Genomic DNA, 55,525 nt, shown 5'->3' with positions numbered 1-55,525 from the left:
CGGCAGCAGCCGGGCCGCGCCCGCCGCGACCCCCGGCTCCGGAGCGACCGCCCTTGCCGGCGGCCTGGCCCTGGCCGGGAACCGTGGTGCCGCGGCCACCCGCCGCACCCCGTCCGCCGGTGGTGCCGCCGGTCCGGGAGGCGGTGCCGCCCTGGCCGGGCACCATCGACCCGGAGCGCCCGATCGCCCCGCGCGACGCGGCACTGCCGGAGGACCGGCCGATCGCGCCGGAGGCACCCGGCGCGCCGGTGACCGGCCGCATGCTCGCCGGCATGCCGCCGCGGCTGGCCGCGATCGCGCCCGCGCCGCTGACCACGCCGGCGCCCAGCGCCGAGCCCGCCGCCGCGCCGGAGCCGGAGACCGGGGTGGCGGTGCTGCCGGGGGCGTACGACGAGCCGCCGGACGCGCCGGGCTGGTAGGTGCCGCTGCCGCCCGCCAGGTTGCCGCCGACCGGGACGGTGCGCGGTCCGGTCGGGGTCGGCTCGCCCGGGTTGCCGTCGTCGCGCGGACCCTTCGGGTCCTTCGGGCCCACCTCGTAGCGCGGGCCGTCGTCGCGTCCCCCGTCCGGCCGGCCGCCCGGGCCGGCGTCGACCGTGCCCCCGCCGCCGCTGCGGACCAGCGGAGACGTGCCGCCGGTGCCGCCGCCACCACCGCCGCCGGAGCTGCGGCTGGGCGGGTCGCCGGCAACCGTGCGCAGGTCCGAGGCGGACTTCTCGAAGTGCGTGTCGAGCTTCGTGAGGGCAGCGCCGGCCGCCTTCTCGCGGGCGGCCACCTCGCTGTCGTGCTGCGCCTGGCGGAGGCTCCCACCGGGGTCCATGAGCCGCTCGAGGTCGGTCTGCGGGGCGTTCGGGTTCGTGGTGACCTTCGGCAGCCGGTCGTAGTCGGCCTGGGCCGCACGGAGGCCGGTGGAGGTGGTCGTGAGGGCGTTGGCCGCGGTGGTCATCTCGGACGCCCGCTGGTCGACCTTCTTCTGCACCTCGCGGTAGCGCTCGGCGGCCGCGGCGCCGGTCGGGTTGTTGGGCCCGAAGCTGGTCTCGAGCTGGGCCGCCTGCGACGTGAGCTTCCGGGCCACACCTCTCAGGAGGTCCGCGCCCAGCGACCACGAGGCGGCCGCCGCGTCCACGGCGTCGAGGTTCGCCGAGAAGGCCTGGAGGAGCTTCTGCTCCTGAGGACCGGCCGCGCCACCGCCGCCGCCACCGCCGCCGCCACCGTCTGCTGCCACCATCGGGACTGCTCCTTCACGACATCGGGTCCCCGTCCGGGATGCCACGGGCTTCCCTACCCCCCGCTGCACCCCTCAAACCTCGCCCCGTACGGCGCGACCCGGCCTGCTAGCGTCGACGCCGTCCACGTCGGCACGACATCGAGACTCGGGGGTCGATCCATGCGAGCACTGGCGAGTGCCGTCGCGGTCACGATCTGCCTGGCTCTGGCCGGCTGCCAGGACGGCCGGGACGACGCCGACCCGGCTCCGAGCGGGTCCTCGAGCGCCACGGAGTCCACCCCGACCGAGGTGCCCGCCGCCACCGGCCCCCTGATCGACGGCGAGGTCTTCGACGTGCACGCCCCCGACGGGTGGCAGCTCGACGGGTCGTTCAGCACCGACTTCATGCACCAGCTCGACAACACGTCGAACGCGCGTGAGCTGATGGGCGTCGCGGAGATCACCGACGAGGTACGGCCTCTCGCCGAGGTGGCGCGGGACAACTTCCGCAGCTTCCAGACCATCGGGAAGAAGCGACGGATGCCCGACACCGAGCTGGCCGGCGAGCCGGCGTACCGCATCCGGGCGGTCGAGGTCGGCGGCGCGGTCAAGGAGGAGCTCGGCGCGGTCTACGAGGGCACCCAGGTATCGATCAGCATGACCCTGCTGGGCACGCCGAAGGAGCGGCAGCAGGTCTTCGACTCGGTGCTGGCCAGCTGGGAGTGGCAGTAGCCCGGACCCGCGAGGGGTGGGTCAGGTGTCGTCGCGGGGGACGTACTGCTCCTGGGCGCTGAGGCGCGCCTGGTCGGCGGCGTCGCCGTAGCGGATCTGCGCGAGCTGGTCGAGCGCCGTGGCGCTGAGGTCGTCGGCGTCCCCGAGGCCCTCGACCGCCTTGTCGAGGTAGCCCGCGAACGCCATCAGGTCCTCGTTGACGCCCCGGAGCGTGCCGAGCACGACCTGGTGGGCGGTGCCGTGGGCGCTGGTCACGGCCGCGGCGCCGGAGAACCCGCCGAGCATCGACGGCTCGAGCTGCAGCGAGCGGAACTTCTTGTCCGAGAGAAGGTCGTCCGCCGTGGTCCGCGTCCTGCCGGCCAGGTCCTTCACGTCCTCCGGGTTGAGCTCGAGGATGCGCGAGACCGACTCGACGATCTTGCCGAAGTCGGGGAGCAGCATGGCGGTGTCCTTGATCGTGCGGTGGTGCGTCGTCGGACGCCGTACGGGGGCCACCGGAGCGGTGGCCCCCCGGCCGGCGTCGTGTCAGTCGGCCGCGTCGGTCCGTCGGGTCAGTGGCCCTGGAAGCGCCGGGCGTTGGCCGCCTCGGCCCGCTGGTACTCCGCGTTGGAGAGACCCACGGTCTGCGCGATGTCGTTGAGGATGTCCTTCATGTCGTTCATCGCGCCGTCCCACTTGATGCGGGCCTCGTCGAACGCGGCGGACGCGCTGCCGGTCCACTCGTCACGACGACCCTGCATCCGCTTCTCCATCGCGGTGAGCTTGTCCTCGATGTCGAGCGCGGCCTGCTTGATGTCGGAGGCCGCACCGTCGAGGGCCTCGTAGCCGACCTTCAGGTTTCCCATCGTCCTGTCTCCTCTGGTCCGTCCGCCGGCGTCAGCCGGCCAGCCCGTTCTGGTAGCGGTTCAGGCCGCCGGCGACGATGTCCTCGGACTCGTCGTACGTCGCCTCGGAGCCCTCGAGGTTCGCCCTGAAGTCGTCCATCGCGCCGATGACCCGGTCGGCGGTGTTCTGCCACGACTCGATCGCGCCCTGGAACGCCACATGACCGCGGCCCTCCCACTGCCCGTTGAGCGCCTCGAGCCGGCCGCGCAGCGTCTTGATGCGGCCGAGCAGGTCCTCCTTGGTGGTCGCGACGTCCTGGGCCGCGGCGTGGAGGACTTGATCTGTCTTCTTCATTCCGGACGTGTCGCCCATGGTGGACTTCCTTCCCCCGAGTCGGACGGACCGCTCGAGCCTTCTCGTAGACGTGCTGGCTGGTGCGCCGCCCAAGGGACTACCCCCGGCCCTCCCTGCTAAACATCGACCCCGGGATTTCCACAGGTCCGGCGGGTCGCGGTGCGGGGCGGGTCAGGACACGAGTCGGGAGGTGAGCTCCCACAGGTGGCGGAAGAGGCCGGCGGCCACCACGAAGGACGCCACGGCGAAGGCGCCGCACAGTGCCTCGCCGATCTCGGCCCGGCGTGCCCACCACACCGAGCGCCAGCCGCGGCCGGTCGCGATCGCGGCGACGAGGACCCCGCCGGCGAGCGCCAGCGCCGCCAGCACGACGTACCAGAGCGTGGTCTCGGGTGCCGCCAGCAGCCGGTCCACCACGAGCACCAGCCAGGCGAACAGGCCGGCCGCGCGCAGCTCGGCGCGGGCGACCGGGTGCCGGTAGCTGCGGGCCGCGAGCAGCAGCCCGCCACCGGCGAAGAGCACCAGCAGCGCGGCGCCGGTGCGGTCGAGGTCGAGGGTCGCGGTGACCAGCAGTGCGGGCGCCGAGACCAGGACCACCACGAGCACGGCGCCGGCTGCGGCGTCGACGGTCGTGGCGCCCCGGGACAGGAGCTCGCGGACGCCGGCCTCGGGGATCACCATCCGGCCGCGGCGGCCGGTGGTGCGGCCGCGGGCGGACCACGCGGTGACCGCCAGCTTCTCGAGGTCGATGAGCATCTGGTCGGGGACGTCGACGGCCAGCGCCGGCACCGAGCGGGCGGCGGTCAGGGCGAGGAGCAGCAGCAGGCACCATGCCACCTGCGGCGCGAAACCGGCGAGCAGGCTGCCGCCCACGACCACGAACACGCCGAGGCCGGTCGCGATCCAGACGTTCTGCACCTCGCGGTTGCTCACCCCCGCCGCGCGGGTGATGCCGGCCGCCGCGGCCGCGCCGAGGCCGGCGATCCCGACCAGGAGCGGGAGGCGTTCGGCGCCGGGCAGGTACGCCGCGGCGAACGCGGCCGCCCCGCCGAACGCCGGGGCGGCGGCGGCCCGCTGGGCGGCGTGCCGCCCGACGGGGACTGCCCCGCTCAGCGCGGCCAGCACCAGCAAGGCGATCGTGGCCTCGCGGGCCGTCCCGTCGGCACCGGCCGCGGCCACCGCGGCGAGCACGCCGAGCAGTGCGGCGACCGCGCACCAGACGGCCGCGGCGGGACCGGGCCGGTCGCCCTCGCGGCGGACGGCGGCGTCCGGGGCAGCGGGGAGGTCGGGCGCCGGCACCGGCCCGAACGAAGCGACCAGAAGGTCGCCGGAGCGCACCCCGACGGTCTCGAGGCCGACCTGGTCGGGCAGCCTCCGGCCGCCGGAGGTGAGCAGCGCCGGAGGTTGCGCGAGGCCGCACTGGGCGGCGTACTCGCGGGCAACGTCGGCGACCGAGGCGCCCGCGGGGACCAGCAGGTCGAGCGCCCCCGCGGAGCCGTGCACGGTCACGGCGAGCGTGTCCACGGCAGGTCCGGCCACGACGTCCCCCTTCTCGGTCTGCGTCGAGAGGGTAGTACGCCGCGGAGGTTTCGGACGACGCGCTTCGGCCTAGGATCGAGCGCGACCCACCAGCACGACCACCCGCCTGCACGGTGCCGACAAGGGGGACGCGTGACCACGCTCCGCAGCGGACAGCGGCTCGACCCGCCCGAGATGCCCAGCGGGCAGATCAAGCTCCAGGCACCGCCGGAGCTGCAGCCCCACGAGGGGGCAGGCAACGCGCTGATGACCGCGATCCCGATGCTCGGCAGCGTCGGGTCGATCGTGCTGGTGGCGGGCATGAGCCAGACCGCCGGCGGGGGCACCAACACCCGCGCGATGATCGCGGCCGGCATGTTCCTGTTCGCGACCGTCGGCTTCATCGTCGTGCAGATCGACCGGACCCGGAAGCAGCGCAACCAGCAGCTGACCGGGTCGCGCACGGAGTACCTCCAGTACCTCGCGAACATCCGCACGATCGCGCGGAACGCCGCTGACCAGCAGCGGGCGTCCCTGACCTGGCACCACCCCGACCCGTCCGCGCTGCCCGCGCTCGCGGAGGACCGGGTCCGGCTGTGGGAGCACACGCCGGGCGACGACACCTTCCTGCACGTCCGCTACGGTCTGTCGTCGCAACCGCTCTCGCTGGAGCTGGTCCCACCGGACAGCGCCCCGATCGAGCAGGTGGACCCGGCCGCCGCGTCGGCCCTGCACCGGCTGCTGGTCGTGCACCGGGTCCAGCCGCACCTGCCCGCCTCGATCGACCTGCGCGCCTTCGACCGGATCGAGCTGACCGGCGAGGAGGAGGCGGCACGCTCGCTGGCCCGGTCCATGGTGTGCTCGGCGGCGGCGTCACACAGCCCCGAGCACCTCGTGGTGGCGGTGCTCTGCTCCGTCGAGCACCTCGCCCAGTGGGACTGGCTGAAGTGGCTGCCGCACTCCCTCAGCACCCAGCAGGGAGACGCCGTCGGCCCGCGGCGGATGGTCACCACCTCGCTGGACGACCTCGGCTCGATGCTGCCGCCCGACCTGTCCGACCGGCCCCGGTTCGGCGCCGACGAGGTGCCGGCGACACCCCACATCCTGCTGGTCATCGACGGCGGCAGCCTGCCGCCCGGCAACCACATCATCCCGCCCGACGGCCTGCACGGCGTGACCCTGGTCGACCTGCCCGAGCGGTGGGACGAGCTCGACGACCCGACCCGGCTGCGCCTGGAGTTCGCGGACGCCCCGGCGGAGGACGGCAAGCTCCCGGTCAGCGCCCTGCGGGTGCGTTCCGAGCCGATCCGGGCGCTGGCCGACCAGTGCGACCTCGCCACCGCGGAGGCGTTCGCGCGGCGGCTCGCGCCGCTGCACACGGTGTCCACCGGCGGCGACGGCGAGACCAGCGGCCCCACCGACTTCATGGACCTGCTCGGCCTCGGCGACGTCCACGTCTTCGACCCCGCGCTCGCGTGGCGTCCGCGTCCCGCGCGCGACCGGCTGCGCGTGCCGATCGGGGTGGCCGACAGCGGCGGATCGGTGCACCTCGACATCAAGGAGTCCGCCCAGCAGGGCATGGGTCCGCACGGCCTGGTGATCGGCGCGACCGGCTCCGGCAAGTCGGAGTTCCTGCGCACGCTGGTGCTCGGCCTCGCGATGACCCACTCCCCCGAGCAGCTCAACATGGTGCTGGTCGACTTCAAGGGCGGCGCGACGTTCGCCGGCATGTCCGCGATGCCGCACGTGTCCGCGGTGATCACGAACCTCTCCCAGGAGCTCACGCTCGTCGACCGCATGCAGGACGCGCTGTCCGGCGAGATGGTGCGCCGGCAGGAGCTGCTGCGCGAGGCCGGCAACTTCGCCTCGATCCGCGACTACGAGAAGGCGCGGGCGGCCGGCGAGGACCTCGCGCCGATGCCGTCGCTGTTCATCGTCGTCGACGAGTTCTCCGAGATGCTGACCGCGAAGCCGGAGTTCATCGACCTGTTCGTGGCGATCGGCCGGCTCGGCCGCTCGCTCGGGCTGCACCTGCTGCTCGCGTCGCAGCGGCTCGAGGAGGGGCGGCTCCGCGGCCTGGAGTCCCACCTGTCCTACCGGGTGGGACTGCGGACCTTCTCGGCTGCCGAGTCGCGCACCGTGCTCGGCGTACCCGATGCCTACGAGCTGCCGGCGGTCCCCGGCCTCGGCTACCTCAAGCCCGACCAGTCGACGCTGCTGCGGTTCAAGGCGGCGTACGTCTCCGGCCCGCCGTCCGGCCGCGCGCGGGTACGTCGCGACGAGGGCGGCAACCTGCGCGGCATCCTCCCGTTCACGATCGCCGAGGTGCTGTCGCTGGAGCCGGTCGAGGAGGAGGTCGCCGCGGCGCCGGTGCCGCAGCAGGGCGACCAGGAGTCGCTGCTCGACGTCGCGGTCGCGCGGATGGTCGGCCAGGGTCCGGCGGCGCACCAGGTGTGGCTACCGCCGCTCGACGTGCCGGACACCCTCGACCAGCTCATGCCCGACCTCGCCGAGCAGCCGGACCTCGGACTGGTCTCGCCGATGTGGCGCCGGCTGGGCGGCCTGACCGTCCCGCTCGGCACCGTCGACCGGCCGCGCGAGCAGCGCCGCGACACCATGACGATCTCGCTGACCGGCGCCGCCGGCCACGCGGCCGTCGTCGGCGGCCCGCGCAGCGGCAAGAGCACGTTGCTGCGCACGATGACCTCCAGCCTGGCGATGACCACCACGGCGTTCGAGAGCCAGTTCTACGTGCTCGACTTCGGCGGCGGCACGTTCGCCCCGCTGGCCGGCCTGCCGCACGTCGCCGGCATCGGCACCCGGTCCGAGCCTGACGTCGTACGCCGGATCGTGGCGGAGATCAAGAGCGTCGTGGACCGCCGCGAGGCGTACTTCCGTGCCCACGGCATCGACTCCATCGAGACCTACCGGTCGCGCCGGGCCGAGGGTCGCGCGGACGACGGGTACGGCGACGTCTTCCTCGTCGTGGACGGGTGGAGCACGCTGCGCGCGGACTTCGACGACCTCGAGTACGAGCTGCAGTCGCTGGCCCAGCGCGGTCTCACCTTCGGCATGCACCTGCTGGTCGCGGCCGGCCGGTGGGCCGACTTCCGCTCGGCGATGCGCGACATCTTCGGCACCCGGCTCGAGCTGCGTCTCGGCGACCCGCTCGATTCCGAGATCGACCGCAAGGTCGCGCAGCTGGTCCCGACCGGCCGCCCGGGCCGCGGCATCATGGCCGGCAAGGTCCACTTCCTCGGCGCACTGCCGCGCGTCGACGGCACCCCCGACGCCGCGTCGCTGGGCGACGGCGTCGAGGAGCTCGTACGCCGGTCGGCGGCGGCCTGGCGCGGCCCCAGCGGCCCGAAGCTGCGGCTGCTGCCGGCCCGGGTCTCGCTGGACGAGGTGCGTACCCGGGTCGGCGACGAGGACCGGCGGCTGCTGCTCGGCATCAACGAGAAGGAGCTGGCGCCGGTCGGGCTCGACCAGGCCGCCGAGCCGCACCTGCTGGTGCTCGGCGACGGGCAGTCCGGCAAGAGCACCCTGCTGCGGTCGGTCGTGCGCGAGATCGTGCGGACCAGCACGTCGAAGCAGGCGCAGATCATCGCCGTCGACTACCGCCGTTCGCTGCTCGGCGAGATCCCGCAGGACTACCAGCTCGACTACCTCACCAGCGCCACCATGGCGGGGCCGGCGATGAAGGACCTCGCGGAGTACCTCGCCAACCGCCTCCCCGGGCCGGACGTGACCCCCGAGGAGCTGCGCACCCGGTCGTGGTGGACCGGCGCCGAGGCGTGGGTGCTGGTCGACGACTACGACCTGGTCGCCACCCAGCAGGGCTCCCCGGTCCACGCGCTGGCGCCGCTGCTCGCCCAGGCCGGCGACATCGGCCTGCACCTGGTCGTGACCCGGCGGTCCGGTGGCGCGTCACGGGCGATGTACGACCAAGTCATCCAGACGATGCGCGACCTGGCCATGCCCGGGATCATGCTCTCCGGCAGCCCCGAGGAGGGAGCCCTGCTCGGCAACCTGCGGCCCACCCCGCAACCCCCCGGTCGCGGCCGCCTGATCACCCGCGGGCGCGGCGTCGAGACGGTGCAGCTCGCCTGGTCCGACCCGACCACCTGACCCGACCGACGTACCCCGATCTCTATCGGACACTTCCGCTGTAACGCGGTGTTCTTGTCGCTTCGCACGTGTTCGAACGCGTGCGAAGTGACAAGAACACCGCGTTACATGGGACCGTCAGCGGCGGCGGCCGGACTTGAACATCCCCCGGGCGATCTCGCGGGCGGCGGTGCGCATGAAGTCCTTGAAGGCGCCGGAGTTCACGACCTGGTCGACCAGGCCGTCGTCCTCCTGACGGCGGGGCGCGCGGCCGGTGGGCTTCGGCCTCGCCCTGGCCTCCGCCTTCGCCTCCTGGGCGCGGGCCTTCTCCTCCGCCTCCTGCCGAGCGGCCTCGGCCCCGGCCTCGAGACGGGCAGCCAGCTTCTCGCGGGCGGACTCGCGGTCCACCACCTCGGCGTACGTCGCGAACAGCGGCGAGGCCTTCACGGTCGCGTCCATGGCGGCCGGGTCGGCGGGACCCATGAGCGACTCGGGGGCGCGCAGCCGGGTCCAGGCGACCGGGGTCGGGGCGCCGCGCTCGTTCATCACGGTCACCACCGCCTCGCCGATGCCGAGCCCGGTGATCACCTCGCCCAGGTCGTCGTACGCGCTGGTGGGGTAGGTGTTGACGGTCGCCTTGAGCGCCTTGGCGTCGTTCGGGGTGTGCGCGCGCAGCTGGTGCTGGACGCGTGAGCCGAGCTGGGCCAGCACCTCGTCGGGCACGTCGGTCGGGCGCTGGGTCACGAAGAAGACGCCGACGCCCTTGGAGCGGATCAGCCGCACGGTCTGGGCGATCTGGTCGAGGAACGCGCTGGAGGCGTCCTTGAACAGCAGGTGCGCCTCGTCGAAGAAGAACACCAGCTTCGGCTTGTCCACGTCGCCGACCTCGGGCAGGTCGTGGAACAGGTCGGCGAGCAGCCACATGAGGAACGTCGAGAAGACCGCCGGCCGGTCCTGCAGGTTCGGCAGCTCGACCAGCGAGACCAGGCCCTTGCCGTCGGGGGTCGTGCGCAGCAGCTCGCGGGAGTCGAACTCCGGCTCGCCGAAGAACGCGTCCGCGCCCTGGTCCTGGAACGCGACCAGCTCGCGCAGGATGACGCCGGCGGTCGCGGTCGACAGCCCGCCGAGGTCCTTGAGGTCGGGCTTGCCCTCGTCGCTGGTGAGGTACTGCACGACCGCGCGCAGGTCGGCGAGGTCGAGCAGCGGCAGGCCGGCCCGGTCGGCGTGGTGGAAGACCAGGCCGAGCGAGGACTCCTGGGTCTCGTTGAGGCCGAGCACCTTCGAGAGCAGCAGCGGGCCGAACGCGCTCATCGTGACCCGCAGCGGGATGCCGGTGCCCTGGCCGCCGAGCGCGAAGTACTCCACCGGGAAGCCGGTGGCGGTCCACGTCTGCCCGACCGACGCGGCGCGGGCCGTGATCTTGTCGCTGGTCTCGCCGGGCGTGCTCAACCCGGACAGGTCGCCCTTGATGTCGGCGGCGAACACGGGTACGCCGTTCGCGCTGAGCTGCTCGGCCAGCAGCTGCAGGGTCTTGGTCTTGCCGGTGCCGGTGGCGCCGGCGACCAGGCCGTGCCGGTTGACCATTCCGAGCGGGATCCGGATGTGGACGTCGGTGAGGTCCTCCGGCCCCGTCATCAGCCCTCCGAGCTCGAGGGCCGGGCCCTCGAACGCGTAGCCCGCGGCGACCGCCGCGGCGATGGGGTTCGGGTCCTGGGGAGCCGGCTCGGCCGCGGGCGTCTCGCTCATGCGGCCACCCTAGCCAGCGCCGGACCGACGATCAGTGGCTCGCGCTGCCCGTCGTCGCGAGGCTGGCGCCGAGGCCGACCATCATCACGCCACCCGTCGCGCCGAGGCGGTCGAGGCGCTCGGGCTTGCGGGCGAACCAGTCGCGGGCACGGGAGGCGGCCAGCGCCCAGCAGGTGTCGGAGCTGACCGCCAGCGCGCCGAAGACCAGCCCGAGCAGCAGCAGCTGGGGCGCGGCCGGGGCCACCGGATCGGTGAACTGCGGGAGGAACGCCGCGAAGAACACGATGCTCTTCGGGTTCGTCGCCCCCACGAGGAAGCCCGTCCACACCGAGCGCCAGGCCGGCGCGACGGGCCGCAGGCCCTCGGCCTCGGCGGCGCCCATCGCCGCGCGGGCGTCGGCGCGGTGCCGGATCGCCTGCACGCCCAGCCACACGACGTACGCCGCGCCTACGAGCTTGAGCGTCGTGTACGCCTCGGCCGAGGCCGCGACCAGGGCGCCCAGCCCGAGTGCGACGCAGGTCACCTGTCCGACCAGGCCGAAGGTGTTGCCGACCACCGAGAGCAGGGCGTCGCGACGTCCGACGGTGAGCGCACGGCCGATCGTGAACAGCAGGCTCGGTCCCGGCACCTGGATGAACAGGATCGAGGCAACCACGAAGGCGAGGAACTGGCTGTGGCTGGGCATGTCCCGATTGTCCGGTCCCGAGCGGCCGCCCGCCAGCGGATATCGCGGTCCGGGACACCGAGCCGCGCGGGAGACCCCGACCGTCCGCGAGCCGTCGGGGCCCTCGCTATAGTCCGGAGCGTGATCTTCAAGCGCGTGAGCGAGGGCCGTCCGTACCCGGACCACGGCCTCGGCGCGCGCGACTGGGCCCAGGTCGCACCGCGGCAGGTGCGGCTAGACGAGCTCGTCACCACCAAGGACACCCTCCAGCTCGCGGCCCTGCTCGACGAGGACTCGACGTTCTACGGCGACCTCTTCGCGCACGTGGTCGAGTGGCGCGGCGACCTCTACCTCGAGGACGGCCTCCACCGCGCGCTGCGGGCCGCGCTCCAGCAACGCAACGTGCTGCACGCCCGCGTCCTGGTCCTGGAGGGCTGATGGAGGGGCGCGCCCGCTCGGCGGCGACGCTCGGCGTCCTCGTCGTCCTGTGCCTGCTCGGGATCTGGTTCGGCATCCGCGGCCTCACCGCCGACCTGCCGACCGACCCGCTGGTGGAGAAGGGGAACACGATCTGTGAGGACCGCACGATCGCCCACGGCACGAAGATCCGGGCCGGGGAGATCACGGTGAGCGTCTACAACGCGGGGCGCCAGGCGGGGCTGGCCAGCCGGGTGCTGCGGTCGCTGCAGGCCCGCGGCTTCGGGCCGGGCGAGACCGGCAACGCTCCCGAGGGCACGAAGGTGGTGCGGGCCCAGGTGTGGGCGGACAGCAAGAGGAACGCCGCCGCGAAGCTGGTCGCCAGGCAGCTCGGGCCCACCACCAAGGTGTTCGTCAACCGCCCCGACATCGGTGTCGGCGTCGTGGTGGTCCTCGGGGACTCGTTCGGCAAGCTGGCCAAGGCGCCGACGGTGACCCGGGCGCAGGGTCGGACCACCATCTGCACCCCGACCGAGGCCGCCATCAGCTGACCCGGCCACGCCCGGCTCAGGGGTGCTCCGGCCGCTCCGCGCGGTCGGAGCCCAGCCACTGGGCGAGCCGGCCGCCGAGGGACACCTGCCGCAGCCGCTCCTCGGTCAGCAGCCGGAGCTTGCGCGGCGTGACCACGAGCATCTCGTCGCCGCGGCGGAGGACGGTACGCCGCTCCGGCACCAGCGACTCCCCCTCCCGGATGACCAGTGCCACCGATGCCCCGGGCGGGAGCCGCAGCTCGCCCACCTCGACGCCGTGCAGGCGGGAGACCGGGCTGACCTTGATCTGCAGCAGGTCGGCCGCGATCCGCTCCAGGGGCGCCGCCTCGACGTCGAGGTCGCGCGGCTCGGAGCGCCGGGCCACCTTGAGCGAGCGCGCCACCACCGGCAGCGTCGGGCCGGTCAGCAGGGTGTAGATCACGACCATCACGAAGACGATGTCGAAGAGGCGCTCGCTGCCGTCGACGCCCTCTGCCAGCGGGATCGTGGTCAGCACGATCGGCACCGCCCCGCGCAGCCCCGCCCACGAGATGAACGCGAGGTCCCGCCAGGGCATCGGCATCACCACCGCGCTGGCCAGCACCGACAGCGGCCGCGCGACCACGGTCAGGATCAGGCCGGCGAGGATCGCGGTGCCGACGTTCGCCAGCGTGATCCGCTCGGGGGACAGCAGCAGGCCCAGCATCACGAACAGCCCGATCTGGGCCAGCCAGGCAACCCCCTCGGAGAACGACTTCGTGGCCGCACGGTGGGGCAGGTCGGTGTTCCCGAGCACCAGCGCGGCCACGTACACCGCGGCGAAGCCGGAGGCGTGAACGGCCGCACCCGCGGCGTACGCGATGACCGTGAGGCACAGGATCGCCAAGGGGTAGAGGCCGGACGACGGGAGTGCCGCGCGGCGCATGACCCAAGCGCCGCCGAACCCGACCGCGAGGCCGATCAGCGTGCCGGCGACGAGCTCGAAGGCGATGATCCCCAGCATCGCGACGATCCCGTGGTCGTCGATCGCGCCAGTCGACACCAGCGTCACCAGGACCACCGTGGGCGCGTCGTTGAGCCCGGATTCCGCCTCGAGCGCGCCGGTGATCCGGCGGGGCAGCGGCACCACGCGCAGCACCGAGAACACCGCGGCCGCGTCGGTCGGCGAGCAGACCGCTCCGAGCAGCACCGCGAGCTCCCACGGCAGGCCCAGCACGAAGTGCGCGCCCAGCGCCATCAGCGCGACGCTGACCGCGATGCCGAGGGTCGCCAGCGAGCACCCCATGCGCATGTGCGGCCGGATCTCGCGCCAGTTCGTGGTGAGACCACCTTCGGCGAGGATCAGCACCAGCGCGGCGAAGCCGAGCGCGTGCGCGACCTCCGCGTTGTCGAAGTCGATCCCGAAGAAGCTCTCGCCGAGCAGCACGCCCATCAGCAGGTAGATCAGCAGGCTGGGCAGGCCGGCGCGGGACGAGACCCGCACCGCGAGGATGGCCAGCAGCGTGACGACGGACCCCAGCAGCAGGACGGAGTCCAGCTGATGGGCGTCGAAGCTCATGTCACCTCAGTCGCGTCGGCGGCGGGACTGGAGTCTATCGGTGGCCGGCCCCTCGACCGGCGGCGCCAGACACGGACCGGGACGCCGTACGACGCCTTCCGCTCGACCGGTGACTCAGCGCAGGTGACGTAGCCAGCCGACCCGCAGGAAGCCGTTGCGGATCCGCTGCGGGTGGTCGCCGACCCGCACGCTCCTGGTGACCCGGCCGGTGGCGTAGGAGATCCGGGAGACCTTGTCGCTCCCGCTCCACGAGATGTAGCAGCTCTTCCCGTCCGCGCTCGGCGTCACCCAGTAGGGCTTGAGCCCGCGCTTCAGCAGCGGGCCCCGGCGGAAGGTCGCGCGGTCGACGACGGTCGCGTAGTCGGACATGGTGCCGGCGACGCAGATCTTCGTGCCGCCCGGGTTCATCGCGATGCCGTGGTGCGCGGAGTCGAGGACGTACTGCTCGCGCGGCATGTCCGGCACGAGGTTGGGCAGCCGCTTCACCCGGGTGATCCGGCCCGAGCTGCGCTCCATCTCGAGGAACCCGTGGAAGAACGACACCTGGAGGTAGATCTTCCTCTCGTCCGGCGACAGTGTCAGCGGGCGCACGGCGTGGCTCACCCGGGTCAGCCCGGCGTCGTCGAGCGCGCGCCGCACGTTGATCCGGCGCTTGACCTCGAAGCTGCGCGCATCGACGAATTGCAGGACCCGCTCGTCCTTCGTGGAGTCCATCTCCGGCTGGTCCAGCGGGCTGTAGACCATCCCGATGCTGGCGTGCAGGATGGTGCGCCCGCCGTCGAGGTAGACGTTCTCGTGCGGCGACCCGCCGCTGGGGAACCGGCCCAGCTCCTTGCCGTCGCTGGTGCGCAGCACGTGCACGACCTTCGCGGTGCTCGCGCTCACCGCGACCCGGGTGCCGTCCGGCGAGATCGCCATGTGGTCGGAGCGGTAGCCCTCGACCGGGAACCGCCACACGATCCTCTTCGTGCGCAGGCTGATCGCGACCACGTCGGCGAAGCTGGGCCGGGAGACGATCAGCATCCGGCCGTCGTCGGTGGTGTACAGGTCGTCGACCAGCTGGTCGTGTCCCTCGCCGATCGCCTCCCGGATCGCCAGGAAGTAGGCCAGCTTGTCGGGGCTGGCGGTGATCTCGGCCATCCGCTCGTCCCGGTCCGGGACGACGTCGACCCGCGCCAGCCGCTCGAACGATCCCGGCGCCAGCAGGTCGGCGGTCCCGGCCCAGTTGTTGCCGACGTAGACCACGCGGCGTACGTCGCCGGCCGGGGTCTGCCCCTCGGCTGCGGCCGCCGACGGGACGGGCGGAGCCGGGCTGACGACGGTCGCGCCGGTCACGGTCACGGCGGCGATCGTGGCGGCCGCGACGGCCGGTGCCACGACCCGGGCGATGCGCGTCATGGGCCTCTCCTCGGGGTGGGGCGTCACGCGTTCCAACGAACCGGCGTCCGGGGGGTTACCTGACGGACCCGAGGTTTGGGCCACCGACATCGGGGAAGGGGCACGGGGACCGTGGCGTGAGCGAAGGAGTTGACCCATGTACGGCGACACCGCCGCCATGCGGAAGCGGGCCGCGCAGCTCCGGGAGCAGGGCACCGACGTCCGAGCCCTCGCCGACCGGCTCGTCGCCCAGCTCGACCGTCTCCAGTGGCAGGGACGCGCAGCGGCCGACATGCGCACCCGCATCCACGAGCGGGCCGTTCACCTCCGCGACTGCGCCGGCCAGCACGAGAACGCCGCCGAGTCGCTCGAGCGCCACCTCACCGAGGTCGACCGGCTCAAGGACGCCATCGCCGCCAGCGAGCGCAAGGCGTCGTCCCTGGTGGCCGACGCGAAGACCCGGATCGCCACGCTCCGCGGCCACGACGACCCGGCCGGCGTCACCCGGGAGCCCACCGACACCGACCGACAGCTCGACCAGTTCGTGCCGCCCCCGCGCGGCCACAAGGACTGGCTGAGCGTCACCCTCCCCGGGCTCTGACCCGCGCCCCCGACCCCCGGACTGGAGACATGCCGACCGTAGACCTGGCCACCCCCGCCAACCCGCCCCCGACTCCCCCGGGCACGCTCGAGGGCCTGCCCCGGCGGCTCGCGCTCACCCTCCTCGAGCTCCGGCTGCTCTCTGAGCGCGCCGGCGGCGCGCCGCTCCCGTTCGACGTGGTCGAGCGCACCGACGCCGGCCCGCTGCAGGACCGGCTCGGGCAGAGCCGGCAGTCCGCCGACGACGAGGCGTACGCCGCGGCACTCGACACCCTGCACGACCCGGCGGAGGCGCTGGCCCGCCGCGGCCTGCTGACCGGGGACGCCGGAGCGATCCCGGACGCCGGAGTGGTCGGGGCGCTCGGCCTGCTGGCCACTCCGGAGCTCGCGCTCGACCTCGACGTCGTCGTCGACACGGTCCGCGGCCGGGCTTGGCACCGCCAGCGCGCGGGCGCCGTGGCCTCGCTGTCGACGGTCGACGGGATCGTCTTCGAGCTGGCCTGGTTCGGCACCGACCAGTGGGCCGCCGAGCTGGCCCGGATGGCGGTGGTCCCGGAGGACGTCGAGCTCGGCGACTCCACGGTCCCCGACGTGGTCGACCTGCCCTACGAGCTGCTCGACGCGGGCGCGGAGGCGCTGCGCAGCGGCCGTGCCGACCTGCTCTCGACCGTGGTCGCGCACCACACCGGTTCCACCGTGGACGGCGCCGGCTCACCGCTCGACGACGCCATGGTGTCCGCGGTGGTCGGTGCCCTGGTCGGCGAGACCCAGGGCCGGCTGCGCGCGCTGGTCGCCGACGTCGGGGCCGGGGGCAGCACGGTCGGCGTCCTGTCCTGGGTGCTGCTCGCCGACGGCTGGCGGGTGCTGCGCCCGCACCAGGAGCAGGACGCCCACCGGGTCGAGGTGCGCCGGGTGGAGCCGGCCGACCTCGCGTCGGTGCTGGGGCCGGTCCTGGCGGAGGTGACGGCATGAGCACGACCAGCGAGCGTCCTGAGGTGGCGCACGACAAGTACGAGGAGATGATGCGTCTGGCGGATCTCTACGACTCCGCCGGCGACGAGATGCGCGAGCGGGCGCAGCTCGGCGCCGCGGTGCTGGCCGACGAGGCGGTGGCGGACTCCGCCGACCTGGCCCGCGCGACGTACCTGCGGGCGGAGGACGACATCCTCGCCGCGACCACCGGCAGGAACGGGCTCATGGTCCGCTCGGTCGAGCTCGACGCGGACGCGCTGGTCGTGCGCGCCACCGTGCTCACCTACCGCTGGATCGACGACCTCCAGGTAGCTGCGTACCGGACGCTCGGGTCGATCGCGGCCCGGGCGGTCGGCTACCTCGCGCCCGAGGTGGCGCTGGGGGGCGCGATCGTCTCGGCCGGGCTGATCGAGACCGGGGCGCTCGACCGCGACGGGCTCGCGGCGTACCTCAACGAGCTGGCCGAGGCGAACCCCGACCTGATGGATCACTTCGTCAGCGGCGGCGGCGGGCTCCTCGACGCGCTGCAGATGCGGGCCCTGCTGACCGCCGCGGTCCTGGGCGGCTCGTCCGCGGCGGCCGCGACCCGGGGCGGGCTGCGCGCCGTCGGCGCCCCCGAGCTCGCCCCCGAGCTCGCCGTGGACTTCTCCGCAGCGCTGCGCGACGTCGCGGCCGGGTTCGTGGTCGACGAGCCGAGCGGGCCGGTGGCAGCCACCGCGGAGGGGACGGCACCGCGCACGCTGGAGGACCTGATGACCTCGCTCAGCCAGGTCGAGGGCGAGCTGCTCGTGCAGCGGCTCGGCGAGGGCCGGTTCATCGGCTACCTGCCGAGCCCCGCGACCCGCTCCGAGGGCCTGCGGCTCGTGGGTGGCGACAACCGGGCCCGCGCGGCGTCGGTGGTGGCCGCGCTGGAGACCGCCATCGGCGACGAGCCCGGCGCACGGGTGCTGCTGGTGGGCCACGCACGAGGCGGCATGACCGCAGCGGAGATCGCGGCCTCGGCAGCGTCCGACCGGTTCACCATCGACCAGGTGATCACCGCCGGCTCACCGTCGGCGCAGGTGCCGCGGGTCCCCGGTCCCACCACCGTGCTGGCGCTCGAGGACCGCACCGACCCGGTGGCGCTGCTCGGGTCGCTGATCAACGCAGGCGTCCCGAACCGGCTGACCGTGGTCTTCGACGGGGGCGACGGGCGCGGCGCGGCGGCGTACGTCGCAGGCGGCCGCGCCGTCGACGCCGCCGACCACCCGGAGCTGCGGGCGGCGATCCGGCGGATCCAGGAGCTGGGCTACCTCTCGGCCTGAACGTCACACGATGTCGTGGACGAACTCGCCCAGCTGGGTGAGGTTGCGGCACTCGACCATGTCCACGACCTCCGCGTAGGCGCGGGCCGCCGAGTCGCCGATGTTCCAGCTGCGCGCGTGCTCGGGGTTGAGCCACCAGGCGTGCCGCGACCGGTCGACCATGCCACGGAACGTGTCGAGGGCGAGGTCGCTGTAGTTGGAGCGCGCGTCGCCGAGCACCAGCAGGCTCGACCTCGGGCCCAGCGCGTCGGCATACTGCTCGTCGAACCGGGTGAACGCGCGGCCGTAGTCCGTGCGCCCCCACAGCGCCGCCTTGCTCGCGCTGGCCGCCAGCGCCGTCATCACGTCGGCGACGTCGGCCCCCGGCCGGAAGTGGTGGGTGACCTCGTGGACCTCGTCGACGAACGTGAACGCGCGGACCTTGGTGAACTGGTCGCGCAGCGCGTAGACCAGCAGCAGCGTGAACTGCGCGAAGCTCGCCACCGAGCCGCTGACGTCGCAGAGGACCACGAGCTCGGTGCGGTGCGGCCGCTTCGGCCGGTGGTGGGTGGTGATCGGGACGCCGCCGGTCGAGATCGAGGCGCGAACGGTACGCCGGAAGTCGAGCGGACCGCGCCGGCGCGCGTGGTGCTCCTGGCTGAGCCGGGTCGCCAGCCGCCGCGCGAGCGGGTAGATCTCGCGCCGCATCTGCTCGAGGTCGGCGCGGCGGGCGCTGGTGAAGTCGATCTTGTCGATGGTGGGTCGGAGTGTGGTGTCGGCGACGTGCTCGGGCCCCTTCGCCTCCGCGATCCGGCGGCGGGCGTCGGCCTCGACGAGCCCGGTGAAGCGGGCGGCGCGGCCGGTGGCGGTACGCCGGGCACCGTCCTCGTCGAGACCGTCGGCGTGCAGGGCGTCCGCGATCTGCGCCACCAGTCGGTCCGGCTCGACCCGTTTGAGGGTCTGGTAGGCGCTCCATGACGACAGGCCCGGCGCCCGACCGGGCATCGCGCCGAACCGGGTGACCGCCTGGATCGCGAGGTCCTGCACCCGGGCCTCGTCGCCCGCGGCGAGCGCCTCCCCGAGGTCCTCGCGGAACGCGGTGAGCGCCGGTCCGGTGTCCTGCGGGCCCTCGGGTTCCTCCCCCTCCGTGCGCGCGGTGCGGCCGTCGCCGACCAGGGCCGGGAAGAAGAGGTCGAAGAGCGCGTCGAAGCTGGGCCGGTGGGCGGCCCGCTTGACCAGCGTGGCGGCGTACGTCGCGCGGAGGGCGTCACGGTCGTGCAGCCCGACGGCGGTCACCGCGGTCGCAGCATCGACGTCCTCCGCGAGCGAGACCGGGACGCCGGCACGCCGGAGCGCCTCGACCAGCGCGACGTGCCGGTCGACCAGGCCTCCGGTGACGCTCATCGTGCTCAGCCCCGGGCCAGCCGCAGCTCGCGCACCGCGCGGTCGTGGTCGGAGGCGTGCTTGAGCACCACGCCGAGGGTGTCGGCGATCGCCTTCGCGTCCAGCTCGCGGGTCTCCAGCGCGATCAGGGTCCGCGCCCAGTCGACGGACTCCGCGATCGACGGGGCCTTCTTGAGCTCCAGGTCGCGCAGCCGGGCGACGGTGTCGACCACCTGGCGGGCCAGCGCGTCGTCGAGCCCGGGCACCTGGGAGAGCAGGATCTCGCGCTCGCGATCGGGCTCGGGGTAGTCGAGATGGAGGTAGAGGCAGCGCCGCTTCAGCGCCTCGGAGAGCTCCCGGGTGGCGTTGGAGGTGAGCACCACGAAGGGTCGGCGTACGGCGGCGACGGTGCCCAGCTCGGGGATCGTCACCTGGAAGTCGGAGAGCACCTCGAGCAGGAGGCCCTCCACCTCGACGTCGGTCTTGTCGACCTCGTCGATCAGCAGCACCGTCGGCTCGTCCTGCCGGATCGCGGCGAGCAGGGGCCGGGTGAGCAGGAACTCCTCGGTGAAGATGTCGTCGTGCGTCTCCCGCCAGGAGTCGTCACCGCCGGCGGCCTGGATGCGCAGCAGCTGCTTCTTGTAGTTCCACTCGTAGAGCGCACGCGCCTCGTCGAGGCCCTCGTAGCACTGCAGCCGGACCAGCGCGGCACCGGTCGCCTGCGCGACCGCCTTGGCCAGCTGGGTCTTGCCGACCCCCGCGGGACCCTCGACCAGCAGCGGCTTGCCGAGCGCCCCGGCGAGGTAGGAGGTGATCGATGTCGGCCGGTCGGCGAGGTAGCCGGTGCCGCCGAGGCTGGTCGTCGCGTCGTCCGGGGACTGGAACCAGGTCACCGGGCCAGCCTACGGGCGGGCCGGTCCCCTCATCCGGTGGCCTTCGCGTTGAGGTAGCGCTGCTCGGGGATGCTGGTCGCGAGACGTGCGGCTTCGGCGTACTCATGGCGGGCCTCGACCGGGCGGCCGGCGCGGTCGAGCAGGTGGGCGCGTACGGCGTGCAGCCGGTGGTGGTGCCGGAGCCGGCGGTCGCCTCGGAGTGGCTCCAGCATCGCGAGCGCGGCGTCCGGTCCGTCGACCTCGGCGACCGCCACCGCGTGGTTGAGGGTGACCATGGGGCCGGGCGTGAGATCGGCGAGCATGCGGTAGAGCTCCACGACCTGCGGCCAGTCGGTGTCGGCGGCGGCGGCCTCGGCATGGACAGCGGCGATGGCGGCCTGGAGCTGGTAGGGACCGACCCGCCCGACCGGCAGCGCCTCCTCGACCAGGCGGATCCCCTCGACGATCAGGTCGCGGTCCCAGCGGCTGCGGTCCTGCTCGGCCAGGGGCACCAGGGTTCCGTCGGCGTCGAGCCGCGCCGCGCGCCGGGAGTCGGTGAGCAGCATCAGCGCCAGCAGCCCGCTGACCTCGCTCATCGCGGGCAGATGCCGGTGCAGCTCGCGGGTCAGCCGGATCGCCTCCTCGGCCAGCCGGGTGTCGGTGAGGCCGGTGCCGGTGGTCGCGGTGTGCCCCTCGGTGAACACGAGGTAGAGCACCTGTGCGACCGCGGCGGTGCGCTCGGGGAGCTCGTCGGCCGCGGGCAGCGCGAACGGCGCGTCGACCTCGCGCAGGGTCGCCTTCGCGCGGCTGATCCGCTGCGCCATCGTCGACTCCGGCACCAGGAAGCCGTGCGCGACCTGGGCCGTGGTCAGGCCGCCGACCGCGCGCAGGGTGAGCGCGACCTGGGACGCGCGGCTCAGCGCCGGGTGGCAGCACAGCAGCAGGGTGAGGGAGTCGTCGTGGCAGCCGACGTCGGCCTCGGTGGTACGCCGGGCGTCGGCCTCCTCGCGCGCCGTACGTGCTCCGTCGGCGCGCCACCGGTCCACCAGCCGCCGGCCCGCGACGGTGACCAGCCAGCCGCGCGGGTTGGCGGGCGTGCCCTCGACCGGCCACTGCCGGGCCGCGTCGACCAGCGCCTCCTGGACGGCGTCCTCGGCGGCGTCGAAGTCGCCGTACCTGCGGACCAGCGCCGCGAGGACGTGCGGCGCCTCTGAGCGCCACACGTCCTCGAGACGCGCGGTGGTCACGGGCGGGTCACTGGTCGTCGCCGCCGGGCCACATCACGGGTCGCAGCTCGACGGTGCCACCGGGCTGGGTGAAGTGGTCGGCGATCTCGACGGCCCGCTCGCGGGTGGCGACGTCGATGATGAAGAACCCGGCGAGCTGCTCCTTCGCCTCGGCGTACGGGCCGTCCGTCACCACGTGCTTCTCCGGCGTCCACCCGAAGACCGTCGACGCGGCCGGGTCGCCCAGCGCCTCCGCGGTCACGAACTCCCCCGACGCGACGATCTCGTTCATCAGCGCCTCGAACGCCTGGTCCATCCGCTCGTGCTCGGCGTCCGGCAGCTCCCGGCCCTCGGCGGTGAACCGCTGGGTCGGGTGCCCCCACGGGTCGGGGTTGGAGTGGATGAGGATGACGTACTTCATGGCTCTCCCTTTCGTCGGCGCAGGCGCCCCGTTGCGATCCTGCACCAGGGACGTCGGAGCCGCTCCCCCGCTTTCGACATCGAGTCCCACCGCGGGACGTCGTACGAAACGGTCGTCCGGGCAGCTGGAGCAGCCAGAACGGACGACATTGTCCGTGACGTCATACGAGCTGGTCGCCGGAGCAGCTGCCCGGGCAGCCGGAGCGGATGACGTCCTGGGGTGGTGCGGGAGCGGAGGTCGCCGGACACTGGGGGCCATGGCTGAGCGGCACGCGCAGGTGGTCCGGGCCGGGGAGGGCGAGGTCCTCGGCGCGGACGCGGGGTGCCGCGACCGGTTCCTGCTGGACGGCCAGGACTGGGGCGGGCGGTTCGCGGTGGTCGAGCACCTGCTGGCGCCGCGGTCGATCGCGGCACCGATGCACCGGCACACGATGGAGGACGAGTTCAGCTTCGTGCTCGAGGGCCGGATCTGGGCACAGCTCGGGGAGGACGAGGTCGTGGCCGAGCCGGGCGACCTGGTCCTCAAGCCGCGCGGGCAGTGGCACACGTTCTGGAACGCGGCCGACCGGCCCGCCCGGCTGCTGGAGCTGATCTCGCCGGGCGGGCTGGAGGAGATGTTCCGGGCCGTCGACACCGCGCCGGAGGACGTCGACCTCGGGCCGGTCGTGGCGCCGTACGGCTGCGACGCCGACCTGGCCGCGACCTGGCCGATCGTCGAGAGGTACGGTCTGACGTTCGGGTGAAGTCCTCCGCTCAGTCGAGCGCCTGGCTCGGCAGCAGCGATGGCCCGGCATACGGCACGAGTTGCCCCTCGGCCAGCTTCAGCAACTGGCCCCAAGCATCGCGAACGCTCAGACCCGGGGTCGCCGACACCCTGGCGGCGATCATGCCGGCCACCAGCGGGGTGGCGAACGAGGTGCCGCTCCACACGGCCATCCCGTTGAACTTGCGGGCAGGTGGGGTGGGGGGAGCGTTCCAGGTGGGCTGGTAGCTGCCCGTCGCGTAGCCGTTCATCAGCAGGTCGCCCGGCGCCCAGACGTCGACCTTGCCGTAATTGCTCCAGTGTGCACGCGTGAGCGGCCCCCCAGGCTGGTAGCGCGTTTGGTCGCTGGCGCGCTCGAGCGGGGCGCCATCGGTGAGCCCGCCGACCGACTTAACCCAGTCGAACTTGCTCGGCCAGGTCACCCGCGCGTCGCCGTCGTTTCCGACCGGCGCCAGGATCACCAGATCGCGGTCCTTGATCACCGCGGAGAGCTGGGCCAGGGACGGTGGGGGAACGTTGTCCTGCGTCGTGCCGGCGAAGTTGACCACCATCACCTGGACTCCTGAGTTCTCGATCTCGTCGCGCATGAGAAGAGCAAGGTCGATGTCGCACACCGCGCCGAGCTCGTCCGTCTCCGGCTCCGGCTCGCCCGTCTCCTGTTCCGGTCGGAGCAGCTTCGCCGCGTTCACCACGTAGACCGCGGCATCCGGTGCGGCGACGCCGACGCACCCGGCCGTGAACGTGCCGTGGCCGCCGTCCTGGGTGATCTCGAACTGGCCGGGCTGGTTCGGGAGCTTGTGTACCAACGTGTCGGGGTCACCGGTGACTCGCGACATCCACGTCAGTGCGGCAGTTGTGGTGTGGACCAGCCCGGTGTCCAGGATGCGCACGACGACCTCGCCCTGCGAGGCGAAGGTCTGCGTGGCGGGCACGGGGTCCGTCGAACCATCGGTCAGCTCCGGTTCGATGGCCGCGCAGGAGTGCACCTTGCAGACATAGAACACGTGATCCAGGCTCACGGCTGCGGTGCCCAAATTGCCACGCACACTTTGGATCTGCTCGGCCAGTGACCACACCTTCTTTGGGCGGCCAGTGAGGCGGCGAAGGCCGCGGCGAAGGCGGCCTTCGCCACCTTCGCCCTCCTTGGCGGGCACCGTGATGTGCACCCGAGTCAGGCCGGTCAGGAACTCGCCGTCCTCGGCGGAGTTCCGGATCTTCCGCGTGGTCAACTCCCGCTGCACGGCGCCGAGGTCCGGGGTCCGCGCGATGACCTGGTCGATGCGATAGAGATAGTCCACGCCCTCGGGCCGGGTTTTCCAGTCGGGGGGATGTGCCCGGACGTTCGGGGCGGCCCGGAGGATGTTCTCGATCTGCACACGCTCGACGTTGCTCTCTCTGCCCACCTCGGTCATTGCTCAACCTCCCCTGTCGTGCCGTCGACGCCCGACGGCGGTTCTCCCTACGATCAAATCTGTGGCGGACCCTGCCCCGAGCCCCTCAGCCCCCCCGGAGGTCGGCGGGTTGCTGGCCCTCGCGCTCTCCCGGCCGCATGAAGCGCTCGCGGCGGCGCGTTCGCTCCTCGCCGACGGAGGCGACCCGGCAGCCGCGGCGATCGCCCACCAGGCGGCGGGCGTCGTCCTGCGCGACTTCGGGGACATGGACGAGGCGCTCTTGGAGTTCCGTGCGGCGATCCGATGCGCCCGCCGGGCTCGTGACGACGAGCGCGAGGCGGATGTGCGGGCGGCGTACGGCGTCGCGCTGGTGATGGCTGGACACCCGCGCGGGCTCGCCGAGATCCGGCGTGCGGCCGACGTCGCTACCGGAGCGGCGAACGGGCGGATCCAGATCCGACTCGCCCATGCCCTCTGGCTCGTGGGCCGAAACGCCGACATGCTCCGGGCAGCTCAGCGAGCCGTCGACCTGCTCGAGGGTTCGGGGGACCTGCCCTGGGAGGGACGCGCGTTCGGCCACCGCGCCAAGGCGCACCTCGCGCTCGGCGCCGTGGCCCGGGCGGACGCCGACTACGCCCGGTCCGAGCAGCTGTTCGCGGCGGCGGGACAGCGCCTGGAGTACGCCTCCGCGTTGCAGGACCGCGGCACCACCGCGTTCGCCCGCGGCGACCTCCCCGCGGCTCTCACGTTCCTGGACGACGCCCAGCAGGTCGTCGACGAGCTGGGGGTGTTCGAGCCGGAGATCGATGTCGCCCGCGTCCAGGTCCTGCTCGCCGCGGAGCTGGCCCGCGATGCACTGCGGGTCGCCGACGCTGCGGTGGCACGCAGCCTCTACCTGCACGGTTCCGCGGTACGCCGCGCGGAGCTGCTCTTCGCCGCCGCCCTGGCCGCGTCGGCGTCCGGCGACCAGGAGACCGCGGTCGCGCGCAGCGCCGAGGCGGTGCGGATGTTCCGCCACCAGCAGCGTGGCTGGTGGGCCGGTCGGGCCGAGCTGGTGCTGCTGGGCAGCCGCTTCGCGACGGACGGCGCCTCGCCCGCCCTGCTCCGCGCGGCCACCCGGCTCGCGACGACCCTGGAGTCGGTGGACCCGTCGCGCGTCCCCGAGGCGCGGCTGCTGTGCGGCCGGCTCGCGCTCGCGGGCGGCCAGCGGGTCACCGGGGTGCGCCACCTGCGGGCCGCGGCGGCGCGCCGCCCCCGCGACGTGCGCGCGCGCTCGACCGGCTGGCTCGCGCGGGCCGTCCTGGCCGACGTCGAGGCACGTCCGGGCGACATGCTCGCCGCCTGCCGGCGAGGGCTGGACCTCATCGACGTGCACCTCGGCACCCTCGGCGCCACCGAGCTGCGCGCCCAGGCCACCGCCCAGGGCGACGACCTGGCGCGGCTTGCCCTGGCCCACGCGGTCCGCACCGGGGACGCCCACCGGCTGCTCGTCTGGAGCGAGCGGTGGCGGGCAACCGCGCTCACCGTCCCTCCGGTGCGGTCCGAGGTCGAGCCCGAGCTCACCCGCGACCTGGCCGCGTTGCGCACGGTCGCGCGGCGGCTGGAGGACGAGCCGACGGGTGCCGGCGCGGCCACGCTCCGGCGGGAGCAGCGCCGCCTCGAGGACGCCGTACGACGGCGCGCGCTGCACCGCCCCGGCGCGGGCGCGGGCACGAGCGAGCGGCTGCAGGTCACCCAGCTGCGCACCCTGCTCGGCGAATCCGAGCTGGTGGTGCTCACCGACGTCGACGGGCAGCTGTACGCCGTCGTGCTCTCCGGCGACCGGCCGGCGACGATGCACCACGTGGGCGGCGTCGAGGCCGTCGAGCGGGCGCTCGCGCAGACGCTCTTCGCCCTGCGCCGCCAAGGCACCCGGCCCGGCGGGTCTCCCCTCGACCTGGCGCCGATCGGCGAGCGCCTCCAGGAGGCGTTGCTGGGGACCGCGGTCGACGCGCTGACCGCGCAGTCGGTCGTCGTGGTCCCCACCGGCCGGCTGCACGCGGTCCCCTGGGCGCTGCTGCCCCGACTGGCCGACCGGGCGGTCACCGTCGCGCCGTCCGCCGCCACCTGGATGCGCGGCCAGCGTGCCGCCACCGTGCACGACGGCCGGGTCGTCCTGGTCGGCGGGCCCCGCCTGTCCACCGGCGCAGCCGAGGTGCGGCATCTCGCCGAGCGGTACCCGGACGCCGTCGTCCTCGCCGACGGAGAGGCGACGAGCGAACGCGTCCTCGCCGCCATGGACGGCGCGTCGCTGGTCCATGTCGCCGCGCACGGCACCTTCCGGTCCGACAGCCCGCTGCTGTCGGCACTTGAGCTGGACGACGGTCCGCTGACCGTCTACGACCTGGAGCGGCTGGGGCGAGCCCCGCACCGGGTCGTCCTGTCGAGCTGCAACTCCGCGGTCGGAGCCCCGTCGGGGGCGGACGAGCTGCTGGGCGTCGTCAGGGCCCTGATGACCTATGGGTCCGTCGGTGTCGTCGCCAGCGTCGTACCCGTCGACGACCCGGCTACCGTCCCCTTCATGCTGGAGCTCCACCGGCTCCTGGAGGACCGTCCGCTGGGGCAGGCCCTCTCCGAGGCCCGCGCTGCCGTGCGGGACGACCCCGCGGCGCGCACGGCCGCGGACTCGTTCATCGCGCTCGGAGGCTGAACGGCTCACAGGCGGACCCAGTCGGTGACCAATCGCGTGGTCGGGGTCGTGCAGCGCAACCGGACCACGCCGGTGGGGACCGGTTCCACCACGAAGAATCCGAGGTCGTCGGCGAGAACCGTCGCCACGACACCGTCGGCGCCCTCCACCTCGACCTCGCCTGCGGACGGCGGCAGGAACTGCCCGACCACCCGGTCGGACAGCACTTCGATCTCCACGGACTTCAGCTCGACGGAGAAGACCATCACCCGGCCGCTGTCCGCGCTCCGGGTCGCCGCCATGGCGTCCTCCTGCGTCGAGTCGAACATCAGCTGGGCGGTCAGCAGGTCCGCGTCGATGGTCCGCCAGGTGAATGCTCCCTTGGCGCGGCGGGAGACCTCGTCGAGCTCGGGTCGTACGTCGCGCAGTGCCTCTGCCAGATGGAGGGCGAGGACCTCGTCGTCCTCGAATCGTTCGGTCATGGTTCTCGCCTCTCACTGGGTGCGGCCTCCACGGTGGAGAGGAGCCGCTGGACGGATGGCGCCGTGCGCAGCCGAGCCAGGGCACGCGCCCTGGTCGGGCCGATGGCGCCCACGGGGATGCCGGTACGCCGACTGATCTCGGCGTACGGCACCGGTGGGTCCTCGGAGAGCAGCGCCAGCAGCTCGCGCTGGCGGGTGCTGAGAAGGGCGAACCCCTCCAGCAGCGCGGCGTGCCGTTCGGACCGGACCAGGTCGGCGTCCTGGTCGTCCTCGACGACCAGCTGGGCCGCCCAGACCTCGTCCTGGGGGTCGCGCGGCCGCATGCGGCTCGACGCCGTGGCGGCCCGGAGCGCCTCCCGCTCGGCGGTCGTGATCAGCCACTTCGGCAGCGCTCGCGGCTCCCGGAGGTCTCCGAGGTGCTCGACCAGCCGAAGCCACACCGTCTGGGCGACGTCCTGAAGCTCGGCCGGGGAGAGTCGGAAGCGGCGTACGACGGTCACGACGAGGGGGGTGTACCGGTCGACGATCTCGCCCCAGGCGCCCTCGTCCCCCTGCTCGGCGGCGGCCACGAGCAGCGTGACGTCCGTTCGGTCGTCGTCCATGCCTGCCACCTCCCCTTCCAACTACTCCATCGCTCCTGAGCGGGACGAGGGCCCAGCTGATACATCGGCAGGCGAAGTTCCTCACCCCCAGTTCACCAGCGGCGTGGAACCGGGCACAAGCCGCTTTCGGGTGGTCGTGGCATGGGTTGTCCAGACCGTTGTATCGCCGGTGCGGGCCGGCCCTCCGGCGACCACAGGTCTCGGAGATCCGACACCCGAAGGGGCACCACCACCATGAACACCACCTCTGCACGCACCACCACGACCCACCAGGTCCGCCACCGGGCCCGCCGCGTCGCCACCCTGGCCGCCGCCGGCGCCGTCACCTGCCTGGCGCTGGTCCCGACCCTGGCGTACGCCGCGCGGATCCCGCCCGACATCCCCCTGCCCACGACGCAGACACCGCAGACCAGCCACGACATCGACGACGTCGTGCTGGCGCGCAAGCTGCAGATGTCCCAGGCCCGGGCGACCGGGCACGTCGTGACCTCCGACCCGGTCAGCCTCGACCCGAAGCGGATGCCCGCACTGGCGCACATCCTCCTCGCCGTGGAGCGCTACGGCCCCCGGTCGGACTCGACGTGCTACATCCCGGAGACCCTCGACTCGTGGAGCCGCCGGCTCATCGCGGTCCAGCTCTGCAGCGGGGTCCGCGTCGTACCGGCCGTCGAACCGGCCGTCCTGCTCGCCCGGGCGCCGTACGGCGATCCGGCCTCGAGCGGTGCGGTCGGGCACTGCGGGCACGAGAGCGCGCACCAGCCGCAGTCGGCACTCGGACTGCCGGTCTCGGCCTGGTACACGCCGACCTCCTGCTGAGGCAGCACCACCTGGGGAGGCGTCCCGTTTCGTCGGGGCGCCTCCCGCCGGCCCGTCCGGTACGGAGCGCTACGGGCGCACGTCGACGAGCACCTTGCCCACGGCGCCGCCCTCGACGGCGGCGTGCGCCTCGGCGGCCTGCTCGAGGGAGTAGTGGTGCAGCGGCAGCCCGGCGTCGTCCCCGACGCGCACTGCCTCGTCCAGCACCGCCGCCGACACGTCCTCGAGGGCCCTGGCCCGCCAGGCGTCCGGGGCGTTGTAGACCAGGACGAACTGCCAGCGGACGTTCGGCACCATCGAGGGGCGCACGGGGAGCTCCATGCCGCTGCCGCCGTCGTTGGCATACACCGCGACCGAGCCGTGCCGGGCCAGGACCGCGGCGTCGAGCGCGGCATTCACCGCCGGGGACACCTCGACGATCGTGTTCACCCCGTGGGGAGCGAGGGCGCGCACCTCGGCGACGACGTCCTCCCGCTTGTAGTCGATGACGTGGTCGGCGCCGGCACGCGCCGCGAGGTGACCCTTCTCCGGGCTGCTCACCGTGGTGATGACCGTGGCGTCGGACCAGCGGGCGAGCTGGATCGCGGCGTTGCCCACGGCACCAGCACCTCCGGCCACCAGGACGGTCCGGCCCTCCAGCGTGCCCGGGCCCAGCCGGGTCGGTCCGTCCTCGGTCACCGTCAGGCAGCGGTGCGCGGTCAGGAACGGGACGCCGAGGCACGCGCCGAGGTCGAACGACGCAACGTCCGGCAGGAGCACCACGTGCCGAGCCGGGACCACGGCGTACTCCTGTGCGGTGCCGCCGGACGGACGGAGGTGGGCCGCCTCCCAGATCCACACCCGGAGGCCGACCAGTGCCTCCTCGACCCCCTGGCCGACGGCGTCGACCACCCCCGACCCGTCCTGGTTGGGCACCTGCGGCGGATCGACGGCAACCCCGGACCGGTCACTGCGACGCGACTTCCAGTCAGTCGGGTTGACGCCGGAGCGGTGGATCCGTACCCGTACCTCACCCGGACCCGGCTCGGGCAGCGGTCGCTCGACGAGCGAGAGGACCTCGGGCTCGCCGGTCACGGAGTACTCGACAGCGCGCATGACCCGAGGCTATCCCCGACAGGGTTCTCCAGGCGCCGCGGAGATGGACGATGCCCCGGACGTCGTACGACGTCCGGGGCATCGGCTGGCTGGCGGTGGCGGAGGGATTTGAACCCTCGGTGGGCTTGCACCCACAAACGCTTTCGAGGCGTTCTCCTTAGGCCGCTCGGACACGCCACCGCCGACGAGGGTACCGGAGGCGGGTCGGAGCGCCGAATTCAGGATCGGTGGTCGTCGAAGAAGTCCAGGAGCACCCGGCCGCACTCCTGGGCGCGGACCCCGGCGACCACCTCGGGGCGGTGGTTGAGACGCCGGTCGCGGACCACGTCCCACAGCGACCCGACGGCGCCGGCCTTGGGGTCGTAGGCCCCGAACACGAGACGGCGCACCCGGGCCAGGACGAGGGCGCCGGCGCACATCGTGCAGGGCTCGAGGGTGACCACGAGGGTGCAGCCATCGAGGCGCCAGCCACCCAGCCGGGTCGCCGCCTTGCGCATCGCGACCACCTCGGCATGGCCGGTCGGGTCGTGGGTGGCCTCGCGGTCGTTGCGGCCGCGCCCGACCACCGAGCCGTCCGGGGCGAGCACCACGGCACCGACGGGTACGTCGTCCGTGGCCAGCGCCGCGCGCGCCTCGGTGAGGGCGAGCAGCATCGCCTCGTCGTACGCCGATGCCACGGGGCTCAGGCGCTGGTGAGGCCGACCAGGTCGTCGAAGGTCGGGCCGAAGCCGAGCCGACCGGCGACGTCGGAGAGCATCTCGTCGGGATAGAGGTCGTAGTCGTCGATCAGCACGCCCATGTCCATGGCGTGCATGCCGAGGTCGCCGAGGATGTCGAGGTCGCCGGCCGGGGCCGGGTCGTCGTCCTCCTCGGGATAGGGCAGGCCGAGCTGCTCGACGGCGTCGCGGGCGAGGTCCCACTCGTCGGCAGCGGTGATGTCGGAGAGCAGGAGGCGCACCGTCGGGCCGGCCACGCGCACGAGGAGGAACACGTCCTCGTCGTAGGCCACCATGCCGACCGCCCCGCCGTCACCCGGGAAGCGTCGCAGCGCGCTGGATACGTGCTCGAGGTTCTCGAGCACGTCGTGGGCGAGCTCCTGCACCTGCCAGACCCCCTCCTCGCGGTAGGCGGCGAGGGCGAAGTCGACCTCCTGGGGCTGCTCGGCCATGCCAACCTCCACTCCTGCGGCCTGCGTCCAGCCTCCAGAGTGGCAGACCTCAGGGAGCCTTCCAAGCCTGTTTGCTCTAGGTTTTCCCCTATGCGCACCCACGTCATCGACCATCCACTCGTCGCTCACAAGCTGACCGTCCTGCGCGACGAGACGACGGACAGCCCGACCTTCCGCCGGCTGGCCGACGAGCTGGTGACCCTCCTGGCCTACGAGGCCACCCGGGACGTGCGCGTGGAGGACGTGGACATCGTCACGCCGGTCTCGCCGACGTCCGGAGTCAAGCTCGCCACCCCCAAACCGTTGGTGGTCCCGATCCTCCGGGCCGGCCTCGGGATGCTCGACGGGATGATGCGGCTGCTGCCCACTGCGGAGGTCGGGTTCCTCGGGATGGTGCGCAACGAGGAGACCCTGGAGGCCTCGACGTACGCCGAGCGGCTGCCCGACGACCTGTCCGGCCGCCAGTGCTACGTGCTCGACCCGATGCTCGCGACCGGCGGCACGCTCGCCGCGGCGATCAGGTTCCTCACCGACCGCGGTGCCGACCACATCACCGCGGTCTGCCTGCTCGCGGCACCCGAGGGCTGCCAGCGCCTGGAGCAGGAGCTCGACGGGCTCGACGTCCCGGTCACCGTGGTCACCGCGGCGATGGACGAGAAGCTCAATGACAAGGGCTACATCGTGCCCGGGCTCGGCGACGCCGGCGACCGGCTGTACGGCGTGGTGCACTGAGGCGCCACTCAACCCACAGCGCCACGCCACTCAACCCACAGCGCCGCGCAACTCAACGCACAGCGCGACGCAACTCAACGCACAGCGCGGCGCAACTCAACGCACACGGCCCGGCACCTCGCAGCGAGGTGCCGGGCCGTCGTACGTGCAGACCGGTCAGGGAGCGGTCGGCTGGTTCTGCAGGCGGCGGTAGGTGTACGCCGCGCCGATGGCGACCGTCGGGTAGGCGACAAGGAGGCCGACCACGCAGGCGATCAGGCCGAGCAGGAACACCAGGAACCCGAGCAGCGCGAACACGAAGACCGTGCCGAAGTTCGAGGTGGTGAACTGGAAGCTCGACTTGAGCGCGCTCACGGCGTCCTCGCCGCGGTCGACGACGAAGTACGCCGCGAACCAGGTCAGGAAGATCACCGCGAAGCCGGGCAGGAGGCACAGCACGAGGCCGATCGTGGTCAGCACGCTGACGATCAGCGCGACCACGATGATCTGCAGCTTGTCCCAGCGCTCGAACATCGACCCGACGCTGACCTCGCGCCCGTCCACCGCGTCGAACGCGCCGCGGATCAGCGCGGCACCGAACAGCGTGTAGGCGATCTGGCTCAGGATGTTGACGATCCCGGCCAGCGGGTTGAAGTCGAAGCCGTTCTGGTCCCAGGTGAACAGCGCGTCACCGCCGGTGATGATGCCGCCGACGATGCTGATCGCGAACGACGTGCCGATCGCGATCAGCGCCAGCAGCAGGAACGCACCGGCGTTGTCCTTGAACTTGTTGAAGCCGTAGGCGATCGCGTCGGTCGGGCTGTAGGGGCCCGGCCCGCTCGGCGGGGCGCCGTACGAGCCGTACGTCGGGTAGTCCGGCGGCGGCTGCTGGCCCCAGCCCTGGCCGGGGGGCGGCGGGGGCGGGTACTGGCCGGCGTTGGGGTCCTGGCCCCAGCCGGGCTGACCGGGTGGGGGCCCGGGCGGCTGGCCGGGAGGCGGACCTCCCTGGCCGGGCGGAGGTCCGCCGGGTCCACCCGGCGGCGGGCCTCCGGGCGGCGGGTTCTGGCCGTAGGGATCCTGGGGCGGCTGCTCGCTCATGCCCCGGACCCTAGTGGCTCGCGCGCCGCGTCGTCAGCACCTGCGGGCCGGGGCCGGAGCGCGTCGCGGACGGGGGCCCGGGCCGGGGGACGGGTCAGGACACGGTGCTGAGCAGCTGGGTCGCGCGGGTCAGCACGACGTACAGCGTCGCCCGGCCGGTCGCCGACTCGTCCTCGATCTCCTGCGGTCGGACCACCACGATGCCGTCGAACTCGAGGCCCTTGGTGTCGAGCCCGGTGAGCACGACGATCCGGTCGTCGCCGCTGGGGGTGTCGCCGGCGACCGACGCGGCCGCGGACGGGGCGTCCTCGGCGAGCTCCTGCCACGAGGCCAGCCAGCCGTTGACCTGCGCCCGGCGCGCGGCCGGTACGACGACCCCGACGGTGCCGCCCACGGCGCCCGCCAGCCGGAGCACCTCGGCCCGGACCGACTCCTCGAGGTCGGGCACGTCGTCGAGCACCACGGGGTGCTCGCCGGTGGACCGGACCGCGGTCGGCAGGTCGGCGTCGAGGCCGACCCGCTCGGCGTACCCGGCGGCATGCGCGTAGATCTCGGAGGAGTTGCGGTAGTTCGTCGACAGGTGGAACTCGTGCAGCGGCTTGCCCTCGAGCGCCTCGGCCCGGGCCCGGGCGGCCTCGTCCGGCACCGGCCACGACGACTGCGCGGGGTCGCCGACGATCGTCCACGACGCGGCCCGGCCGCGGCGGCCGACCATGCGCCACTGCATCGGGGTGAGGTCCTGCGCCTCGTCCACCAGCACGTGCGCGTAGGGGTCGTCCTCGACCCGGTGCGTCGGCGGCGCCCAGGCCTGGCGGCCGGCGAACTCGCGGTCCGCGGCGGTGGTGATCTCCTGGAGGTCGCCGCCGAGGTGGTCGGCGTACTCGTTGTCGTCGTCGGTCTTCAGCGGCACGTCGCCGAGGGCGTAGCGCAGCTCGTCGACCAGCGGCACGTCCTCGATCGCGAGGTCGCCGGACCAGCTCTTGAGCAGCAGCGCCTGGTCGTCGTGGGAGACCACGCCGTCGCCGACCCGGGCCAGGAAGTCGGGGTCGCGCAGCCAGGACAGCACCGTGCTGGCGTCGAGCGGCGGCCACCAGGCCAGGGCGAACTCGAGGAAGTCGTCGTTGCCGAGCATCTCGTCGTCGAACGCCTCGCGACCACGCTCGCGGCCGCGCTCGCCCTTGACCTGCCGCCACAGCGCGTCGAGCAGCGTCGTGGCCACGCGCGGGATCTGGCGGTTGCGCCGGCCCTGCGACAGGAGCTGGCGGCGCAGCCGGGACAGCCCGGCGCGGTCGAGGACCAGGGTGTCGTCGCGGTAGAAGACCCGGAACTCGCGCGGCGCCCCGGGCACTGCCTGCCGGGCGGCACGACGCATCAGCTCGGCCATGCGGGCCGAGCCCTTGACGTCGGCCACGGCGGGGTCGTCGTGCCGGGTGGAGCGGAGGCCGTCGACCACCTCGCCGAGCGAGCGGAGCGCCACCGCGGTCTCGCCGAGCGACGGGAGAACCCGCTCGATGTAGCGCATGAACACCCCGGACGGGCCGACGATGAGGACACCGCCGGACTCGTAGCGGCGGCGGTCGGTGTAGAGGAGGTACGCCGCGCGGTGCAGCGCCACCACGGTCTTGCCGGTGCCGGGACCGCCGGAGATCGAGACGACGCCCTTGCCGGGGGCCCGGATCGCCTGGTCCTGCTCGGCCTGGATGGTCGCGACGATCGAGTGCATCGAGCGGTCGCGGGCGCGGGAGAGCTGCGCCATCAGTGCGCCCTCGCCGACGATCGGCAGGTCCGCCGCCGCCGGGTGGTCGGGGTCGAGCAGCTCGTCCTCGACGCCGACGACCTTCGCGCCGACGCAGCGCAGCACCCGGCGGCGTACGACGTCGTGCGGCTCGGCTGCGGTGGCCTGGTAGAACACGGCGGCCGCGGGGGCCCGCCAGTCGATCAGCAGCGAGTCGCGGTTGGCGTCCCGCAGGCCGATCCGGCCGATGTAGCGCGGGTCGGGGTCCAGCTCGGGGCGCACGTCGAGGCGGCCGAAGACCAGCCCCTCGTGGGCGGCGTCGAGCTGGGCGATCCGCTTGGCGGCCTGGAAGACCATGGCATCGCGCTCGACCAGACCGCCCTCGTGGCCGAGCCGGCCGCGGTCGTGGCCCTCGCGGGCAAGCTGCTGGGCTGCCGCTGCGGACTGCTCCAGCTGCACGTAGACCTTGTCGACGAATGCCTGCTCGGAGGCGGTTTCGCGCGCGGCGACGTCCTCGGACAACGTGGTGCAACCCCCTGGACCTGCGGATCTGGCAAGAGGGAGAACTTTACCGGTGGAGGGCCGCGAGGGAGAAAAGAACGACGGGGTTCGATACGGACCCGTTGCCCGGGACAGCGGTCAGGCCAGGGGTGCCGGGGTCCGTCGGCGTGGCTGGACGACGACGAACGCGGCGATGGCGCCGCCGATCGCGCCGAAGAGGTGGGCCTGCCAGGAGATGCCGGGCTGGCCGGGGAGCACGCCCCACAGCACCCCGCCGTACAGGAAGAGGATGAGCAGGCCGAGCGCGATCTGGCCGACCCGTCCGGACACGAAGCCGCGCACGATCAGGAACACCAGCCAGCCGAAGATCAGCACGGAGGCGCCGAGGTGGACGGTGTTGGGTGGCGCGATCAGCCAGGTGCCGAGGCCGCCGACCACCCAGACGATCGCGGTCACGGCGAGCCAGGTGCGCACGCCGCTGAGGAGCACCAGGAACCCGAGCACCAGCAGCGGCACGGTGTTGCCGATCAGGTGCCCCCAGCCGCCGTGCAGCAGCGGCGCGAACAGGATGCCGACCAGGCCGTCGGTCTGCTGCGGGTGCACACCCTCCTGGTCGAGCCGGTTCGACATGAGGGTGTCGACGAGCTCGATGACGTAGAGCGCCGCGACGAAGCCCGAGATGACCGCGAACGCGGTCAACGCCGAGGTGCCCCGGTCCGGCGGGCGCTGCGGCGTGCTCATGCCGCCAACGGTAACGAGCAGTCGGTCGTCCGCACGAGGAGGGCGCATGGACCCTCGTGGGGCGGACGACGCGCTACTTCTTGCGGTTGAGGAAGGCCAGCATCGCCTCGCGGGCCTCGTCGGACCCGAACAGCCGGGCGCTCAGCTTCGCGAGGTCGGCGCCGTTCGCGTCGATGTTCGCGACCAGGTGCCGGCCGAGCAGGCCCTTGGTCTCGCGCAGCCCCTGCGGGTGGCCGGTGACCAGCGCGGCGCAGACCCGGTCGACCTCGGCGTCGAGCTCGGCCTCGGGCACCGCCCGGGTGACCAGCCCCATCTCGGCCGCGGCCGTGCCGTCGAACGTCTCGCCGGTGAGGAACGTGAGCGCTGCCGAGCGGTCGGTCATCCGCGGCAGCACGGTCAGCGAGATCGCGGCCGGGGTGAGCGCGAGCTTGACCTCGGTGAAGGCGTACGTCGCGTCGTCGGCGCTGATCGCGACGTCGCTGGCCGCGACGATGCCGATGCCGCCGGCGCGGACGTTGCCGTGCAGCCGGGTGACCACCGGCTTCGGAAAGGTGACGATGCGGCGCTGCAGGTCGACCAGCACGCCTGCCGCCTTCTCCATCCCGTCCTCGGCGGCCTCGGACAGGTCGGCGCCCGAGCAGAACGTGCGGCCCTCCGCCCGGAGGACCACCACGGTTGCCGCGTCGTCGTGCTCGGCCCGCTCCAGCAGCTCGTAGAGCTCGGCGACCAGCTGCCGCGAGAGCGCGTTGCGGTTGTGGGGCGAGTCCAGGGTCAGGGTGGCGACGCCGTCGGCCGCGGCGTACCTCACGTGCTCGGTCATGGCCGCCATCCTGTCATCCGCGGCTCGTCGCCACGGGCGTGGATCAGGCGAGCAGCGCGGTGATCACGAACATCGCCGGGATCGCCAGCACGGTGGTCGCGAAGATCGCGTCCCGGGCCAGCACCACGCCGCGGCTGTAGCGGTTCGCGTGCACGAAGATGTTCTGCGCGGTCGGCAGCGCGGCGAGCACCGTGACCGCGAGCAGGGCGGTGCCCTCGAGCCCGAGCGCCTGGCCGGCCGCCCAGGCCACCAACGGCATCATCAGCAGCTTGAGCCCGACGATCAGCCCGAGCTCGGCGGTGTCGACGTCGGCGCCGGGCTTGGGGCCCAGCCGCAGGGACACGCCGTACGCCAGCAGCATCGCGGGGACGGCCATCCCGCCGACCAGGGCCAGCGGGTCGTGCACGATGCGGGGCATCGGGGCACCGGTCACCGCGAACGCGAGGCCGATCAGCGAGGCCACGGTGAGCGGGGTGCGGAACGGCTGGCCGAGCACCCGGCGCAGCGAGGTGCGGCCGGGGCTGGTCGCGTGGTCGAGGGCCGCCAGCGCGACCGGCTGGAACAGCAGCAGCTGGAAGAGGAGGGTCGGCGCGACCAGGGCGACGTCGCCGAGGACGTACGCCGCGATCGGCAGGCCGAGGTTGCCGGCGTTGACGTAGCCGGTGCTCAGGGCGCCGACGACCGTGTGCGCCAGGTCCCGGTGGAGCAGCAGCGCTGCCGCGGCGACGTACACGACGACCACGACGACCACCGCGATCGCCGAGGCGGCGAGGTTGCGGGAGAAGACCTGGCTCACGTCGGTGCCGGCGAGCACCGTGAGCAGCAGGGCGGGGCTGGCGACGAAGAACGCGAGTCGCGACAGCATGCCCTGGGCGGTGAGGTCGAGCACCCGCAGCTGCGCGAGCAGGGCACCGAGGCCGATGACGGAGACGATCGTCACGAATCCCTCGATCACCCCGCGCACGAGGCCCATCGTGCCCGACGTGGACCGGACAGGTGGCACCGTGCCCGCCGCCCGGGACGGGCCGCGCGGCGGGCACGGGACTGGGGCGGGTCACCCGAGGACGGCGTACTCCTCATCGGTGAGGACCCGCGACCGGATCAGGAAGCGGACGCCTTCCGGCGCCTCCAGCGAGAAGCCGGCGCCGCGTCCGGGCACGACGTCGACGGTGAGGTGGGTGTGCTTCCAGTAGGCGTACTGCGACGCCGACATCCAGAACGGCACCGCCCGGTCCAGCCCGACGTCGAGGTCCCCGAGGTGGACATCCGCGTCGCCGGTCAGGAAGTCGCCGTCGGGATAGCACATCGGGGCGCTCCCGTCGCAGCAGCCGCCGGACTGGTGGAACATCACCGGCCCGTGGGCCTCGGTGAGGCGGCGGACCAGGTCCGCCGCCGCACCGGTGACCGTGACGCGCTCGATCGGTTGACTCATGTGTTCCTCACCTGGGTTTCGAGACGCGCCGTCGTGGCCTCGTTCCTCGGCCACGGGCGCTCCTCAACCTGCGACCGCCGCGGGCCACGCTCGTTCCTCGCGCAGCCCTGCGGTCTAGAAGAAGCCCAGCTTGTCGGGCGAGTAGCTCACCAGCAGGTTCTTGGTCTGCTGGTAGTGGTCGAGCATCATCTTGTGGGTCTCGCGGCCGATGCCGGACTGCTTGTAGCCGCCGAACGCGGCGTGCGCCGGGTAGGCGTGGTAGCAGTTCGTCCAGACCCGTCCGGCCCTGATCTCCTTGCCGGCCCGGAACGCCCGCGACCCGTCGCGGGTCCAGACGCCGGCGCCGAGGCCGTAGAGGGTGTCGTTGGCGACCTTGAGCGCGTCGGCCTCGTCGTCGAACGACGTGAGCGAGACCACCGGCCCGAAGATCTCCTCCTGGAAGATCCGCATCGAGTTGTCGCCCTCGAACACGGTCGGCTGGACGTAGTAGCCCTCGGCGAGGTCGCCGTCGAGCACCAGCCGCTCACCGCCGGTGAGCACCTTCGCGCCCTCCTGCTTGCCGATGTCGAGGTAGGACAGGATCTTCTCGAGCTGGTCGTTGGAGGCCTGCGCACCCATCATCGTGTCGGTGTCGAGCGGGTTCCCCTGCTTGATCGCCTCGACCCGGGCGATCGCGTCCGGCACGAAGTCGGAGTAGATCGACCGCTGTACGAGCGCCCGCGAGGGGCAGGTGCAGACCTCGCCCTGGTTGAGCGCGAACATCGTGAAGCCCTCGAGCGCCTTGTCGTAGAAGGCGTCCCGGGCGTTGGCGACGTCCTCGAAGAAGATGTTCGGCGACTTGCCGCCGAGCTCGAGGGTCACCGGGATGATGTTCTGGCTGGCGTACTGCATGATCAGCCGGCCGGTCGTGGTCTCGCCGGTGAAGGCGATCTTCGCGATCCGGTTGGACGACGCGAGCGGCTTGCCGGCCTCGACGCCGAAGCCGTTCACCACGTTGAGGACGCCAGCCGGGAGCAGGTCGCCGATGAGCTCCATCAGCTTGAGGATCGACCACGGGGTCTGCTCGGCCGGCTTGAGCACCACCGCGTTGCCGGCGGCCAGCGCCGGGGCGAGCTTCCACACCGCCATCAGGATCGGGAAGTTCCACGGGATGATCTGGCCGACCACGCCGAGCGGCTCGTGGAAGTGGTAGGCGATGGTGTTCTCGTCGATCTCGGAGATCGAGCCCTCCTGGCTGCGCAGCACGCCCGCGAAGTAGCGGAAGTGGTCGATCGCGAGCGGGAGGTCGGCGTTGAGGGTCTCGCGGACCGCCTTGCCGTTGTCCCAGGTCTCGATGACCGCGAGGTCCTCGAGGTTGGCCTCCATGCGGTCGGCGATCCTGAGCAGGATGTTGGAGCGCTCGGTGGGCGACGTACGGCCCCACGAGTCGGCGGCGGCGTGCGCGGCGTCGAGGGCGGCCTCGATGTCCTCCGCGGTGCCGCGGGCGATCTCGGTGAACGGCTTGCCGTTGACCGGCGAGATGTTCTCGAAGTACGCGCCCTTCACGGGGTCGACCCACTCGCCTCCGACGAAGTGGCCGTAGCGGCTCTTGACCTCGATGGCCGAGCCGTCGCGTCCGGGTGCTGCGTAGGTGGTCATGTGGTGTCTCCCAACGTGTGATGTGACCGGGGTGTGTGACCGGTGACACACGCTAGGAAGTGCAACGTTGCACGGATGTTGCCCGACATCCGCCCAGCGAGGCGCAGCTCAACGCCCAGCGAGGCGCAACTCAACGGGGAGGGATCAGGCGAGCTCGCGGTCCAGACGGGCGATCTGCCCGAGGATCAGCGGGAGCAGCGGCGAGCCGGTGCCGACCGCGGCGCGCTGGGCGGTCCACATCTCGTAGTCGTCGGAGCCCCACGACGACCGGGTCCACGCCGACATCAGGTCGGGGACGCCGGAGTGGAGCACGGCGGAGCGCAGCGTCGACTCCACCTCCTCGCGCAGGCGTACGACGCCCGGGGACGTCGAGCGCGGCAGCAGCGGCCCGCGATAGCTGCGCGTGGCGCCGACAACGTCGCCGGCCAGCACCGTGGCCTGGACGCCGAGCCAGTCGCCGGACACCTCGCCGACCAGCCGGTAGGGGCGCGAGGCGAGCAGGTCGTCGCCGAGCAGGTTGCGCAGCCGGTTGAGCTCGGCGCGCAGGGTCGAGGCGGTGTTGTCCTCCTCGTAGAGCAGCACGGCGAGCTCGTCGCCGGAGAGGCCGCGCGGTGCGGAGGCGAGCAGCAGCAGGATCTCGCTGTGCCGCGGGCTGAGCCGGATGGTGGACCGGCGGCCGCTGCCGTCGTCGATGCCGAGCAGCGCCTCCTGCCGGCCGAGCGCCTCGATCGTGAGCGCGAATCCCTGGTGTGGCCTGGGCTCCTGGGGTCCGGACGCGGTCAGCCGGAGGTGGGCCAGCTCGGTCTCGGCCATCCGGGCGGCGGCCCGGACCATCGCCATCGTCTGCGGCACCACGATCTGGTCGCCGCCGGTGATGTCGAGGACGCCGAGCAGCGACCCGGTGAGGGGGTCGTGGATCGGGGAGGCCGCGCAGCTCCACCGCTGCACGGACCGCCGGAAGTGCTCCTGGCCGATCACGTTGACCGGCTTGTCCAGGGTGAGCGCCATGCCCGGGGCGTTGGTGCCGGCGAACCGCTCGTCCCAGTTGGAGCCCTCGACGAAGCCGATGGTCTCGGCCTTGCGCAGCACCTGGGGGTGCCCGCACACCCAGAGCAGCTGGGCCGAGGCGTCGGAGACCGCCATGATCGCGTCGCAGTCGCGGGCGGCCTGGCCCAGCACGTCCTCGAGGAGCGGGAACACCTGCGCCAGCGGGTGCGCCTCCCGGTGGTCGCGCAGGCTGTCGTCGGCCAGCGTGATCGGCGCCTCGGCCACGTCCACGGACACGCCGGCAGCCGCGGAGCGGTGCCACGACTCCGCGACCTGGGCACGCATGCCGTCGCCGATCACCTCGTCAGTACACAGCGTCTTCACGGCAGCCACCAGCGATCTCCCTGATCGGACAACACGGAATCGGACGACCCGGACCGATCACTCCAGCGTCGGTCCGCGACGTTGCATCCACGTTGCACGACGGACCCCGCCCGCCACACCCTCCGTCCGGAGGGGTTCAGACCGGCCGGTCCAGATGACCGAGCACCCGCTGCAGCAGGGCCGCGGTCGCGGTCGGGTCGGCCGCGCGGGCCGGCTCCGGCTCCAGCACGCGGCGTACGTCGGCCGCGTGCGGCGCCCCCGCGGCGAGCGCGACGTCGGCGCACACCCGCGCGGCGTCGCGGACCGGGCCCGGCTCGACGGTCCACGCCGACTCGAAGACCCGGTCGGGCTCGGCCACTCCGCGCTGCCCGGGGACCTCCCAGGCGGACAGGGCCGCGGTGAAGCCGGGGGCGTCGCAGACCACGGCCCACTCCCCCCGCAGCGGCGCGTCGTCCGTGAGCGGGACCAGCGTGAGCCGGCCGTCCGTGGTCACCTCGTCGGCGCCGCCGAGCACGACGGCGTGCCGGGCCACCCGGGCGAGGTCGCGCCAACGCGGGCGGGCCCCGCGGAAGTGGCGGGGCTCCTGGAACGCGCCGAACACCACCGCCTGCTGGGCCCGGGCCGCGCACTCGTCCTCGATCGCCCACGACAGCGCGAGCAGGGTCGCCTTGCGCAGCCGCTGGTGGGCGAGGTGGGGGTGCCGGCGCCGGAGCTCGGCGTAGACGGACGCGGTCGGCCGGTCCGGCATGCGGGCGGCCTCGGCGATCGCGACGTCGAGCCGCACCCCAGCGTCGCGGCGGCGCAGCACGCCCTCGATCGCGGCGACGTCGGAGGCGGCGTACCGCCGGTGCCCGGAGTCCAGCCGCTGCGGTCGCGGGAACCCGTGCCGCTGCTCCCACATGCGGAGCACCGCGGGTGTCAGGCCGGTCCGGGCGGCGAGCTCGCCGATCGCGAGCGTCTGGTCCCGATCCGGGGCCACCCCTTGCGCATCCGGTCCGGTCGTGGTCATGCTGGGATCCTAAACCTAAACAGATTGTTTAGGAATGTGTTGAAGTTAGGAGCAGGGCAATGACCACCCAGATCGGCCCCACCACGAGCAACGGGACGTCGCACGACGAGGTCGTCGACTGGACGGACCTCGGCCAGAAGATGTGGTCGTTCCTCACCGGCCGCGAGGCGGCGATCAACTACCGCTTCATCGACATGAGCATCGAGGTCCCGCGGGACACCGGGAGCCGGGCCCCGCGCGCGGTCTGGAAGCTCGACGGCACGCTGCAGGTCACCACGCAAGACAACGCCGGGCCGTCCCCGGAGTGAGTGCCATGACCCGCACTGTCACCGTCTCCGCCAACCTGTGCTTCCAGGTGCAGGTCCCCGGCCGGGTGCCGGTCAACGGCGAGGTGCGCGGCTCGGGCTCGGTGCTCGACGTCCGCGTCGACGACCCCGGGCTGTTCGCCGGTCGCAGCGACGCCCCCGCGATCCGCGCCCTGGCCGACGCCCTGGCCCGGCGCGGCCTCGCGGTCCGGGTCAGCGACCGGGAGCACCACCTGATCACCCTCGGCAACGTGCGTACGTCGTGGTGGCAGCGCCGGCTCACCGGTTCGCGCCACATCCGGCTGGGCAGCCTGCGCGGCGCCTGGACCGGGGCGCGGTCGAAGGCCGGCGCCGACCGGCCGGTGCTGCCCGACGCGGCGCTCGCCCCGCCGGCCACGCTGGTCCCGGTCGCGCCGACGTTCCTGCGCCGGGCCCGGCGTAGGCCCACCACCACCCACGACCCGCTGCACGGCGGCAACCCGCGGCTCACGCTGGTGCCCGCCGACGGTGTCCACGTCGACCACCCGCCGGTGTTCTACCTGGAGCGCGACGTGACCACGATCGGGTCCGGGGCGCAGTGCGACATCCGGCTGCCGCACCTGGCCGACGTCCATGCCGAGATCCGGCACGACGCCGACGACGAGCTGGTGGTCCATGCCAACGACCCGGACACCCGCGTGCACGGCGAGCGCGTCCACGAGCAGGTCCTCCGCACCGGCACCCGGGTCGACCTCGGCCCGTGGATGCTCACCTACTCCCGGGAGGAGTATGCCGACCACGGCCGTCCGTTCGGCGGACGCATCGGCGGGGAGCTGGGCCACCAGCGACCCCAGCCGCCGCGCCCCGTCGCCCACCCCGACTTCTGACATCCGCGAGCGGGGTCCGCGCCGAACCCCTGGCATGAAGCGCCACCTCTCCGCCCTCCCGTACGCCGGCGCCGGCGTGCTCGCGACCCTGGCCGGCATGTCCGCCGGGCACCTGGTCGCGGCCGCCCAGAACCCGGCGACCTCGCCCGTGCTCGCCGTCGGGTCGGCCGTCATCGACCTGACGCCGACGCCGGTCAAGGAGCTCGCCGTGCGCGAGCTCGGCACCCGGGACAAGCCGGTGCTCATCGGCAGCGTGGTGCTGGTGACCCTCGTGGTCTCCGTCATCGCCGGCCTGCTGGCCCGGAGACGGCCCGCGCTCGGCGCCGGGATCCTGGTCGCGCTGGTCGCGGTCGCGGGCGCGCTCGCGCTGCTGCGTCCGTTCGCGGTCGCCTCCGACGTGCTGCCGGCCGTCGTCGCGGCGGTGGTCGGGGTGGGGGTGCTGGCGTTCCTGGTGCGTCTCCTGCGGGCGTCTGCCAGCCCGCGCCGGCCGGGTGGTTTCGAGACGCTCGCTGGCGCCCGCTCCTCAACCACCGGGGCTGGCGCTCACTCCGGACCGGTGGTTGAGGAGGGCGAGGAACGAGCCCGTCTCGAAGCCACGGACGACCCTGAGCCGAAGCCGCGGCTGCTGCTCTCCGGAACCTCCGCGACGCGCCGTACGGTCCTGGTCAGCGCGGCGTTCGTCGCCCTGGTCTCCGGGGGCATCGGCTGGCTCGGCCAGCGCCTGGCCGCGATCCGCATCCGGCCGGAGGACGTCGACCTGCCGGCCGCCGCGGACCCGCTGGGTCCGCTGCCGCGCGGCCTCGAGCAGAGGTACGGCGGGATCTCGCGGTTCCAGACCCGGAACGGCGACTTCTACCGGGTCGACGTCAACCTCAGCGTGCCGGTCGTCGACCTCGACGGCTGGCGGCTCGAGATCGACGGCGACGTCGACGAGGAGCTCAGCCTCACCTTCGACGACCTGCTCGCGATGGACCTCGTCGAGCGCGACATCACGCTGACCTGCGTCTCGAACGAGGTCGGCGGCCCGTACGTCGGCGCCGCCCGCTGGCTGGGCGTCCCGCTGACGACCTTGCTCGACCGGGCCGGCGTCGGCAGCACGGCGGACCAGATCTACTCGACCGCCGTCGACGGGTTCACGATCAGCACCCCGCTCGCGGTCGCGCTGGACGGCCGGGACTCGATGGTCGCCGTCGGCATGAACGGCGAGGCGCTGCCCGCCGAGCACGGCTTTCCGGCAAGGCTGGTCACGCCCGGACTGTACGGCTTCGTCGGCGCCACCAAGTGGCTGCGCCGGCTCACGCTCACGACGTACGAGGAGCAGTCGGCGTACTGGACCGACCGCGACTGGGCGACCGAGGCCCCGATCAAGGTCTCCTCGCGCATCGACACCCCGCAGGCGTTCACGACCGTGGGGAAGGAGAACGCCGTGATCGGCGGCGTCGCGTGGGCACAGACCCGCGGCATCGGGAAGGTCGAGGTCCGGGTCGACGGCGGCCCCTGGCGGGAGGCGACGCTCGGGCCGGACGCGGGCGTGGCGTACTGGCGGCAGTGGTTCCTCGCCTGGAAGGACGCCACCCCGGGCCGGCACCGGGTCGCGTGCCGCGCCACCACCCTCGAGGGCGACGTGCAGACCGCGGCGCGCGCGACGCCGTTCCCCGCGGGCTCGAGCGGGATCCAGGAGATCGCGGTGGACGTCGCGTGAGCACACGAGATCTCGCGGATTGCTCCAATCCGCCCGGCCCCCGGTGCCGAACCACCAGCGAACGACGTCCCCCAGGAAAGGCAGCACCATGAAGCGCACGATCGCCCGACACAGCTCCATCGCCGCTCTCGCCCTGACCCTGTCGGTGGGACTGGCCGCCTGCGGCTCCGACGACGGCGGCGACGCCAACGCCGCCGAGGAGCAGACCTCACAGATGACCGACTCGCCCAGCGACTCGATGGGCGAGGAGCCGATGAGCGACGACCAGCCGTTCGGCGAGGCCTGCGCCTCGCTTCCGGCCAGCGGCCCCGGCTCGGTGGACACCATGACCGAGCAGCCCGTGGCGACCGCCGCGTCCGGCAACCCGCTGCTCAAGACCCTGGTCGCCGCGGTGACCAAGGCCAAGCTGGTCGACACCCTCAACTCGGCGCCCGAGCTGACCGTGTTCGCGCCGACCGACGACGCCTTCGCGAAGATCCCGAAGAAGGACCTCGACGCGGTGCTGGCCGACAACGAGCAGCTCACGACGGTCCTCACCCACCACGTGGTCGAGGGCCGGCTGAGCCCCGAGGACGTGGCCGGCACGCACCAGACCCTGGCCGGTGACGAGATCACCGTCGAGGGCTCCGGTGAGGAGTTCACGGCCGAGGGCGCGAAGGTCCTGTGCGGCAACGTGCAGACCGCGAACGCCACGGTCTACGTCATCGACACCGTCATGATGCCCACGATGTGAGGGAACCGGCCTGTGGAAAGGTTTGACCCCATGACCGGCGCCGCGCCCGTGCCCCCCGGCGGCCAGGACCCCGGGGGGCCGGGGGCGCCCGCCCTCGCCGAGCTGTTCCATCGCTCCGCCCGCGGCGACCAGCAGGCCTTCGCCGCGGTGTACGACGCCACGGCCGCCCGCGTCCACGGCCTCGTGCTCCGGGTGGTCCGCGACCCGGCGCAGGCCGAGGAGGTCACCCAGGAGGCCTTCCTGGAGGCGTGGCGGACGGCCAGCCGGTTCGACCCGGAGCGGGGCAGCGCGCTGTCCTGGCTGCTCACGCTCGCCCACCGTCGCGCCGTCGACCGGGTGCGGTCCGCCGAGGCCGCCCACCGCCGGGACGCGACGTACCACGACCAGAACCGCCCGGTGGAGCACGACTCCACCGCCGAGACGGCCACGACCACGATCGAAGCCCAGAGGGTCCGCAGGGCGATGTCGACCCTCACCGACGTCCAGCGCGAGGCCCTCGAGCTGGCGTACTTCGGGGGATACACACACACGGAGGTGGCCACGATGCTGGACCTGCCGGTCGGCACGGCCAAGACGCGCATCCGCGACGGCCTGATCCGCCTGCGCGACGCGCTGGGGGTGGGGTCATGAGCGACATCCACGCCCTCTCGGGCGCCTACGCCATCGACGCGCTCGAGCCTGCCGAGCGCCTGCTCTTCGAGCAGCACCTGGCCACCTGTGCCGACTGCCGGGCCGAGGTCGCGAGCCTGCAGGAGGCGGCGGCGATGCTTCCCGAGACCACCGAGGTCCCGCCGCCCCCGGCCCTGCGCGACCGGGTCCTCTCCGACATCTCCACGGTGCGGCCGCTGCCGCCCGAGGTCGACCGGCCCGACGGGTCCGCGGGCGACGCTGCGACCCCCCTGGCTCCCCGGCGCCGCCGGTTCCGCACGGCCCTGACTGTGGCCGCAGCCGTGGCCGCGCTCATCGGCGGTGGCGTCGTGGTCGCCACCCAGCCGTGGTCCGACGACCAGGGCAGCCAGACCCAGCTGTCCGCGGCGGACCGGGTGCTGAACGATCCCGAGGCCGAGCACGTCCACCAGGAGTTCCCGGGCGGCGCGGCTGCGACCCTGGTCCGGTCGAAGGCCGAGGGCAAGGCGGTGCTGGTGACCACGAAGATGCCTCCGGCGCCGGACGGCAAGGTCTACGAGCTGTGGTTCCAGGACGCGTCGGGCTCGATGGTCCCCGCCGGACTGATGCCGCCGAAGTCCGACCAGACCGTGCTGCTCAGCGGTGACGCCACCGATGCCTCCGCCGTGGGGATCACGGTGGAGCCGGCCGGCGGGTCCGACGAGCCGACCTCCGACCCGATCGCCCTCTTCGAGCTCGGAGCAGCATGAACCGCACCCCCACCCCCGCCCGCGTGGCGGTCGTCGGAAGCGGCGTGGCCGGACTGGTGGCCGCCCACGTCGCCTCCCGGACCGCGCACGTGACCCTGTTCGAGGCCGACGCCCGGCTCGGCGGCCACGCCGACACCCACCGCGTTGGCGACCTGGCCATCGACACCGGGTTCATCGTGCACAACGAGCGGACCTACCCGGTGCTGCTGCGGCTCTTCGCCGAGCTCGGCGTCCGCACCCAGGACTCCGAGATGTCGATGTCGGTCAGCGACCGGGCCACGGGGGTGGAGTACGCCGGCGCGCTGGGCCCGCGCGGCCTGTTCCCGACCGCGCGCGCCCTGGCGCGGCGGGCGTACCTCCGGATGCTGGTCGACGTCCCCCGGTTCCACCGGGCCGCCCGGGCGCTGCTCGACGACGGCCCGTTCACCCGGGACCCCGAGGAGACCCTGAGAGCGTTCCTCGACCGGGGCCGGTTCAACCACTACTTCCGGCGGCACTTCATGGAGCCGCTCGTGGCCGCGGTGTGGTCGTGCGACCCGGAGCTGGCGCTCGACTACCCGGCCCGGTACCTCTTCGCGTTCCTGCGGCACCACGGCATGCTCGGCGTGTTCGGATCCCCGCAGTGGCGGACGGTCACCGGCGGCTCGCACGAGTACGTCCACCGGGTCGCCGAGGGCCTGCACGAGATCCGGCTCGGCACCAAGGTCACCTCGGTGCTCGAGACCGCGCACGGCGTCGAGGTCACCGACGGCAACGGCGACACCGCGACGTACGACGCCGTGGTGGTGGCCGCGCACCCGGACCAGGCCCTGGCGATGCTGGCCGAGCCGACCGACCTCCAGCGCGAGGTGCTCGGCGCGCTCCCCTACTCCGCCAACACCGCGCAGCTGCACACCGACACCTCCCTGCTGCCGCGCGCCGGCCGAGCGTGGGCGTCCTGGAACTTCCTGCGTCCCCAAACCGCGACCGGCCGGGTGACCGTGACCTACGACCTGACCCGCCTGCAGCGGCTCGCCACCGACACCCGCTACCTGGTCACGCTCGGCGGCACCGACCTCGTCGACCCCGACGAGGTGATCGCGACCATGGAGTACGCCCACCCGCTCTACACGCCGGAGTCGGTCGCGGCCCAGCGCCGGCTTCCGGAGATCGACACCGCCCGGATCGTGTTCGCCGGCGCGTACCACGGCTGGGGCTTCCACGAGGACGGCGCACGCAGCGGGCTGGCCGCCGCCGAGCACCTCGGGTTCGCCTGGCCGGACCGCTCACCGGCGCCGGCGCAGGCCGAGCCTCGGCTGGTCGAGGCGACCGTCCGGCACACCCGGCGGCAGCCGTTCCGACACAGGTTCACCTACCGCTCCCACCCGTGGCTGGTCGACCTCGACCACCTCCCGGCACCCCGGCGTACGGCGTCGTTCGAGGCCCGGGACCACCTCGGCGACCCCGACCGCACCATCCGGGAGAACGTCGAGGCGTTCCTCGCGACCCACGGCATCGACCTCGGCGGCGGCCGGATCCGGATGCTCGCCAACGCCCGCGCGTTCGGCTACTCCTTCAACCCGATCAGCGTGTTCTGGTGCCACGACGCGACCGGCGCCCTGGTGGGCACGGTGCTCGAGGTGCACAACACGTACGGCGACCGGCACGCCTACCTCGTCCACACCGACGAGCGCGGCAAGGCGGGGACGGACAAGGCGATGTACGTCTCCCCGTTCCACGACGTCTCCGGGCGCTACGAGATCTCCGCGCCCGAGCCCGACGACACGGTGGCGATCGCGATCACCCTGCGCCACGACGACGGCCCCGCGTTCACGGCGTCGCTGAATGGGCACGTGGTGTCCGGACGCCCACCGCTGCGGGCGATCTTCTCGGCCCTGGTCGGCTCCGTCCGGATCCGCCGCCAGGGGATCGGCCTCTGGCTGCGCCGGCTGCCGGTCGTCCCGCGACCTGACCATCCACGACAGGAGGGCGTCCAGTGACCGCTCTTGCTCCTGCCCCGACCGTGGCCGAGCGCTGGCCCGGCCTGTACGACGTGCCGGTCGGCCCCCGGGCCGGCGTCGCCGCCGCGATCGTCCGCCGGCTCTTCGGCGTCGCGACCACCCGGCTCGGTATCACCGTGGTGGTCCCCAACGGGCACCCGGTCACGACCACCGGCGAGGCGCCGACGATCGTGCTGGACCGGCCCGACGAGTTCTACCGGAGGATCGGCAGCGACGGGCTGATCGGGTTCGGCGAGGGCTACCAGACCGGCGCGTGGAGCTCCCCCGACCTCGGCCGCCTGCTGACCGTGCTGGCCAGCGAGATCGCCACCCTGGTGCCGGACTGGATGCAGGCGATGCGGCGGCTGTACGTAGCGCGGGCACCCCGCCTGCACCGCAACACGGTCGCCCAGACCCGAGGGAACATCGCCCACCACTACGACCTGTCCAACGACCTCTTCCGGACCTTCCTCGACCCGACGATGAGCTACTCCTCGGCCCTGTTCGACACCAGGGTCGAACCGCGCGGCGGCTACCGCGTGGCCGCGACCCCGATCGGCGTCACCGGCGCCGACCTCGAGGCGGCCCAGGTCCGGAAGGTCGAGCGGATGCTGGACGCGGCCGGGGTGGGCGAAGGCAGTCGGCTGCTGGAGATCGGCACCGGCTGGGGCGAGCTCGCGATCCGGGCCGCGGCCCGGGGTGCGACGGTCACCTCGGTCACGCTGTCGCGCGAGCAGAAGGCGCTGGCCGACGAGCGGACCGCCGCGGCCGGCTTCACCGACCGGGTCGAGGTGCTGCTGCGCGACTACCGCCAGGTGACCGGCACGTTCGACGCGATCGTGTCGGTGGAGATGATCGAGGCGGTCGGCCACGAGTACTGGCGGACCTACCTCGAGAAGGTCGACAGCCTGCTGGTCCCCGGCGGCCGGGCGGCGCTCCAGGCGATCACGATGCCGCACGACCGGATGCTGGCCACGAAGCAGACCTACACCTGGATCAACAAGTACATCTTCCCCGGCGGCTTCCTCCCGTCGGTCGAGGCGATCGAGCACCTCACCCGGGACCACACCGCACTGCGGGTGACCGACCGGCTGTCCTTCGGGCACCACTACGCCGAGACGCTGCGGCTGTGGGACGAGGCGTTCCGGGCCCGGCACGAGACGGTCGCCGGGCTCGGTTTCGACGAGGTCTTCGAGCGGACGTGGCACTTCTACCTGGAGTACTCCCGCGGCGGCTTCGCCTCGTCGTACATCGACGTCAACCAGATCGCGCTCACCAAGGAGGCCAGTGCATGACGACGACCACCGACCGTCCCACGGCCGCGCCACCCTCCTCCGGGCCGTCGGTCGCCGAGCGGCTGGCCGCTGCCGTGGAGCCGCTCGTCGGCGGCGAGATCCCGGTGCGGCTGCGGGCCTGGGACGGCTCGGAGGCCGGCCCGGCCGGTGCGCCCCGGGTCGTCCTGAGCTCCCCGGCCGCTCTTGCCCGCCTGGTCTGGCGACCCGGTGAGCTCGGCGCCGCCCAGGCCTACGTGACCGGCGAGGTCGACGTCGACGGCGACCTCGACGAGGCGCTGACCCGCGTGTGGTCGGTGGCCCGGGAGCGCGGGCTCTCGGGCGTCCGGCCGTCGCCGGCCGCGGTCGCCGGGCTGCTCCGGCTGCTCCGCGACTTCCGGCCCGGTCTGCCGCCGGGCCCGCCCGCCAGCCAGGCCCGGATCCGCGGCCGGCTGCACTCGAGGCGGCGCGACCGGGCGTCGATCAGCCACCACTACGACCTCTCCAACGACTTCTACGCGTTGATCCTCGACGAGTCGATGGCCTACTCCTGCGGCTACTGGCGCAACGACGACCCGTCGTACACGCTCGCCGACGCGCAGCGCGACAAGCTCGACCTGGTCATCGACAAGCTCGGGCTGGAGCCGGGCATGACGATGCTCGACGTCGGCTGCGGCTGGGGCTCGCTGTCGCTGCACGCCGCGGCGCGCGGGATCCGGGTCCGCGGGGTGACGATCGCTGCCGAGCAGAAGCGGTTCATCGATGAGCGGATCGCCGAGCGCGGGCTGGGCGACCTGGTCGAGATCCGCCTGCAGGACTACCGCGACGTCGACGGGAAGCACGACGGCGTGGCCTCGATCGAGATGGGCGAGCACGTCGGCCAGGGCAACTACCCGACCTACGTCGACGTGCTGCGGCGGTCGGTGAAGCCGGGCGGGCTGGTGCTCGTGCAGCAGATGTCGCGGCGCGGGAAGCACCCCGGCGGCGGGCCGTTCATCGAGTCGTTCATCGCCCCCGACATGCACATGCGTCCGGTCGGCGAGACCGTGGAGCTGATCGAGTCCGGCGGGCTCGAGGTGCGCGACGTGCACGCGATGCGCGAGCACTACGTGACCACCGTCGCCGCCTGGTACGCCACCTTCGAGGCCAACTACGACCGCGTGGTCGCACTGGTCGGCGAGGAGGTCGCGCGGGTCTGGCGGCTCTACCTCGTCGGTGGCGCGATGGCGTTCCGGGACGGGAGGATGGGCGTCGACCAGATCCTCGCCCGGCGTCCGGGCGCCACTCCCCTCGCTCCTCCGGAGGTCCGTCGTTGACTTGCGCCTCCCTCACGCTTGAGTTGCGCCCGACGTGCTGACCGTCCTCGCCGTCTCGTTCGTCGTCGCCGCACTGGCGATGACCGTCACCGCCGTGGTGTCCCGGCGGATCGGCCGGGTGTCGGTCGTCGACGTCACCTGGGGGGTGGCGCTGACCCTGGTGGCGCTGGTCTCGGCCGTCCTCGGCGACGGCACCGCGTGGCGCCGCTGGCTGGTGCTGGTGCTGGTCGCGGCCTGGGGGCTGCGGCTGTCGTGGCACATCTTCCTGCGGCAGCGGGGCGCCGGCGAGGACCCGCGGTACGCCGCGCTGCTCGGAGGCGGCGGCTTCGTAGTGGCGGTCCGCAAGGTGTTCCTGCTCCAGGGCGCGGCGATCTGGTTCGTGGCGCTGCCGGTGATGGTCGGCGCAGCCACCGACGTCGCGTGGGACTGGCTGGTGTGGGTGGGGGTGGCGGTGTGGGTGGTCGGCGTGGTCTTCGAGTCGGTCGGCGACGCCCAGCTCGCGGCGTACAAGGCGGACCCGGACCGCGGGCCGGTGATGGACCGCGGCCTGTGGGCGTGGACCCGGCACCCGAACTACTTCGGCGACGCCTGCGTCTGGTGGGGCATCTGGCTCGCGTCCGCGATGGCCTCCGGCTGGCTGCCTGGCCTGCTCACCGCGATGGCCCCGGCCACGATGACCTACTTCCTCGTGTGGGCCACCGGCGCCCGCCCGCTGGAGCGGACCATGATGCAGCGTCCCGGGTACGCCGAGTACGCCGCCCGCACCCCCATGTTCGTCCCCCGCCCGCCCCGCCGCCCCTGAGGCCTCGGAGAAGGTCGCTCTGCGACCGCCTCGCCGACCCCGACCGTCTGAAATGGCGTGGGAGACTGAGCGCATGGACCGTGTGGCGGCGGCCTTCGACGCCGTGCCACGGACCGGCTTCCTGCCGGCCCGCGAGCGCCGCCACGCGTCGTACGACGGGCCGCTGCCGATCGGCCACGGGCAGACCAACTCCCAGCCGCGCACCGTCGACGACATGCTGCGGCTGCTGGACGTGCGGCCCGGCGACCGGGTGCTCGACGTGGGTGCCGGGTCGGGGTGGACCACCGCGCTGCTCGCCCACCTGACCGGGCCGACCGGGTCGGTGCGCGGGGTCGAGCTCGAGCCGGAGATCGCGCGGTGGGGCTCGGCGAACGTGGCCGCGGCCGGGATGTCCTGGGCCTCGCTGGTGGCGGCCGACCCCGACGTGCTCGGCCTGCCGGACCATGCGCCGTACGACCGGATCCTGGTGTCGGCCGAGGCGGTCACCCTCCCGATGGACCTGGTCGGGCAGCTCGCGGACGAAGGCCGGATGGTGGTGCCGGTGAACGGCGTGATGCTGCTGGTCCGCCGGAGCGGGGTGGAGACCGACCTCAGCGAGCACGGGTACTACCGGTTCGTGCCGCTGCGGCGCGGGTGACTCAGCCGGGCCGCGGCACCTGGTCGGCGAGCCTGGCCGGCGCCTGCAGGCAGTAGGAGTCGGTGAGCAGCTCGCCGAGCTCGGTCCAGTCGCTCCCGTCGTCGACCAGCATGCCGACCACGTTGCCGCCCCACTCGGCGCGGAAGTAGGGCTCGCCGAGGTGCTCGAACGCCATCACCTCGTCGGGCTCGGCCCGGAACGTCACCCGGAACAGCTGGTCCTCGCCGCCGAACACGTGCGCCACCGTCGCCGGGCCCACCCGCCAGCGGACACCGACCCAGGCATCCTCCTGCTCGCAGTCGGGCAGCGCGGCGAGCACGTCGTCGATCCGACGCACCATCCACGCCGGCACCTCGGGGCGTTCGGGCATGGGGCCAGCCTGCCACGCACCACCGACGACGTACGGCGCGTGGTGGAGGTGAGCAGGAACGGCCGGGTGGTGGTGTCGAGACGTCCGGTGGTTGAGGAGCGAGCGCCAGCGAGCGGCTCGAAACCACCGACGTCAGTAGGACTTGGGGAGGCCGAGCGAGTGCATGCCGACGAAGTTGAGGATCATCTCGCGGGAGACCGGGGCGATCCGGCCGGCGCGGGAGGCGACCAGCAGGCCGGCGACGCCATACTCCTGGGTGATCCCGTTGCCGCCGTGTGCCTGGACCGCGCGGTCGGCGGCGTCGCAGGCGGCCTCGGCGGCGGCGTACTTCGCCATGTTCGCGGCCTCGCCGGCGCCCATGTCGTCGCCGGCGTCGTACAGCGCGGCCGCCTTCTGGGTCATGAGCCGGGCCAGCTCGACCTCGATCTTCGACTGCGCGAGCGGGTGCGCGAGGCCCTGGTGGCTGCCGATCGGGACGCCGAACACCTCGCGCTCCTTGACGTAGGCGACCGCCTTCTCGAGGGCGTAGCGGGCCAGCCCGGTCGAGAACGACGCCGCCATGATCCGCTCCGGGTTGAGGCCCGCGAACAGCTGGACCAGCCCGGCGTCCTCGTCGCCGACCAGGGCGTCCGCGGGCAGGTGCACGTCGTCGATGAAGACCGAGAACTGCTGCTCGGGGCTGACGATCTCCATGGGGATCGGGGTGTACTCGAAGCCCTTCGCATCGGTCGGCACCACGAACAGGCAGGGTTTGAGCTTGCCCGTCTTCGCGTCCTCGGTGCGGGCGACGACGAGCACGTGGGCCGCCTCGTCGACGCCGGAGATGTAGATCTTGCGGCCGTTGAGCACCCAGCCGTCGCCGTCGCGGCGCCCGGTGGTGCTGATGTTGTGCGAGTTGGTGCCGGCGTCGGGCTCGGTGATCGCGAACGCCATCGTCTCGGTGCCGTCGCAGATGCCCGGCAGCCAGCGCCGCTTCTGCTCCTCGGTGCCGAACCGGGCGATCACGGTGCCGCAGATCGCCGGGCTGACCACCATCATCAGCAGCGGGCAGCCCTGCGCGGCGAGCTCCTCGCAGACCGCCGCGACGTCGCCGATCCCGCCGCCCCCGCCGCCGTACTCCTCGGGGATGTTGATGCCGAGGTAGCCCAACTTCGCGATCTCCAGCCACAGGTCGGTGGTCTTGCCGCCGGAGCGGGCCTGCTTCGTGAAGTACTCGCGGCCGTACTTCGAGGCCAGCTTCGCCACCTCGCGGCGCAGCGCCTGCCGCTCCTCGGACTCGGTGAACGCGGTCATGTCTGGTCTCCTCCTGCGTCGGTCTGCGGGACTGCCTCGGGGTCGACGACGGCGAGCACGGCGCCGGCGGCGACCTGCGCACCCGCGTCGACCGGGATCTCGGTGACGACGCCGTCGGCCGGCGCCGTGATGGTGTGCTGCATCTTCATCGCCTCGAGCACCAGCACCGGCTGGCCCGCGCGTACGGCGTCGCCCGCGGCCACCGCGACCGACACGACCGTGCCCGGCATCGGCGCCAGCAGCGAGCCGGCGGCCACCTGCTCGGACGGGTCGGTGAACCGGGGCACCAGGTCGAGCCGGACGTGCCCGAGCGGGCCGTCGACGTCGACCGCCCGGCCGTGCACCGCGACGGCGTACGTCGCGGAGATGCCGCCCACCTCGAGCGTCACCCGGTCCGGGCCGGCTGCGAGGACGGTGAGCCCGTCGACGGCGTACCCGTCGCGGCCGCCGTACCAGTCCACCTCGACCTCGGCAGCGCCGTGGGCGAAGCGGGCCCGCTGCGGCTGGCTGACCACGTTGCGCCAGGCGACCGGGATGCCCGACTGCACGGCTCGACGGGAACGACGGTGCTCCGCGAGCGCTATCGCGGCGGCGACCGCCTCGTGGTGCACGTCGAGCCGTGCGCCGTCGAGGACGAAGGAGGCGAGGAAGTCCGTGCTGACTCCCCCGTCGAGGAACCGCTGGTCACGCAGGATCCGGACCAGCAGGTCGCGGTTGGTCACCAGGCCGTGCAGCCGGGCCTTCGCCAGCGCGGCGGCCAGCCGGCGGGCGGCCTCGTGCCGGGTCGGGGCCCACGCGACCACCTTCGCGAGCATCGCGTCGTAGTGGGTGGAGACCTCGCTGCCGGTCTCGAACCCGGCGTCGAGCCGCAGGCCGCGACCGGGCTGGAGCTCCACGTCGACGCCGGGTACGTCGAGCGCGGTGAGGAGGCCGCTCTGGGGCTGCCAGTCGTGGGCCGGGTCCTCGGCGTACAGGCGCACCTCGATCGCGTGCCCGACGGGTCCTGGGTCGCCCCCCTCGGTGGTTGAGGAGCGAGCGCCAGCGAG

General features: G+C 73.2%; 53 protein-coding genes and 1 tRNA gene (1 of these 54 cut by a window edge). 22 read left to right on the top strand and 32 right to left on the bottom strand.

Annotated features, from left to right (window positions below):
- Nucleotides 1–1,225, bottom strand: partial view of a hypothetical protein gene (locus EKO23_RS06360; RefSeq protein ID WP_134715320.1) — the 5' portion only. It extends 119 nt beyond the left edge of the window; the window shows 1,225 of its 1,344 coding nt (coding positions 1–1,225); it begins with the start codon at nucleotides 1,223–1,225; the stop codon falls past the left edge of the window.
- 159 nt (nucleotides 1,226–1,384) lie between these two features.
- Between EKO23_RS06360 and EKO23_RS06355 the strand changes: the two genes are divergently transcribed.
- The gene (locus tag EKO23_RS06355; RefSeq protein ID WP_134715318.1) at nucleotides 1,385–1,936 is read left to right on the top strand and encodes a hypothetical protein; all 552 of its coding nucleotides are present in this window, start codon (nucleotides 1,385–1,387) and stop codon (nucleotides 1,934–1,936) included.
- Nucleotides 1,937–1,957: 21 nt separating this feature from the next.
- On the opposite strand, the gene EKO23_RS06350 is transcribed toward EKO23_RS06355, so the two are convergent.
- The 4 genes from EKO23_RS06350 to EKO23_RS06335 form a co-directional block, all read right to left on the bottom strand.
- Nucleotides 1,958–2,377, bottom strand: coding sequence for a hypothetical protein (locus tag EKO23_RS06350; protein ID WP_134715315.1), 420 nt, complete (start codon nucleotides 2,375–2,377; stop codon nucleotides 1,958–1,960).
- A 110-nt stretch (nucleotides 2,378–2,487) separates the two neighbouring features.
- Nucleotides 2,488–2,781 carry a WXG100 family type VII secretion target gene (locus EKO23_RS06345; protein ID WP_134715311.1) on the bottom strand — a complete coding sequence of 98 codons (294 nt, stop codon included), beginning with the start codon at nucleotides 2,779–2,781 and terminating at the stop codon, nucleotides 2,488–2,490.
- A 31-nt stretch (nucleotides 2,782–2,812) separates the two neighbouring features.
- Nucleotides 2,813–3,133 carry a WXG100 family type VII secretion target gene (locus EKO23_RS06340; RefSeq protein ID WP_134715308.1) on the bottom strand — a complete coding sequence of 107 codons (321 nt, stop codon included), beginning with the start codon at nucleotides 3,131–3,133 and terminating at the stop codon, nucleotides 2,813–2,815.
- A 153-nt stretch (nucleotides 3,134–3,286) separates the two neighbouring features.
- A complete protein-coding gene (locus EKO23_RS06335; RefSeq protein WP_134715305.1) occupies nucleotides 3,287–4,654 on the bottom strand; it encodes a hypothetical protein in 1,368 nt (455 codons plus the stop codon).
- Between the two features lie 132 nt (nucleotides 4,655–4,786).
- Between EKO23_RS06335 and eccCa the strand changes: the two genes are divergently transcribed.
- Nucleotides 4,787–8,761 (top strand): type VII secretion protein EccCa, encoded by a 3,975-nt coding sequence (gene eccCa / locus EKO23_RS06330; protein ID WP_246050935.1) that lies wholly within the window; start codon nucleotides 4,787–4,789, stop codon nucleotides 8,759–8,761.
- Between the two features lie 117 nt (nucleotides 8,762–8,878).
- Here the strand turns inward: eccCa and EKO23_RS06325 are convergent, their stop codons facing one another.
- Together EKO23_RS06325 and EKO23_RS06320 are read right to left on the bottom strand one after the other, a co-directional pair.
- Nucleotides 8,879–10,486: a helicase HerA-like domain-containing protein gene (locus tag EKO23_RS06325; RefSeq protein WP_134715303.1), complete on the bottom strand. Its 1,608-nt coding sequence runs from the start codon at nucleotides 10,484–10,486 to the stop codon at nucleotides 8,879–8,881.
- Nucleotides 10,487–10,517: 31 nt separating this feature from the next.
- Nucleotides 10,518–11,171, bottom strand: coding sequence for a LysE family translocator (locus tag EKO23_RS06320; protein WP_134715300.1), 654 nt, complete (start codon nucleotides 11,169–11,171; stop codon nucleotides 10,518–10,520).
- 120 nt (nucleotides 11,172–11,291) lie between these two features.
- On the opposite strand from EKO23_RS06320, the gene EKO23_RS06315 reads away from it, so the two are divergent.
- On the top strand, nucleotides 11,292–11,588 hold the full coding sequence (locus tag EKO23_RS06315; protein WP_134715297.1) for a type II toxin-antitoxin system VapB family antitoxin: 297 nt from the start codon (nucleotides 11,292–11,294) through the stop codon (nucleotides 11,586–11,588).
- Nucleotides 11,588–12,118: a LytR C-terminal domain-containing protein gene (locus EKO23_RS06310; RefSeq protein WP_134715294.1), complete on the top strand. Its 531-nt coding sequence runs from the start codon at nucleotides 11,588–11,590 to the stop codon at nucleotides 12,116–12,118. The genes EKO23_RS06315 and EKO23_RS06310 overlap by 1 nt, the downstream gene beginning before the upstream one ends.
- Nucleotides 12,119–12,134: 16 nt before the next feature.
- Here EKO23_RS06310 and EKO23_RS06305 read toward each other — a convergent pair whose 3' ends face one another.
- Together EKO23_RS06305 and EKO23_RS06300 are read right to left on the bottom strand one after the other, a co-directional pair.
- Nucleotides 12,135–13,655 (bottom strand): potassium/proton antiporter, encoded by a 1,521-nt coding sequence (locus EKO23_RS06305; protein ID WP_134715291.1) that lies wholly within the window; start codon nucleotides 13,653–13,655, stop codon nucleotides 12,135–12,137.
- Between the two features lie 114 nt (nucleotides 13,656–13,769).
- Nucleotides 13,770–15,053, bottom strand: a complete 1,284-nt coding sequence (locus EKO23_RS06300; protein ID WP_134715289.1) for a YncE family protein — start codon at nucleotides 15,051–15,053, stop codon at nucleotides 13,770–13,772.
- Between the two features lie 136 nt (nucleotides 15,054–15,189).
- On the opposite strand from EKO23_RS06300, the gene EKO23_RS06295 reads away from it, so the two are divergent.
- From EKO23_RS06295 to EKO23_RS06285, 3 genes are read left to right on the top strand one after another with little or no spacing between them, the layout of a single operon-like run.
- The gene (locus EKO23_RS06295) at nucleotides 15,190–15,633 is read left to right on the top strand and encodes a hypothetical protein (RefSeq protein ID WP_134715286.1); all 444 of its coding nucleotides are present in this window, start codon (nucleotides 15,190–15,192) and stop codon (nucleotides 15,631–15,633) included.
- Nucleotides 15,634–15,662: 29 nt separating this feature from the next.
- Nucleotides 15,663–16,604: a hypothetical protein gene (locus EKO23_RS06290; RefSeq protein ID WP_134715283.1), complete on the top strand. Its 942-nt coding sequence runs from the start codon at nucleotides 15,663–15,665 to the stop codon at nucleotides 16,602–16,604.
- On the top strand, nucleotides 16,601–17,908 hold the full coding sequence (locus tag EKO23_RS06285) for a hypothetical protein (protein ID WP_134715280.1): 1,308 nt from the start codon (nucleotides 16,601–16,603) through the stop codon (nucleotides 17,906–17,908). Before EKO23_RS06290 ends, EKO23_RS06285 begins: the two co-directional genes overlap by 4 nt.
- Before the next feature lie 3 nt (nucleotides 17,909–17,911).
- On the opposite strand, the gene EKO23_RS06280 is transcribed toward EKO23_RS06285, so the two are convergent.
- The 4 genes from EKO23_RS06280 to EKO23_RS06265 are packed head-to-tail and all read right to left on the bottom strand — an operon-like array spanning nucleotide 17,912 to nucleotide 21,789.
- Complete coding sequence (locus EKO23_RS06280; protein ID WP_134715277.1) at nucleotides 17,912–19,291, bottom strand: vWA domain-containing protein; 1,380 nt, start codon at nucleotides 19,289–19,291, stop codon at nucleotides 17,912–17,914.
- 5 nt (nucleotides 19,292–19,296) lie between these two features.
- On the bottom strand, nucleotides 19,297–20,163 hold the full coding sequence (locus EKO23_RS06275; RefSeq protein ID WP_134715274.1) for an AAA family ATPase: 867 nt from the start codon (nucleotides 20,161–20,163) through the stop codon (nucleotides 19,297–19,299).
- 29 nt (nucleotides 20,164–20,192) lie between these two features.
- Nucleotides 20,193–21,389 (bottom strand): RNA polymerase sigma factor, encoded by a 1,197-nt coding sequence (locus EKO23_RS06270; protein WP_134715271.1) that lies wholly within the window; start codon nucleotides 21,387–21,389, stop codon nucleotides 20,193–20,195.
- Nucleotides 21,390–21,396: 7 nt separating this feature from the next.
- The gene (locus tag EKO23_RS06265) at nucleotides 21,397–21,789 is read right to left on the bottom strand and encodes a YciI family protein (RefSeq protein WP_134715268.1); all 393 of its coding nucleotides are present in this window, start codon (nucleotides 21,787–21,789) and stop codon (nucleotides 21,397–21,399) included.
- Nucleotides 21,790–22,045: 256 nt separating this feature from the next.
- On the opposite strand from EKO23_RS06265, the gene EKO23_RS06260 reads away from it, so the two are divergent.
- The gene (locus EKO23_RS06260; RefSeq protein ID WP_175582665.1) at nucleotides 22,046–22,531 is read left to right on the top strand and encodes a cupin domain-containing protein; all 486 of its coding nucleotides are present in this window, start codon (nucleotides 22,046–22,048) and stop codon (nucleotides 22,529–22,531) included.
- Nucleotides 22,532–22,541: 10 nt separating this feature from the next.
- Here the strand turns inward: EKO23_RS06260 and EKO23_RS06255 are convergent, their stop codons facing one another.
- Nucleotides 22,542–23,963, bottom strand: a complete 1,422-nt coding sequence (locus EKO23_RS06255; RefSeq protein WP_134715266.1) for a S8/S53 family peptidase — start codon at nucleotides 23,961–23,963, stop codon at nucleotides 22,542–22,544.
- Between the two features lie 61 nt (nucleotides 23,964–24,024).
- On the opposite strand from EKO23_RS06255, the gene EKO23_RS06250 reads away from it, so the two are divergent.
- Nucleotides 24,025–26,631 (top strand): CHAT domain-containing protein, encoded by a 2,607-nt coding sequence (locus tag EKO23_RS06250; RefSeq protein WP_134715263.1) that lies wholly within the window; start codon nucleotides 24,025–24,027, stop codon nucleotides 26,629–26,631.
- Nucleotides 26,632–26,636: 5 nt separating this feature from the next.
- Here EKO23_RS06250 and EKO23_RS06245 read toward each other — a convergent pair whose 3' ends face one another.
- Nucleotides 26,637–27,092: a hypothetical protein gene (locus EKO23_RS06245; RefSeq protein ID WP_134715260.1), complete on the bottom strand. Its 456-nt coding sequence runs from the start codon at nucleotides 27,090–27,092 to the stop codon at nucleotides 26,637–26,639.
- Nucleotides 27,089–27,694: an RNA polymerase sigma factor gene (locus EKO23_RS06240; RefSeq protein WP_134715256.1), complete on the bottom strand. Its 606-nt coding sequence runs from the start codon at nucleotides 27,692–27,694 to the stop codon at nucleotides 27,089–27,091. Before EKO23_RS06240 ends, EKO23_RS06245 begins: the two co-directional genes overlap by 4 nt.
- Before the next feature lie 234 nt (nucleotides 27,695–27,928).
- On the opposite strand from EKO23_RS06240, the gene EKO23_RS06235 reads away from it, so the two are divergent.
- Nucleotides 27,929–28,510 carry a hypothetical protein gene (locus tag EKO23_RS06235; protein WP_134715254.1) on the top strand — a complete coding sequence of 194 codons (582 nt, stop codon included), beginning with the start codon at nucleotides 27,929–27,931 and terminating at the stop codon, nucleotides 28,508–28,510.
- Nucleotides 28,511–28,579: 69 nt separating this feature from the next.
- Here the strand turns inward: EKO23_RS06235 and EKO23_RS06230 are convergent, their stop codons facing one another.
- The 4 genes from EKO23_RS06230 to EKO23_RS06215 form a co-directional block, all read right to left on the bottom strand.
- A complete protein-coding gene (locus EKO23_RS06230) occupies nucleotides 28,580–29,605 on the bottom strand; it encodes an NADPH:quinone reductase (RefSeq protein ID WP_134715252.1) in 1,026 nt (341 codons plus the stop codon).
- Between the two features lie 90 nt (nucleotides 29,606–29,695).
- Nucleotides 29,696–29,785, bottom strand: a tRNA-Ser gene (locus EKO23_RS06225).
- A 38-nt stretch (nucleotides 29,786–29,823) separates the two neighbouring features.
- Nucleotides 29,824–30,258 (bottom strand): tRNA adenosine(34) deaminase TadA, encoded by a 435-nt coding sequence (gene tadA / locus EKO23_RS06220; protein WP_134715514.1) that lies wholly within the window; start codon nucleotides 30,256–30,258, stop codon nucleotides 29,824–29,826.
- 29 nt (nucleotides 30,259–30,287) lie between these two features.
- Complete coding sequence (locus tag EKO23_RS06215) at nucleotides 30,288–30,773, bottom strand: tRNA adenosine deaminase-associated protein (protein ID WP_134715249.1); 486 nt, start codon at nucleotides 30,771–30,773, stop codon at nucleotides 30,288–30,290.
- Nucleotides 30,774–30,863: 90 nt separating this feature from the next.
- On the opposite strand from EKO23_RS06215, the gene upp reads away from it, so the two are divergent.
- Nucleotides 30,864–31,505: a uracil phosphoribosyltransferase gene (upp, locus tag EKO23_RS06210; RefSeq protein WP_134715247.1), complete on the top strand. Its 642-nt coding sequence runs from the start codon at nucleotides 30,864–30,866 to the stop codon at nucleotides 31,503–31,505.
- 156 nt (nucleotides 31,506–31,661) lie between these two features.
- Here the strand turns inward: upp and EKO23_RS06205 are convergent, their stop codons facing one another.
- The 9 genes from EKO23_RS06205 to EKO23_RS06165 form a co-directional block, all read right to left on the bottom strand.
- Nucleotides 31,662–32,582, bottom strand: coding sequence for a hypothetical protein (locus EKO23_RS06205; protein WP_134715244.1), 921 nt, complete (start codon nucleotides 32,580–32,582; stop codon nucleotides 31,662–31,664).
- 94 nt (nucleotides 32,583–32,676) lie between these two features.
- Nucleotides 32,677–34,839, bottom strand: a complete 2,163-nt coding sequence (locus tag EKO23_RS06200; RefSeq protein WP_134715241.1) for a HelD family protein — start codon at nucleotides 34,837–34,839, stop codon at nucleotides 32,677–32,679.
- A gap of 117 nt (nucleotides 34,840–34,956) precedes the next feature.
- A complete protein-coding gene (locus EKO23_RS06195; protein ID WP_134715238.1) occupies nucleotides 34,957–35,559 on the bottom strand; it encodes a rhomboid family intramembrane serine protease in 603 nt (200 codons plus the stop codon).
- A 73-nt stretch (nucleotides 35,560–35,632) separates the two neighbouring features.
- Nucleotides 35,633–36,379 (bottom strand): enoyl-CoA hydratase-related protein, encoded by a 747-nt coding sequence (locus EKO23_RS06190; RefSeq protein ID WP_342773566.1) that lies wholly within the window; start codon nucleotides 36,377–36,379, stop codon nucleotides 35,633–35,635.
- A gap of 43 nt (nucleotides 36,380–36,422) precedes the next feature.
- Nucleotides 36,423–37,352 carry an AEC family transporter gene (locus EKO23_RS06185; protein WP_246050934.1) on the bottom strand — a complete coding sequence of 310 codons (930 nt, stop codon included), beginning with the start codon at nucleotides 37,350–37,352 and terminating at the stop codon, nucleotides 36,423–36,425.
- An 81-nt stretch (nucleotides 37,353–37,433) separates the two neighbouring features.
- The gene (locus tag EKO23_RS06180) at nucleotides 37,434–37,811 is read right to left on the bottom strand and encodes a DUF779 domain-containing protein (protein WP_134715230.1); all 378 of its coding nucleotides are present in this window, start codon (nucleotides 37,809–37,811) and stop codon (nucleotides 37,434–37,436) included.
- A gap of 114 nt (nucleotides 37,812–37,925) precedes the next feature.
- Entirely contained in the window at nucleotides 37,926–39,449 is a 1,524-nt protein-coding gene (exaC, locus tag EKO23_RS06175) for an acetaldehyde dehydrogenase ExaC (protein ID WP_134715227.1), read from the bottom strand.
- Nucleotides 39,450–39,593: 144 nt separating this feature from the next.
- Entirely contained in the window at nucleotides 39,594–40,829 is a 1,236-nt protein-coding gene (locus EKO23_RS06170; RefSeq protein ID WP_246050933.1) for a helix-turn-helix domain-containing protein, read from the bottom strand.
- 127 nt (nucleotides 40,830–40,956) lie between these two features.
- Nucleotides 40,957–41,829: a DICT sensory domain-containing protein gene (locus tag EKO23_RS06165; RefSeq protein ID WP_134715224.1), complete on the bottom strand. Its 873-nt coding sequence runs from the start codon at nucleotides 41,827–41,829 to the stop codon at nucleotides 40,957–40,959.
- Between the two features lie 59 nt (nucleotides 41,830–41,888).
- On the opposite strand from EKO23_RS06165, the gene EKO23_RS06160 reads away from it, so the two are divergent.
- The 11 genes from EKO23_RS06160 (at nucleotide 41,889) to EKO23_RS06110 (ending at nucleotide 52,816) form a co-directional block, all read left to right on the top strand.
- Entirely contained in the window at nucleotides 41,889–42,137 is a 249-nt protein-coding gene (locus EKO23_RS06160) for a hypothetical protein (RefSeq protein WP_134715222.1), read from the top strand.
- 5 nt (nucleotides 42,138–42,142) lie between these two features.
- Nucleotides 42,143–43,000: an FHA domain-containing protein gene (locus tag EKO23_RS06155; RefSeq protein ID WP_134715219.1), complete on the top strand. Its 858-nt coding sequence runs from the start codon at nucleotides 42,143–42,145 to the stop codon at nucleotides 42,998–43,000.
- A gap of 34 nt (nucleotides 43,001–43,034) precedes the next feature.
- The gene (locus EKO23_RS06150; RefSeq protein ID WP_134715215.1) at nucleotides 43,035–44,702 is read left to right on the top strand and encodes a molybdopterin-dependent oxidoreductase; all 1,668 of its coding nucleotides are present in this window, start codon (nucleotides 43,035–43,037) and stop codon (nucleotides 44,700–44,702) included.
- 88 nt (nucleotides 44,703–44,790) lie between these two features.
- Nucleotides 44,791–45,435, top strand: a complete 645-nt coding sequence (locus EKO23_RS06145) for a fasciclin domain-containing protein (protein ID WP_134715212.1) — start codon at nucleotides 44,791–44,793, stop codon at nucleotides 45,433–45,435.
- A 30-nt stretch (nucleotides 45,436–45,465) separates the two neighbouring features.
- Nucleotides 45,466–46,065: an ECF RNA polymerase sigma factor SigK gene (gene sigK / locus EKO23_RS06140; protein ID WP_134715209.1), complete on the top strand. Its 600-nt coding sequence runs from the start codon at nucleotides 45,466–45,468 to the stop codon at nucleotides 46,063–46,065.
- On the top strand, nucleotides 46,062–46,811 hold the full coding sequence (locus tag EKO23_RS06135; protein WP_134715206.1) for an anti-sigma factor: 750 nt from the start codon (nucleotides 46,062–46,064) through the stop codon (nucleotides 46,809–46,811). The genes sigK and EKO23_RS06135 overlap by 4 nt, the downstream gene beginning before the upstream one ends.
- Entirely contained in the window at nucleotides 46,808–48,790 is a 1,983-nt protein-coding gene (locus EKO23_RS06130; RefSeq protein WP_134715203.1) for an FAD-dependent oxidoreductase, read from the top strand. Before EKO23_RS06135 ends, EKO23_RS06130 begins: the two co-directional genes overlap by 4 nt.
- The gene (locus EKO23_RS06125) at nucleotides 48,787–50,085 is read left to right on the top strand and encodes an SAM-dependent methyltransferase (RefSeq protein ID WP_134715200.1); all 1,299 of its coding nucleotides are present in this window, start codon (nucleotides 48,787–48,789) and stop codon (nucleotides 50,083–50,085) included. The genes EKO23_RS06130 and EKO23_RS06125 overlap by 4 nt, the downstream gene beginning before the upstream one ends.
- Nucleotides 50,082–51,377, top strand: coding sequence for an SAM-dependent methyltransferase (locus EKO23_RS06120; protein WP_134715197.1), 1,296 nt, complete (start codon nucleotides 50,082–50,084; stop codon nucleotides 51,375–51,377). Before EKO23_RS06125 ends, EKO23_RS06120 begins: the two co-directional genes overlap by 4 nt.
- Before the next feature lie 34 nt (nucleotides 51,378–51,411).
- The gene (locus EKO23_RS06115; protein ID WP_246050932.1) at nucleotides 51,412–52,179 is read left to right on the top strand and encodes a DUF1295 domain-containing protein; all 768 of its coding nucleotides are present in this window, start codon (nucleotides 51,412–51,414) and stop codon (nucleotides 52,177–52,179) included.
- Nucleotides 52,180–52,252: 73 nt separating this feature from the next.
- Complete coding sequence (locus tag EKO23_RS06110) at nucleotides 52,253–52,816, top strand: protein-L-isoaspartate O-methyltransferase family protein (RefSeq protein ID WP_134715194.1); 564 nt, start codon at nucleotides 52,253–52,255, stop codon at nucleotides 52,814–52,816.
- A 1-nt stretch (nucleotide 52,817) separates the two neighbouring features.
- Here the strand turns inward: EKO23_RS06110 and EKO23_RS06105 are convergent, their stop codons facing one another.
- From EKO23_RS06105 to EKO23_RS06095, 3 genes are all read right to left on the bottom strand, one after another.
- Entirely contained in the window at nucleotides 52,818–53,186 is a 369-nt protein-coding gene (locus EKO23_RS06105; protein WP_134715191.1) for an MmcQ/YjbR family DNA-binding protein, read from the bottom strand.
- 132 nt (nucleotides 53,187–53,318) lie between these two features.
- Complete coding sequence (locus EKO23_RS06100; protein WP_134715188.1) at nucleotides 53,319–54,479, bottom strand: acyl-CoA dehydrogenase family protein; 1,161 nt, start codon at nucleotides 54,477–54,479, stop codon at nucleotides 53,319–53,321.
- On the bottom strand, nucleotides 54,476–55,525 hold a 1,050-nt coding region (locus EKO23_RS06095), incomplete at its 5' end, for a biotin/lipoyl-containing protein (RefSeq protein WP_134715185.1). The genes EKO23_RS06100 and EKO23_RS06095, both read right to left, overlap by 4 nt.

Source organism: Nocardioides guangzhouensis, assembly GCF_004519545.1.
In the GTDB taxonomy this organism is placed as follows: Bacteria; Actinomycetota; Actinomycetes; order Propionibacteriales; family Nocardioidaceae; genus Nocardioides; species Nocardioides guangzhouensis.
The sequence above is the reverse complement of the archived record's forward strand: the minus strand, read 5'-3'. Positions and strand labels throughout refer to the sequence as shown.

Bases quoted from the DNA above. Each gene is read 5' to 3' on its own strand.
- EKO23_RS06355 (WP_134715318.1), top strand. From the start codon at position 1,385: ATGCGAGCACTGGCGAGTGCCGTCGCGGTCACGATCTGCCTGGCTCTG.
- EKO23_RS06350 (WP_134715315.1), bottom strand. From the start codon at position 2,377: ATGCTGCTCCCCGACTTCGGCAAGATCGTCGAGTCGGTCTCGCGCATC.
- EKO23_RS06345 (WP_134715311.1), bottom strand. From the start codon at position 2,781: ATGGGAAACCTGAAGGTCGGCTACGAGGCCCTCGACGGTGCGGCCTCC.
- EKO23_RS06340 (WP_134715308.1), bottom strand. From the start codon at position 3,133: ATGGGCGACACGTCCGGAATGAAGAAGACAGATCAAGTCCTCCACGCC.
- EKO23_RS06325 (WP_134715303.1), bottom strand. From the start codon at position 10,486: ATGAGCGAGACGCCCGCGGCCGAGCCGGCTCCCCAGGACCCGAACCCC.
- EKO23_RS06320 (WP_134715300.1), bottom strand. From the start codon at position 11,171: ATGCCCAGCCACAGCCAGTTCCTCGCCTTCGTGGTTGCCTCGATCCTG.
- EKO23_RS06310 (WP_134715294.1), top strand. From the start codon at position 11,588: ATGGAGGGGCGCGCCCGCTCGGCGGCGACGCTCGGCGTCCTCGTCGTC.
- EKO23_RS06305 (WP_134715291.1), bottom strand. From the start codon at position 13,655: ATGAGCTTCGACGCCCATCAGCTGGACTCCGTCCTGCTGCTGGGGTCC.
- EKO23_RS06300 (WP_134715289.1), bottom strand. From the start codon at position 15,053: ATGACGCGCATCGCCCGGGTCGTGGCACCGGCCGTCGCGGCCGCCACG.
- EKO23_RS06295 (WP_134715286.1), top strand. From the start codon at position 15,190: ATGTACGGCGACACCGCCGCCATGCGGAAGCGGGCCGCGCAGCTCCGG.
- EKO23_RS06290 (WP_134715283.1), top strand. From the start codon at position 15,663: ATGCCGACCGTAGACCTGGCCACCCCCGCCAACCCGCCCCCGACTCCC.
- EKO23_RS06285 (WP_134715280.1), top strand. From the start codon at position 16,601: ATGAGCACGACCAGCGAGCGTCCTGAGGTGGCGCACGACAAGTACGAG.
- EKO23_RS06280 (WP_134715277.1), bottom strand. From the start codon at position 19,291: ATGAGCGTCACCGGAGGCCTGGTCGACCGGCACGTCGCGCTGGTCGAG.
- EKO23_RS06265 (WP_134715268.1), bottom strand. From the start codon at position 21,789: ATGAAGTACGTCATCCTCATCCACTCCAACCCCGACCCGTGGGGGCAC.
- EKO23_RS06260 (WP_175582665.1), top strand. From the start codon at position 22,046: ATGGCTGAGCGGCACGCGCAGGTGGTCCGGGCCGGGGAGGGCGAGGTC.
- EKO23_RS06255 (WP_134715266.1), bottom strand. From the start codon at position 23,963: ATGACCGAGGTGGGCAGAGAGAGCAACGTCGAGCGTGTGCAGATCGAG.
- EKO23_RS06245 (WP_134715260.1), bottom strand. From the start codon at position 27,092: ATGACCGAACGATTCGAGGACGACGAGGTCCTCGCCCTCCATCTGGCA.
- EKO23_RS06240 (WP_134715256.1), bottom strand. From the start codon at position 27,694: ATGGACGACGACCGAACGGACGTCACGCTGCTCGTGGCCGCCGCCGAG.
- EKO23_RS06235 (WP_134715254.1), top strand. From the start codon at position 27,929: ATGAACACCACCTCTGCACGCACCACCACGACCCACCAGGTCCGCCAC.
- EKO23_RS06230 (WP_134715252.1), bottom strand. From the start codon at position 29,605: ATGCGCGCTGTCGAGTACTCCGTGACCGGCGAGCCCGAGGTCCTCTCG.
- tadA (WP_134715514.1), bottom strand. From the start codon at position 30,258: ATGCTGCTCGCCCTCACCGAGGCGCGCGCGGCGCTGGCCACGGACGAC.
- EKO23_RS06215 (WP_134715249.1), bottom strand. From the start codon at position 30,773: ATGGCCGAGCAGCCCCAGGAGGTCGACTTCGCCCTCGCCGCCTACCGC.
- upp (WP_134715247.1), top strand. From the start codon at position 30,864: ATGCGCACCCACGTCATCGACCATCCACTCGTCGCTCACAAGCTGACC.
- EKO23_RS06205 (WP_134715244.1), bottom strand. From the start codon at position 32,582: ATGAGCGAGCAGCCGCCCCAGGATCCCTACGGCCAGAACCCGCCGCCC.
- EKO23_RS06195 (WP_134715238.1), bottom strand. From the start codon at position 35,559: ATGAGCACGCCGCAGCGCCCGCCGGACCGGGGCACCTCGGCGTTGACC.
- EKO23_RS06190 (WP_342773566.1), bottom strand. From the start codon at position 36,379: ATGACCGAGCACGTGAGGTACGCCGCGGCCGACGGCGTCGCCACCCTG.
- EKO23_RS06185 (WP_246050934.1), bottom strand. From the start codon at position 37,352: ATGGGCCTCGTGCGCGGGGTGATCGAGGGATTCGTGACGATCGTCTCC.
- EKO23_RS06180 (WP_134715230.1), bottom strand. From the start codon at position 37,811: ATGAGTCAACCGATCGAGCGCGTCACGGTCACCGGTGCGGCGGCGGAC.
- exaC (WP_134715227.1), bottom strand. From the start codon at position 39,449: ATGACCACCTACGCAGCACCCGGACGCGACGGCTCGGCCATCGAGGTC.
- EKO23_RS06165 (WP_134715224.1), bottom strand. From the start codon at position 41,829: ATGACCACGACCGGACCGGATGCGCAAGGGGTGGCCCCGGATCGGGAC.
- EKO23_RS06160 (WP_134715222.1), top strand. From the start codon at position 41,889: ATGACCACCCAGATCGGCCCCACCACGAGCAACGGGACGTCGCACGAC.
- EKO23_RS06155 (WP_134715219.1), top strand. From the start codon at position 42,143: ATGACCCGCACTGTCACCGTCTCCGCCAACCTGTGCTTCCAGGTGCAG.
- EKO23_RS06150 (WP_134715215.1), top strand. From the start codon at position 43,035: ATGAAGCGCCACCTCTCCGCCCTCCCGTACGCCGGCGCCGGCGTGCTC.
- EKO23_RS06145 (WP_134715212.1), top strand. From the start codon at position 44,791: ATGAAGCGCACGATCGCCCGACACAGCTCCATCGCCGCTCTCGCCCTG.
- sigK (WP_134715209.1), top strand. From the start codon at position 45,466: ATGACCGGCGCCGCGCCCGTGCCCCCCGGCGGCCAGGACCCCGGGGGG.
- EKO23_RS06135 (WP_134715206.1), top strand. From the start codon at position 46,062: ATGAGCGACATCCACGCCCTCTCGGGCGCCTACGCCATCGACGCGCTC.
- EKO23_RS06130 (WP_134715203.1), top strand. From the start codon at position 46,808: ATGAACCGCACCCCCACCCCCGCCCGCGTGGCGGTCGTCGGAAGCGGC.
- EKO23_RS06120 (WP_134715197.1), top strand. From the start codon at position 50,082: ATGACGACGACCACCGACCGTCCCACGGCCGCGCCACCCTCCTCCGGG.
- EKO23_RS06110 (WP_134715194.1), top strand. From the start codon at position 52,253: ATGGACCGTGTGGCGGCGGCCTTCGACGCCGTGCCACGGACCGGCTTC.
- EKO23_RS06105 (WP_134715191.1), bottom strand. From the start codon at position 53,186: ATGCCCGAACGCCCCGAGGTGCCGGCGTGGATGGTGCGTCGGATCGAC.
- EKO23_RS06100 (WP_134715188.1), bottom strand. From the start codon at position 54,479: ATGACCGCGTTCACCGAGTCCGAGGAGCGGCAGGCGCTGCGCCGCGAG.